Here is a 57,671-nt window from a genome sequence, read left to right as displayed (position 1 = left end):
AGCTAATTCCAATAAAAACTCACGGTCATCCCCTTTTACCAGCTTTGCAGCCGTCACGGGGTCCGCGGGACCAGCGTAGCCGAAACTCGGGCATTCACGAGCAATAAAACACGCTCCACACGCAGCTTTTCTACTGTGGCAAATACGACGTCCAAGAAAAATCACCCGGTGAGAAAACATTGTCCATTCTTTGCGCTCAATCAACGATGCAATGTCCTCTTCAACCTTAAGCGGATCTTCATGTGCAGATAGTCCTAGCCGCCGAACAATTCGCCCAAAATGGGTATCCACAGTCAACCCTGGAATATTAAAAGCATTCCCAAGCACTACATTCGCCGTTTTTCTGCCCACACCGGGTAATCGCACTAAATCCGCCAATCGTGGTGGCACTTCCCCATTGAACTCTGATTCCAGTATTTTGCCCATCCCTATCAGGTTCCTAGCTTTGGCACGATAGAAACCCGTCGGACGTATATATTCTTCAAGTTCTTCCGGATTAGCAAAGGCATAATCTGCAGCAGTTTGGTAACGATCAAACAACGCTGGAGTAACTTGGTTTACCCGCACATCCGTGCATTGTGCACTCAGCACCGTTGCGACAGTAAGCTCCAAAGCGTTTGAAAAATCCAGCTCACAATGCGCATTTGAAAATCCAATTGCGAGCTTGCGGTTGATTCGACGCGCTCGCCGAACCTTTGCAAGCCTAGATTCTTCCTGTGATTTTTCACGCTTTGTCATATTCGTAACTGTAATAGCTCCCTCAACTCAGTCTAGGATTAGCACTATGACAGCAGCTCTTTCACTTCTTGCCCCAGTATTGTTCGCCGTATTCGCCATCCAAATGGAACGTTTTGAGTCCTACTGCACCCGCAAGCCTCAAGAAGTTCCTGTCGAAGTGTAATAAAGGGCAAAACCCGCAAAACAAACACCCAGAAACCCACCTGAATGGTTCTGGGTGTGGCACACCCACCTACATCTTGATGCCATCGCCTCACACCGTTTCGCATATATGGGCGATCTGAACACGAAAACCTCTGGATTCTACCGCTTTTCTTTTATAACGGTTTAATAACCTGATACGATCCAGCTTTCACCTGTACAAGCCGCGTCTTTGGGTTTTCCAACACCACTTCATAGCACATTAACCGGGCTATATCTGCGACAATGAACACGGTTTAATACCCAGAGTGACGAACCGCATAGTAGAGTGTGATCTAAGTAAAGGTTCTTCTGTTGGGGGACCTACCCACCGGCGAAGCGCGCATATTCAACTCATGCCGAACAGGTCGCGAAGAACCGGTCATATTGAGTCGTCATCTTAGTGATCCGTTTAAGGAGAAATACGAGTGGATGCCGTACAGGAAATCCTGTCCCGCGCCGGAATCTTTCAGGGCGTTGATCCTGTTGCCGTCAGCAATTTAATCCAAGATTTGGAAACAGTCAGATTCCCACGCGGAACCACCATTTTTGAAGAAGGTGAGCCTGGCGACCGCCTCTATATCATCACCGCTGGCAAAGTAAAGCTCGCCCGCCACTCTACCGATGGCCGCGAAAACCTTCTTACCGTTATGGGGCCATCGGATATGTTTGGTGAACTCTCCATCTTCGACCCCGGACCACGCACATCTTCAGCAGTATGCGTGACCGAAGTTCAAGCAGCAACAATGAATTCCGAAATGCTGCGTAAATGGATTGCCGATCATCCAGAGATTTCCGAACAACTGTTACGAGTTCTTGCCCGCAGGCTGCGCCGAACCAACGCCTCCCTTGCAGACCTTATTTTTACCGACGTTCCCGGTCGTGTGGCCAAGACACTATTACAACTTGCCAACCGGTTTGGTACACAGGAGGGTGGCGCTTTGCGCGTGAACCACGATCTCACTCAGGAGGAAATCGCGCAATTGGTAGGAGCTTCTCGAGAAACGGTCAATAAGGCGCTGGCTACTTTCGCACACCGTGGTTGGATTCGACTTGAAGGCAAGTCTGTTCTTATCGTTGATACCGAACACTTAGCACGCCGAGCACGCTAAAACACATCACATGCGTTTTATATAACTAGCTTCTAAGTACAAAGGCGCCCCTAGGAAGATGAAATAATCTTCTCACCGGGCGCCTTTTCGAATGTATTCGCGGAATTATTCTCCGTGCTCTTCAAGGTATCGAACGGTCACTCGAGTTGATTGCTCAGCGGCACCACGCAAAACTGGATCTACATCCGTGTAAATCTCATCGACAATATCTTTTAGCTTCGCGTCTTTCCCGAGCTTTTTCCGTGCTTCTTTTACTTGCTGTAAACGCTGTTCACGCCGATCAATGTACTTTCGTGCCAATACGGAAAGATCGGGATGGTCTGGCCCATGCGCGGGCAATAACGTCACGTCCTTGCCGCGCTTCTCCAACATAGTGAGTGTTTCCAGGTACTGCCCTAAATCACCATCTGTTTCAGAAATCATAGTGGTGTGGCGGCCAGCAATCGTATCACCGGTGACAATGCCCTCAAGTTCGGAGTTACCAACTTCGCCACTCCAAATAAAGAAACACACCGAATCCGCAGTATGTCCTGGAGTATGTACCACTTCAATCTGAGGTGTTACGCCCTCAAGCTGAATTATTTCTCCATCTTCGAGTTTGTCAGCGCCTCTACAATAGGCTGTGTGCCAGCCTCGAACTGGGGCTCCTGTGAGCTGGCGGAACCGAGTTGCCGAGTCAGCATGGTCATAATGCCGATGCGTAAGCAAAATAAGTTCTACTTTATCCGCCCGAGCATTAAGCACATTTAGATGCCCTTCATCTTCAGGGCCGGGGTCAATAACAATGCTATTTGGATCTCCTGGGGCTCGAATCACCCAGGAGTTTGTTCCTTCGAGTGAAGCGTAGCCCGGATTTGGACATAGTACGACGGCCGCTGATGGCGTCACTTGACGCAATTGGCTGTAAGCAGGATGCTCCATGATTGTTAGTTTAGACCCCAAGAGTCATATCCGACTATTAGTCGGCAATTTCTACTATGACTTCTACCTCTACGGGGGAACCTAATGGCAGCTCAGCCACACCAACCGCAGACCTTGCATGAGCTCCAGCTGCTCCGAAAATGTCTCCGATTGCATTCGAAGCACCGTTAAGAACTGCAGGTTGATTGATAAAGCCCTCAGCTGAAGCCACATAGCCTGTGACCTTTAACACGCGGGTTACGTTTTCAATTCCTACAAGCGCATGAACTGCAGCAAAAGCATTCATAACCGCAATCTGTGCATATTCTGCGGCTTGTTCCACAGTTATCTTGTCCCCAACTTTGCCTACTGCAGGCAGTTTTCCATCAACAAATGGCAGCTGTCCCGAAGTCCACACTTGGTTACCAACTCGAACGGCGGGAACGTATGCGGCCACTGGTGCCGCCACAGCCGGAAGCTGAAGCCCCAATTTTTCTAGTCTGTTCACAGCTTTTCCCGCTTCAGATAGGCAACGTGGTTTTCAGGATTCGGACCGGGGAGCACAGACACCAACTCCCAACCATCCTCACCCCAGGTATCTAATATTTGCTTTGTTGCATGCGTAAGCAGTGGAACTGTCGCATATTCCCATTTTGTCATGGGTCCACTGTATCGCTAGATGCCGATCAGTTCACCCCCTGATGAAAGGTATTCGGCCCAATTAGTTACATGAGGGTTTTTTCTTAGTAGTGCACGTCGTTGCCGCTCCGTTAATCCACCCCACACCCCGAATTCCACTCGGTTATCTAATGCATCAGCGCGACATTCCTGTAGTACTGGACAATGGCGGCAAATCACTGCGGCACTTCGTTGGGCTGCCCCACGGACAAATAGTGCGTCAGGGTCACCATCACGACACTTAGCAAGCGACACCCAATCACCGCGAGTTTTTGTGCGGCTTTCTACCGCAGTATCTCTATTGTTCCCCGAAAAGTAGGGATTTCGGCGACGATCTCGGACCAATGAAGTGGTCATAAGGTGAGCCTCCTACCTGCTAAAACTTCTATTATGCTGTAAGTTTATTCACAGGACCTAGAATTTGTCGAACTTATCACATTGCGGGGGGAGTTTAGTACTTCCCCATATAACCAAACTCAACGTAGGGTAAAGGCGTGACCAAGCTTCAATCTGTCGGAAGAATACTTATTGTAACTATTGCAATGAGTATCATCGGAGCCCTTTCAATGACTCCTCTCGCGGGAGTTTCTAGTGTGGTTCTTACCAGAACTCAAGAAGCCATGGAATCAAATCTGGCGGATCTCACAGATGGTACTACTCCCACAGTTACTACCATCTTGGATGCCCATGAACAGCCTATGGCCTGGCTTTATACACAGCGTCGCTTTGAGGTACCGAGTGAACAGATTTCGGAGCCGATGAAGCAAGCCATTGTCAGCATCGAAGATCATCGCTTTTATGAGCATGATGGGGTTGATTGGCAAGGCACTATTCGCGCTACGCTCACAAATTTGTTCTCCGGTTCAGTTGAACAAGGCGCGTCAACATTAGATCAACAATATGTAAAGAATTATCTATTGTTGGTAAACGCCAAAACTGAAGCCGAACAAATTGCTGCCACAGAAACAAGCTATGCGCGCAAATTGCGAGAAATGAAGATGGCTTCGGATCTTGAGAAGATTCTCAGCAAAGATGAAATTCTCGCCCGCTATCTTAATATTGTGCCTTTTGGCAATGGTGCATTCGGTGTAGAAGCCGCAGCTCGTACTTATTTTGATATACCAGCTTCGGAATTAAATGTTCCTCAGGCTGCAATGCTGGCAGGTATTGTTCAGTCTTCATCGTTTTTAAATCCTTATACCAATCCTGAAGGGGTGACAGAACGCCGCAATACAGTACTTGACACTATGGTCCGAACGGGGGTACTCACTCAGGCCGATGCGGAAAAGTATCAACAAGAACCACTTGGTGTTCTGGAGCAACCAAAAACTCTCCCCAATGGTTGTATTGCAGCGGGCGATCGTGGCTTTTTCTGCGATTATGTAATCCAATACTTGGCCGGCAAGGGCATTTCGGTCGATGACCTTAGCAAAGGCGGCTATACGGTCTACACCACATTGGACCCCGATATCCAAGATGCCGCCCACCAGGCGGTAGTGAATCAGGCAGACCCCATGGCCGTTGGCGTCGCAAATGTCATGAATGTGGTGGAACCTGGCCAGGATTCCCGCAAAATCCTTGCCATGACTTCTTCGCGCAACTATGGGTTGAATCTTGAAGCAGGTGAAACCGTATTGCCGCAAACATCCACTCGTGTAGGCAATGGTGCAGGTTCGGTATTTAAGATTTTTACCGCTGCTGTCGCTTTGGAGAAGGGCCTTGGGGTGGAAACCCCCTTGGCGGTTCCGCCTCGGTATGAAGCTCGTGGATTGGGCTCTGGTGGGGCAAAGAACTGTCCAGCTGGTACATACTGTGTGGAGAATTCTGGTGCTTATAAACCCACGATGACCTTGAAAGAAGCACTGGCCCAATCGCCAAATACAACATTCGTCAAGCTGATCGAGGAGGTCGGCGTAAAGGACGTTGTAGATATGTCTGTAAAGCTAGGGCTTCGATCCTATGAGGATGAGGGGAGTTTTGATGGTGAAAACTCCATTGCTGGGTATATGCGGGACAATAACCTTGGTTCCTATACTTTGGGCCCTACTGCAATTAATCCTCTTGAACTATCCAATGTTGCGGCCACACTTGCTTCCCATGGCCGGTGGTGCGAACCAAACCCGGTTGATCGAATCGTAGATCGCACCGGCAATGAAGTTCCTATTGAGCGCCCAGAATGTGAGGAAGCGGTGTCACCAGAAATTGCAAATGCACTTTCGCTTGCTTTAAGCGATGACACCAAGACCGGCACTGCAGCCCCGGCGGCAAGCGCCTTTGGTTGGGGCATTCCCACAGCAGCTAAAACTGGAACAACGGAGTCACACCAGTCCAGTGCGTTTCTTGGCTATAACTCAACGTTTGCCGCCGCTGCCTATGCGTATAACGACGGCACGAATATCACACCTTTGTGCACTTCACCGCTGCGACAATGCGGCCATGGTGATCTATATGGCGGCATGGAGACCGCACGCACATGGCTTTCGGTAGCATCGGCGACCCCCGCCGCCTACGAAGGAAACCTAGCGCCTATTGACGACCGCTACACCCAAGGATTAGCGGCAGCCGCACTGCCTTCAGTTACCGGACTTACGGAATCTGCCGCTCGGAAACGTCTAGAACAAGACGGATATTCTGTTGCCACGACAAAAGTTCCTGGTAATGGGGTCCCCAGCGGCAGAGTAATTGCCGTAGTCCCAGATGGTTCAATGCTACAAGGATCCAAAAAAGTTACGCTGCAGGTTTCCGATGGTACCGGTGGGCCGCCACAGCCCAACCAGCAGGACATTGATAATGCAGTCAATGAGATTTCTGATGTAATCCAGCAACTCATTGATGAGGCATCACGCTTGTAATTGCGCCTTTACAGCCTCGGAGATACGTTTTCCATCTGCTTGACCGGCGGCCGCTGCACTGGCCGCCTTCATTACTTTCCCCATGTCCTGCATACCGGTAGCACCAGTTTCGGCGATAGCCTTTGCTACGAGTTGGTTGAGCGCGGCGTCGTCAAGTTGTTTTGGTAGGTATTCTGCAAGGATATCTGCCTCGGTGGTTTCGGCAGCTGCTAATTCGGCGCGGCCCGCTTCAGCATAAATTGTTGCGGACTCGCAACGTTTTTTAATTTCACGCGCAATGACCTTCTGCACCTCTGCATTGTCTGCCTCGTGCAATTCGCCCTCGCGTTCGGCGTAAACAATACTCGATTGGAGCATTCGCAACACTGCAACGCGCTCTTTATCGCGTGCTTTCATGGCTGCAGTCAGGTCTTTTCGAATCTGTTCCTTTAACTCACTCATACTTTGCGACGATACATGTACGCTCATAAGCTGTGCGAACACCTGCAAAAATTTTCAGTATTTTCGGCGGTCTTACCGCCCTCGGCGGCGCAACTGCAGCTTGGGCCCATAGTGAAATTTACAATTTCAAACTCCACCAAGTAGAGGTCCCGCTGCTCGCCCCCGGCACCCTCGACGGGCGCAAAGAATTCCGAATCCTCCATATTTCAGACCTCCATATGCTGCCCAATCAAAATCGGAAAATTGCCTGGGTTTCCGCCCTGGATTCCCTCAACCCCCACCTTGTAGTCAATACCGGCGATAATCTTGGCGACGCCCACGCCGTCCCCCACGTACTTCGCGCCCTCGACCCACTCCTACGGCGTCCCGGTGTCTTCGTCTTCGGCTCAAATGATTACTTTGGCCCCAGACCAGTCAATCCTTTCGGATATCTACTAGGCAAAAAGCGAAAAGTCAGTGACGAAGCACTCCCCTGGAAAAGCATGCGCGCGGCCTTTATCGAACACGGCTGGCATGACGCTACCCACAAACGCATCGAATTTAAAACCGCTGGTGTTCGCCTCGCAATCGCTGGAGTAGACGACCCCCACCACAGGCTCGACCACTACGAAACTATTGCAGGCCCACCAAACCAAGACGCCGACCTCACCATCGGACTCTCGCACTCCCCCGAACCACATATTCTTCAAAGATTTGAAACCGATGGATACCAACTCAGCCTTCACGGTCATACCCACGGCGGGCAGATCTGCCTGCCTGGTGGACACACCATTGTGACCAATTGCGGAATCGACCGCGGCCGTGCCAAAGGCCTACATAAGTTCGGCAATATGTGGATGCACGTAACAAATGGTTTAGGTAATTCCAAGTACGTACCATTCCGCGTTTTCTGCCCACCCTCAGCAACCCTGATCCGAATCGTAGAACGCCCATAAGCACGAGTTTTGTTGGATGATCCAGCAAGCCACTATAGTAAACCGAGGAATGAGCTTGACTTGTACCACGGGATATGGCGCAGTTTGGTAGCGCGCTTCGTTCGGGACGAAGAGGTCGCAGGTTCAAATCCTGTTATCCCGACAACGCAAATCCTCTCCACAAAACTCCGCCCTAGGTCGGCAAAATGGAGGGGATATTCCTATTTGGGGCACCTAACCAAGATGCGATTATTAAAAATAATAAACCCAAGCCAGTTGCACCCCACAAGGTCCTACACCTGGATAAACGCTAGCGCCCCAAATATCGCACTTAAGTACGTAAAAAATAAGAACATAAAGAATGAGGCAAATACTTTTGTAGTTCGAACACGTTCTTGAAAGCCTTTTACCAGCACTATCAGAGAGGACAAGAATAAAGACGCAGCTACTGCCACAAGCACTGTATGAAATGCCTCGCCGGGGAAGGTTTCAGCAAGCTTATTCACACCCGCAATCACCCCACCACCAATCAGCGCAAACCGATAATTTCGATATTCGCGTAGTTGTTTAGTTAGCATGAGGTCACGTTCTTCTGAGTCGTAGTTTCGCAGCATAGAAACCTCCATAATGAGGTACCCAAGCAATGTGAATATTGCGGCAGCGACACCTAATGCAATCCATGCTTGCGGCATCAAGGGATAAAGCATTGGCAGCATGGCTCCGAGGATTGCCAAACCGAAACCAATGTTCACATTCCTATGCTCACGCATATAGTCCTGGTGTGCGAAGTCACCGATAATATTGCGTGCGTTTGCAAGGTTCCAGCGCAACACTAGACCAGCACAAATAAGACCAACGAAAACTCCAGCAAGGGCGATCGTAAGGTTTTGCGCTCCCACAAACCCTGAAGCTAATAGGAGGACAACGATCCACCAACGGTTTGAAACCAATCGGTTTTCATATTTTTGCACTAACAGTATCGTGCCTGGCCTGTAGTTCGGGTTTTGGAAAACTAACCCTTCTAATACACCAGCATCTCCGTCATATGCATATTCAAAAAGGCTGGCCAGATATTGCAGATTGGGATCTTCGGGTGCCTCTTCTAACGCGGCATAGACTATGCGCTTTCCGCCTTCTTCATCGCCCTTTTTCATCCGCATAACGGCTTTCACATAGGCCAAGGCAGCTGGGTCGTACCCCAGTTTTTCTGCTCGAGCCAATGCTTCCTCACCCCATGGTGGCAGCGCATCGTATTTCACTGCAAGATACGCAACCATAAAATGATTCACGGCTTTTTCTGGCTCATGCTCTACGGCAATGCTCAAGTAGTCGCCTGCTTTTTCTAGCACTCCATCTTTTATCGCCAGTTTTGCGAGCGCTCGGTATGGTTCCGAAATTAGTGGATTTAAAGCGATTACTTGCTCATAGTGTTCTCGAGCTACCTCCAAATCACCTTTTTGCTCAGCTAGGATGCCCGTTAGATATATCCACCGAATATCACTACTGCACTCTTCTGCTGTTTCTTGAATAATGCGTTCGGCTCGCTCATATTGCCCGATTTCTGCCAACCTATACGCTCGATTGATTTTTTCTTGTGCATCCAAATTTACCTCCACCAGCCTCGGCGCTCAGCTTGCCCCTTTCCATCAGAAAGCCCACCGCCGCGGCCACCGGAAGGTTTGCCCCGCAAAACTCCGCTGTTTGGCAAACCATCGTACTCGCGTATGAATTGCTCTAAGTCGTCGTATTTGCCAGATTTATTTGCGTACCGGACAACATTGCGAGCATTGTCAACCCATTCCCCAGTCGAGGGACGCACTTCTTGAAGGGCGGCACCAAAATGGTTCATGGTGATTGGAATAACGGACTCGGCGCGGATTGAATCAGTCATTGCTTTTTCCGCAGCGCTTGTGCACAAATGGTCAAGGTCTGCGCCAGAAAACCGTTCGGTATGGTTTACCAACTGGTCAATATTAAGGCTTCTGGTGGGTAGCTCAGATACTTTCCGGGTGAGGATTGCGCGGCGCGCTTCTGCATCTGGCGGGGTGACAAGCACGGTACGATCCAAACGCCCCGGCCGAAGGAACGCACTATCGATATCCCACGGCAAATTACTTGCCGCCAGGACGTAGAGTTGCGAGTTTTCAGCCTGGATGGAGTCCATTTCTAAAAGTAGTTGGTTCACACTGGATCGCAGCCATGAAGCACCACCCGAAAGAGTGGAACGTTTAACCGCCAACGCGTCGATTTCGTCGAGGAAAATCACGGTAGGTATCCCGGAATTCCGCACATCCTCAAAGATCGCGTGGATATTATGTTCGGTTTCACCTCGGTAGGCACTGAGCACGTCAGTAATCACCACAGACTTAAAAGCAGCACCCATTTGCCCAGCTACCGCACGGGCAATAAAGGTTTTACCGCAACCTGGCGGCCCATACAATAGCAGCCCACCACGCAGTTTTTTACCAAAGACTTTGGCGATCGTCGCGTTTTCCATTGGTTGAATAAACGATTCGTTGAGTCGCCGTTTTACATGCTCCAAACCACCAACATCGTCGAATGTCACCACATCGTTGGCGGGCTCCCAAAAATCCCCTGCATTGGCCAACGCGGCATTAAATGCTACTACTTCAACATCGCGCACATCTTCTTCGGCAGACCCCCAATCATACTCACTTTCTGTTGCCGTTTCCGGCGTCTCAACCGCCCCCGTTTCGCCAACACCTGCGGTTTCTAAATCTGCCGCCTGAAAGACTTCAGGCTCCATTGGTGAAACTTCGGAACCTTCAGTGTCTCCGGAAATATGTGAGGCCGCTTTGGTGAGCAGAGCAGTTGCCCGTTCGTCCCCAGGACGTTCTGCGAGCACTTCAGCCGCTTCGGCAATAGCTTCAGAGTACCTGCCATCCGCAATGAGTAATTCCGCCAATGTGAGACGCAGTTGGGGGTCGGTATTTACTTGTAGCGCGTTGCGCAACGCCGTGATTGCAGCCTCATTCATACCTTTAACATACCGAACCCCTATAAGTGCAAAAGCTTTTTATGCTAATACTTCAACTGGTTCTTCCTCTGCTATATCTGTTTCATTTTCTTGCTTTTCAGTTTTAGGCTTTCGCCCCATAAAGCGCACTACAGTCATGCCCGCGAGAGAGAACATCGCCAATACAAGGCAGGACATAATCAGTTCTATCCCTGGATTCGCCAGTAGACCTCGCATTGTGTAGAACAACGGAAAGAATGCAATCACGATACTTTCTGTACCTAGCATGAGTGCAACGACTGCCGTCTGAATCAGTATGGAGGCGAGCAGCACACCTCGACCAATCTTTTGCCCAAACAATGAAAGCATGGCACGCCCAAGGAAAGCACCAGCACTTGCAGCAAGTGCAAGAACCACACATTGAGCCGCTAGCCTCGTTCCGCTGCTACCAAAAGCCACCAGTAGAATCACGCCGATAACTGCAATACTTGCCACTGCTAGAAGCGGGGTCCAAATTCCGCTATTTGGTTTCGCTACAAGCCAAAGTGCGGAAGCAGCCATCATAACGAAAATTCCGATCACCAGTCCTACGCTTCCTATACCTCCGGTCGCTGCTGGTTGTGGTGTTTGCTCTGTATTCCCAGCTGCCGCTACGCCAGTTGGGATCGTTTGTTGAATCGCTTGAACTTTTGTTTTGTTTTGGTCTGCCATCCCTTTAATCCGGTCCGCACCAGCTTTCAGTTCTCCGGTAGCACCGTTGAGCTGGTTGGCACCATCGCCAAGTTCTCGCAATCCGGCGGCTAGTTGCTTTGATGCATCCGTGGCGGTAAATACCCCATCATGAAATGGACTACCTGGTTTCCCCAACTGATCTGCAAGTTCGCGTGACCCAGAACGAAGTTGGTTGAGTTTATCAGCGGTTTCACCATCGAATTTGAAGTTATTTACTTGAGTGCGTAAATCCCCAAGTTTCGCACGCATTTCTTTCGCATCTTGGCCGGGGTATTTTCCAAGTTCTTTATCTGCCTCATCAATAAAGGTCATGATTTGGCCCTGCATCGCGGCCAAACCTTGAATTTGCTCGACCGCCTGTTGCACGCCGTCGGCTAATTGGTTGGCACCAGCACCTAATTCCCCGGTTGCTGATTGCAATTGCACCATGCCATCGGCGAGTTGCTGGGATCCGTTCACTGCTTGTTTCGCACCATCGTTCAATTGCCCCGTAGCGTCATTAAGCAATTGGGAACCATTTGCTAGTTCGGTTGTGCCAGTGACAAGAAATCCGGCTTGGGTTGTTGCTTCTCCAGCCGCGCGACGAGTGGCTATTAAGTCTTGTTGCTCTTGTGCAGCGGTAGTTACAGGTTCTTCTGAATTTTCGCTGTGCGCTGTTTGTGCTGGACTTGGATCCGATAGTGTCCAAGCAACTCCAATTATTATGGGAATTAGCAAGATTAATATAAGTATGAGTGGACGTATACGGCTGCGCATGAATACAAAAGTATAGTGTAGCTGCGGGGTTGGGGCGAGGCGCACCGTTTTAGGCTGGTAACCTGTATACATATTTTTGTTCCCACTGAACTCAGGTGTGATGTCTCCGTGACCCTCATAATTGTGCTTATCCTTGCAGCAGTGGCATGTGCGCTGTCCCCTGTCGCCGTAAAGATTATGGACCGACGTTCTGGCTGGCCATTAGGTGTTCTTTATTTTGTCACTGCGGGGATTTTAGCCAATGAGGTCGTTAAACATGGGGCTAATATACAGGTGCGATATCCTTGGGCGCCCAACTTCCTTTCCCCCTCAGATTCGGTTGATTTCGCACTTTTAGGTGATGGCTTGGGTGTGTTTTTTGCACTTCTAGCATTATGTATCGGCGCTATTGTTTTTATTTATTCTGCATCGTATTTACATAATAATGACAAAAACGGTTCGTTCTATGTGATTATGACGGCCTTTATGTTTTCGGTGCTTTTACTTATGTTGTCCGATGACGTCGTCTTATTGTTTATTGCCTGGGAGCTTGTCTCTATAGCGTCGTTTCTATTGATTGCTCGGTCAGGTTCGGGCGGTCAAGCCGGAGCAATGCGCACGCTTATTCTGACATTTACCGGCGGTCTAACATTGCTGGTTGCTATTACGATTATGGCAACCCAGGCTGGTACTACGAATTTGCATGAGATTTTGGGGGCATCGTTTTGGGCGGAGAAGCCCGCCCTCACCACTGCACTTGCCATTTTAATTGCTGTTTCTGCATTTACTAAGGCTGCGCAATTGCCGTTTCATTTTTGGTTACCGGAGGCAATGGCTGCGGCTACACCAGTGAGTGCTTTTTTGCACGCTGCGGCGGTGGTAAAGGCTGGCATTTATCTGCTCTTGCGGTTTTCGGCGGTTTTTCATGATAACTATGTATGGAATTTGCTGCTGATTATTACGGGCATGTCCACCGCGATTATGGCTGCGTTTTTTGCTATTCAAAAGACGGATCTTAAAAAGCTCACTGCATATTCGACTGTGAGTCAACTCGGATGGATTGTTGCCACTATCGGCATTGGTACTCCATTTGCGCTAGCTGCAGCGTTGATTCATACGCTTGCACATGCATTGTTTAAGTCAAGTTTATTTATGCTGATCGGTGTAATTGATCATCAGGCAGGATCGCGTGATGTTCGCCGATTGGGCAAGCTGTATAGCCGCATGCCTTGGACATTTGGTTGTGTGGCTATCGGCGCATTATCAATGGCCGCCATTCCACCAACATTGGGCTTTATCTCAAAAGAAAGCATGTTGGAGGCGTTTTTACATGCTCCGTTTGGCAGCACTGGCGTCATCTTGTTAATGATCGCCGCTGGTATTGGCGCATTGTTTACATTGAGTTATTCGGCCCGGCTGGTGCTAGGGGCATTTGTAGATGGGCCTCGGGATATGTCACATGTAAAAGAGGCACCAGTGCTCTTGTGGCTGCCTGCAGGTTTGCCGGGTGTTTTATCGTTGCCATTGGCGTTTGCAGTGGGCTTTTTGGATGCGCCGGTGGACGCGATCGTCGATACGCATGTGCATTTTGGATTGTGGCACGGGGTAACGGTACCGCTTATTGTATCGCTGGTGGTAATGGCTGTGGGGGCCGCTGCGGTATTTGCGCGCCACAGTCTGCTGCCGCTTATCGACGGCCGCGAACTCCTGCCATTTAGCGGAAACTCACTCTTGGAGCGTGTCACCGACGCCGCGAAACGATGGGGCGAATTTGCAGGCCGAATGGCGGATTCCTATAGCCCATCGCGGCACCTGACCTACCCACTTATTGTCATTCTGCTCCTTGCATATACAACCCTGCTATTCCCAGGTATCGACGGTGTTTCTCCGGCACCACGCGTACCAAACACCGACCGTCCTATTGATATTCTTCCGCTTCTTATTATTGCCGGTAGTGTCTTTGGGCTTATTCGGGTACGAAGTCGACTCAATGGCGTTATTCTCCTAGGGACAGCAGGTGTCGGCGTTACCCTACAAATCCTCGTGCTTGGCGCACCCGACGTGGCACTCACGCAATTCTTGGTAGAAATCCTGGTAGTTATCATTATGATGATGGTGATTCGCCAGCAGCCCACCAATTTTCATACGGTTGCCCCGCGCCGCGCACTTTCCGCCGGAATATTTGCAATTCTCACTGGCATTGCCACGTTTGCCGCTGTTTGGGAACTCCTCGGCCGGCATGAGCGCCCGGAAATCGCAATGTGGTATCTCACGCAAGCACCCGAAATTTCCGGTGGGGCCAATATTGTAAATACCATTTTGGTGGAATTCCGCGCGCTGGATACTTTGGGCGAACTTGCGGTCCTTGGCATGGCAGGCGTAGTGATAGCCGCCGTAGTTGGCAGTATTCCCCGGCACCCTTTCCATAAAGGCACCCACCCAGCACCATTTGGCGCTTCGCAACTCAATGCCATCCCAATGAAAGTACTGGTTCGGCAACTCATTCCAATACTGGGCATTCTAAGTTTTCTAATCTTTATGCGCGGCCACAATGACCCCGGCGGTGGTTTTATTGCCGCACTAGTAGCTGGTGGGGCATTTATGCTCTTCTATCTTTCCCGCGGCCGTGATGAACAAGTAGTTCGAACTAATACTCCCTACTATCTCACCGGACTCGGCGTACTTACAGCCATTACCGCAGGATTCTTAGGCTATTTCCATCATTCATTCCTCGCCCCAATTCACGGCTATATCTTCGGTGAACATTTCACAACTTCAATGATTTTCGATGTTGGTGTTTTCCTTGCTGTGCTTGGCATGCTCACAGTAGCTGTAAACGATCTCGGTGGTTATCTCCGACCAGGCACCGATAAAGAACTACTGCCATTTAAGCGTGGTGGGGATCATCCACTCGAAGCCCATCCTGCCGTTGAAATTTCTGAAGACTCTGACCCGGATTGGCCCGAAGCACGCTCCGCAACGTGGGATCTCTCCACTGCCAGCGGAAAGGAACAGCAGTGATCATTGCATTAACAATTGCCATTCTTATGGGGGGTGGCGTGTACTGCATTATGCAACGCGGAATGGTCCGCATTGTATTGGGTATGGGGCTAATTAGCCATGCGGCAAATTTAATTATTCTTACTGCAGGTATTGGCGCTTGGCGTACACAACCATTCCAGGGAACCCCTCTTGATGAAGCTGCTGATCCACTCCCTCAAGCCTTTGTGCTTACCGCCATTGTAATCACTATGGCAACCACTGCGTTTATGCTTGCGTTGGCGGCACTCGGCCGCTCCGACGATACCCGAAGTTGGGAAGACCCCGACGAACTGTCCCCCTTAGAAACCCGTGGCCGTGGAGCCCAACAACTTGATCATTCATCATTCCGCTCGGAGCGCGTCATTGAGCGCAACTCCGCCTCCAGTATGGAAAACCTGGAAGCCTCCAGCAAGGAAGAAGGGGCCCATTAAATGAACGCACTACTCCCCTTATTTGTGGCGGTTCCCTTGGCGGCTTCCGCAATTTCGGTCATTGCCCCCTGGCGGATATTCCGTGATGCCTTGCATTTCTTTATTCCTATACTGGGGATTCTTGGCGGGGTAGCACTCTTCCAAGAAACCACCACAGGAACTATCGCCCATAATGTTGGTCTTTTCCCTGGTGGGGTTTCCATTCCTTTTGCGGCAGACCCATTTTCTGCCATTATGATCACTACCACCAGTATTGTTGCGGTAGCCGCAAACTGGTTTGCTTCATTGGCTGGGGAAACTCGAGCGCGTTTTTACCCAGCCCTGGCCTTGATGTTGGTCGCCGGCGTCAATGGAGCACTGTTAACCGCTGACCTATTTAACCTGTTCGTATTTATTGAAGTCATGCTGCTGCCCTCGTACGGTCTGATTGCTATGACTGGAACTTGGTCACGTTTAGCAGGTGGGCGCACATTTGTTTTGGTTAATTTGACCACTTCCACTGTGCTGCTTATTGGTGTGGCAATGGTGTACGGCATTATCGGCACGGTCAATATTGCGGCATTGGCGGGGGCAGCTGCCGGGAATGGTCCAGTCACCGTTGCAATGGGCTTAGTAGTTATTGCCCTTTCCGTAAAAGCCGGTGTATTTCCTATGCACACTTGGCTACCTCGAACATATCCGGGGACTTCCGCAGCTGTTATGGGCTTGTTTTCAGGCTTGCACACCAAAGTTGCGGTATATGCCTTGTTCCGTATCTATGTAGTGATTTTTGATATGGATTCCCGCTGGGCCACGCTAATTATGGTGATTATGATCCTCTCCATGCTTGTTGGAGGGTTCGCTGGTTTAGGCGAGCACACCATGCGCCGCGTAATCGCCTACCAAATGGTCAATGGTATGCCATTTATCCTGATAGTTTTGGCGTTCTTAAGTGCGGATCCGCTGCGAGCGCTCGCGGCAGGTATTTTCTATATGCTGCACCATATGATTACGGTCGGTTCACTCGTCTTGTGCGCCGGCTCTATCGAAGAAACCTACGGCACCGGCCGCCTGGCCAAGCTTTCCGGCCTAGCACGCCGCGACCCTTTAATTGCCGCAGTTTTTGTTATGGGTTCATTTTCCGTTGTTGGCTTCCCGCCGTTTTCTGGCCTATGGGGAAAGATTTTTATTGTCTTGGCCGTTGCCCGCGAGGCTTCATGGCAATCATGGCTAGTAATGGCCGTGATTGTGGTTGCTAGCTTTGGTGCTTTGCTTTCTATGCTGCGACTTTGGCGACTGGTGTTCTGGGGTAAACCCATGACGGACCTGCCCCCGAATCTTGTGGTTCCTTTGTGGCTAGGTTTGCCAGGCGCGGTAATGGCCCTGCTCAGCGTTGCAATGTTCTTCGGTGCTGGCCCTCTGGTTGATACCACCCTTTCTGCCGCTCAAGGGCTTCTCGACGTCCCGGCCTACACCACCGCCGTCCTAGGCAATGCTTCCGATGCGATAGGAGTTCCGCGATGATCCATGCATTGAAATACACCACCTGGTTACTCACCCAAGTCTTTGTAGGTGCCATGGTCATTTGCCGCGATGTGTTACGCCGACAAACCCGATTCTGCCCCGTAATCGTTGCTTATCCCCTTCGCGTAACCACTGATAGGGAACTCGCCATGTTCTCTACTTCTGTCACCATGACCCCAGGAACCCTTTCCCTTGGATTCCGCAATCCCGTTCGCGAAGGCGATCCACGAGTCCTTTTAGTACAAGCCGTCTACGGTGCCGATCCCTCCGAAGTCCTCGCCGGACTCACCGACATGGAGGAACGCCTTGCACCACATGTCGCAGGTATCGATCACGGCGCACCTGGCCAAGGTGCCGGAAACCCCCTACGCTCCACATTCGTAGCTGGACACTCCGACACAAACTACGGACCAGTAAGTACCGACCCCCACCCCACCACAGTGGACATTCGGGACTATCCGGAGGAACACCAATGAGTCTTTTCACCATTATTATTTCCATTTGCATTGCTGTTGCGGGAATCTCCCTACTGGCCAACCTGGTATTGCTTATGTTCATACAAAAAGACACCAGCCGTGCCGTCCTTGCCGACATGGTTTTCTACACCATGGCTTTTGTATTCCTCCTATGGGCCCTACTCAACCCCACATCAATTACCTACGAAGTCGCATTACTCGCAGGACTTCTCGGCCTTATCTCCACAGTCTCCGTGGGCCGCATACTTTCAAAGGGGCGTCGATAACCATGTCATTGAGCGAAATTATCGTGGCACTCATCGCCATCTTTTCCACAGCCCTTGTAGCCCTGACAGCCCTCGCCATGTGGCGCGCCCCAGACGCCCTGACCAGGGCAAACATCATGGGCCCCACCACCGGAGTCGCAATTCCCCTCATCCTGATCGCCCACCTCATCCACGATTGGTCTGCCACCGGATTCGACCCCAATAACCTCGTCCGCGCCATCCTCTCCATCGCCGGAATGCTCATTGTAGCCAGCGTATCCAGCTTCTATCTCGGCCGCTCAATCTACGGTGTAGGAGTTGAAGACAAGCAAGTGGCGGAGAAGCAATAACTGCGGGTTGCTATGAGGGCTTGCCGGGGACGCTTGTTCCTCCTGGGACCTTTGGTACCTATGGGGTCACGCGCAAAACCCCAGGTGGTTCGAAACTGGCAACATCCCACAGAAGTATCAGATGTCCAGACGAAACACACTGCACAAAACTGCAAAAGTTGACATCCCCGCACGAGGTCTACCTAAATCTTGGCAAAATAAACGCGTTACATCCGGGCGATACACAAACACGCTTTTACGCAGAGCAGGAAACCAGAGCTGACCTGGGGATTGACACAAAAGTGGCAAGTTTTTTTAAAACTTGCCTTTTTTGTACCACCACCTCTAAGAAACCCCAGGTCAGAAAAACCCAACTGGTACAAAATGGAGGACTTTTAAAAAAACTTACCACTTTTGTATCAAAAATAGCGTACAACCAAAAATAAACGCTGACTAGGCAACTTGTTACCATGCTGCTATGTCGAATAATTGCTATATCTTTGCCGTGGAAAAACTAGATCAGGGGCAACACCACTATCGGATAATTGCGAGCTGCCCCTATCAAATTCCGCTCTTGTTCCAATTGCTTTGCAGTAGTAAGACCAAGCAAATAACTTCAAAGCTTTTTCAAGGGGCCAATCAGAAGAACATCGCTATCCGGGGCGATTTCCAGTCTGGACTGACGGCAGTCTTGGATTTTTTGGAGCAATGTGTTCAGCGAAACCAGCAAGTTCAGGTGATGCCTATGGCAGAACTGAAAACATTAGTTAAGCAGGTACAAGAGGCGATTCAAAGGGGTGACATTACAAACAGCGAATATTTTGTTCTGGAATCCGCGGAAGTTCATTCGATGCTTTGCACAGACCTTGAGCAAGCAACCAGGCGACTATGCCTGGAAGTAATTCACGCACCGAAAAAAGCGGTTATTCGCATGGATCAAATTTTTAGCACGGAATCTCAAGCACATGCACAGCCTGATACGAGTACCTACAAGGATGAAAATCCGCGATCCCCTAGTGAGCAGGATTTTGTGATCCCTGACTTTGATGCAATGACCGACCAGGAATACTTTGCGTTTTTAGCCGCAGACTATGCGCAATTCCAGCGAGATTATTCTAAGGCTGAACAACTCAAGGATTTCGGGTTTTCAAATTTTGGCGTTGCGAGTCCAGTTTGCGATTTTACTGTGGCATAGGGAATCGGCGGATTTCCGCATTTTAGAAGTTAAACCCCAAGGCAAACCCCAAACCTAGGTGTTGTGTTTGCTTTGGGTCACGGCATAGGTTTGGGGTTTGCAGGGTATAAGGAGGTTACCCCCTTGGGGTTTTAGCCGAGTACGGCTTCAGCATCGAATTCGCCACGTACGGCTTTGGAGTATGGGCAGAATTCGTGTGCTTTGGCGACGAGTTCCGCAGCGTTTGCAAGTTCATCCTGGTTTTCGAACTCTACGGTGATTTTCCCGGAGAGACGGAAACCGACGCCACTGGGGTCACGGTTCAGCGAAGTTTCGGCGGTGACGGATGGCTGGAATTTGGCCACGTCTACACCTTCGTTTTTCATAATGAGCTGGAGCGCACCGTTAAAGCAGGTCGACCAAGCTGCGGAGAATAGGAGTTCTGGGTTAGCTGCATTTCCGGAGCCACCAAGTTCTTTTGGTGGGCGGACGTCAAGTGCAAAGTCGCCAGCCGGGGAAGCTGCATGACCATCGCGGCCTCCGCCAGTTGAGGTAACCGTTGCGGTGTAGAGTGTTTCTGCCATTTTTCAGATATCCTTTCGAGATATTTACTGTATCGCTGCCATTGTAGTGAGAATAGGAAACTGGCACCTATAGCAAGGTCCCTACCACTCGCAAAACGTGAAAAATGACATATCAATATAGGAAATTTTTCATATAAAATTCCTTTAAAATTGGCTGTGTCGTCGCGGTGGTAACCAATTCCGCACCGATAATGCTAAGAAGTAAATCGATCCAAATGTGAGAAGGTCCGTGATGCTAAAGAAGTTAGTTCCCGTAGTATTATTTGCCGTGATCTGGTACGCACTACTTCCTTTTATCGTTGAGCTAACTGGATTAAATATTGGACCGATCGAGTTCGGTCTTTATCTACTACTCGGCTTAATAATCGCCTTGGGACTCTTCTTTTGGCCCAGAAAAACAAAAATAACCCGGCAGCTGCGTCCAGAGGCTGCCGGGTTATTAGCACCAAAAAGTATTACTTGCTGGTAAACAGTTCGCGGACACGTCCGCCGAGCCATGGGTCTACATTGGTCCAGTACTCGTAGACGCGAGCTTCAATCTCAGGGGAAACGCCGGACATTGCGCGCGCAATATTGCCTGCGAGGCGTTCGCGAGCGGCGTCGTCAAGCACATTGCGGACGAGCTGCCCGGCCTGGATAAAGTCATCGTCTTCGGGGTGCTGAACGTAGGCGCCACGGGTGAAATCATTGCCGTGGGTATCCCAAAGGCCCAAATCGCCTGCGGTGCCCACGGTAACGGTATTGCCGGAGTCGTTGTAGCCTGCTTCACGCCCAAAGCCGTTCGGAGAATACACAGGTTCTGCGCCACGGAATTGGTAGGTCATTGCGCCATCTTGCGCGTAGGAGTTTACCGGGCATACTGGCTGGTTTACTGGAACCTGCTCATGGTTGGCGCCAATGCGGTAGCGGTGAGCGTCTGCATAGGCAAAACCGCGGGCGATGAGCATTTTGTCTGGGGAGAAGCCAACACCGCGTACCAGGTTGGAAGGCGCAAATGCAGCCTGCTCGATTTGAGCGAAGAAGTTCTCTGGGTTGCGGTTAAGCTCAAAGTGACCAACCTTGACCAGTGGGTAATCTTTGTGGGACCAGGTCTTGGTCAGGTCGAATGGGTTCCAGCGGTAGTTCTCTGCCTCAGCGACAGGCATAATCTGGACATAGAAGTCCCACACTGGGTAATCGCCGCGTTCAATAGCGTCCCAAAGGTCGGAGCGCGAGGAATCAGCGTTTTCACCAGTAATCTTTGCGGCTTCTTCGTCGGTGTAATATTCCCAACCTTGGCGGGTCTTAAAGTGGTACTTCACCCAGAAACGCTCACCAGCTTCATTGATCCACTGGTAGGTGTGGGAACCAAATCCATCCATATGGCGGAAGGTCTTTGGAATACCACGATCACCCATAAGGTAGGTAACTTGGTGTGCGCTTTCTGGGCTGCGGGTCCAGAAATCCCACTGCATATTGGCGTCACGCAGACCGGTATGAGGAAGACGCTTTTGGGAATGGATAAAGTCAGGGAATTTAATACCATCGCGGATAAAGAAGATCGGGGTGTTATTGCCCACGATATCGTAGTTACCCTCGGTGGTATAGAACTTAATAGCGAATCCGCGGACGTCGCGCCAGGAGTCAGGGCTGCCCTGCTCGCCAGCAACAGTGGAGAAGCGAACCAAAAGTGGGGTGGTCACATTTGGCTGGAAAAGAGCTGCACATGTGTATGCGGAAACATCTTCGGTTACATGGAACTCACCAAAAGCACCGGAACCTTTGGCATGCACAACACGCTCCGGAACGCGCTCCCGGTTAAAGTGGGCAAGCTTTTCAATAAGATGGAAATCATGCAGCGCAACGGTGCCTTGCTGACCCTGGGTGATGGAGTGGTTCTCGCTGGCTACAGGTGCTCCATTAAGACCCGTGGATGAGCCGTGAGCAACCGGGCAAAGGCCGCGCGAAGCTACGTCAGTCATTGGAATTTCCTTTCAAAATGGGCTGGTGCAATAAGCATACATTCCATACGTAAAACCTGCAAGAAATCGCCATATTAATAGGTAATCACCTATTAATCTAAAAACCGCAGGCAAACAGCCACAAATGCGCGACTCAGCGGGCTGCGCGGCGTCGAGAAGCACAAAAACGCTGGTATCCTTAACCGTTGTGAATTCCTCTACCCCGCGTGACGACGCCCACGTCACCGACCTAGCCATCCGCGCTGGCAGAGGCGACCGTGACGCACTCACGGAATTCATTCAAGCTACCCAAACGGATGTTTGGCGTTTATTAGCGCATCTTGGCGGCCGCGAAATCGCCGATGACCTTACCCAGGAAACCTACCTTCGAGTGATTAGCGCCCTTCCCCGATTCGCCGCTCGATCATCAGCACGCACATGGATTTTATCGCTCGCCCGCAGGGTGTGGGTAGACAATATTCGCCACGATTTGGCTCGCCCCCGGAAATCCGCCACTGAGTACGAAGACGCCCGCGCATCTTCAGCAACCTCGAACTCATGGGCGGAATGGATTGACGCCCGGATTCTTATAGACCAACTTTCTCCAGATCGCCGTGAAGCCTTAATACTCACCCAAGTATTGGGCTATACCTATGATGAGGCTGCGAAAATCGCAGGCGTTAGGGTTGGCACGATTCGATCACGTGTTGCGCGCGCCCGCGCCGATATTATCGCCGCCACGCATGACTAACCCAGTGTGCTATTCCAGACCGCAATGCAATTCCCAAAATTACACAGCCCATCACAAGCGCGACTAGCCCCCAGACATTTGCGCCGGTCTCGGCCAATGCTCCTGCGGCAACACCACGATCACCCGTGTTTCCACTTGCTTGTCTATTAGGAGTTTCGTAGGTAGGCACTACGGTAGGTTCTTTAGTCCGTGTGCTGGTAAGTTTATCGGTCGTACTATCGCGCATTGTTTTTAACGAAATACGCGTTGCATATTCCCACTTGGTACCTGTGATATTGCCCGTTGGCAGTGTAATAAGAAATGGCATTGCGGTTACTTTGCCGTATCGTTGGCTACCGGAATCCTGTTCCTTAATAAAATACAAACCAATTGGCAGCCCGGTTAGTGTTGCTTCACCGTATTCATTAGTTATAGCGGCCGCAGTGTAATCCGTTTCCGCGTATTCGGCTTGCGCAACAGTATATTGTTTTGCCAATTCCCAACCAGCTGATGTTGTGACATCAATACCTGCAATGCGTTTCGCAGTAAAGTATGCATCGGGAATTGGCTGAGATGTTTTTCCAATGGTCGTGTTTTTTATCAGAGTAATTTCACCCGTTTGCGAGGATTCAATCGTGGAAGGATCTAAAAACGATATGTTTCCCACTACGGTTTTTTCATCTGCTTTCGCGGTTGGTATTCCATCGTAGGAATACAGCAATGTACTAAAAAGCAAGACCGCAATAACAATTCCCTGCGTGGCCGTATTTCGCTGGACCGCCCGATTCCGCCGAATAAGCCGCCATATCCACACCACAATAAGCACGCATACAAGCGTGCATACCGCCAAGGCTGCAATCATCCACCATTGCCAGATAAGTCCCCTCTGCCCTTCAGCAATTGCCTCTTCACCAGGGTCTAGCGGTACGCGATGCCCTCGCACAAGAAGCCGGTGCGAGTTAATGCCGTATGGAGTGCAGGTGATAAGGGTGACCAGGTCTTGCCCTTCTATAACAGCTAAATGTTCTACTTCGTGTGGGAGTACTACTTCCAGCTGGTCTACCTCATATTTCAAGGATTTTCCAAAGACATAAAGGTAAATCGCATCACCTTCGCGTACATCAGTTAAGTTGTCAAAAAGTGTTGCATTGGCCAGGCCGGTGTGTCCTGTAAGTACAGCGTGTGTAGATTCGCCTCCCACCGGAAGACTTGTTCCAAAAAGATGACCGACGCCTTTTTCCAGGACTTTTTCATCGCTACCGTGGTACACGGGTAGTTTTACTTTTGCTTTTGGAACCACAATTTGCGCCATTGCCCCATTTGTTTTGAGGTGCTGCATATATTCCTGATATTGCGGGTTATCTTCTGTGACATCCGCAAGCCAGGGGTCCAGAATTGGGCTTCCTTGCTTTTCAGTATTGTATCGGAGTGCCGCATCGAAGATTTCATTTCGTACTTCTTCGGGTTGTTCTTGCACGAATTGGGAATAATCATCAGCTACTTTTTGCTGCTGAATATTGTTCCATTGCGTTGCAATAACTGGGTAGAGCAGCACGCCCATTCCAATAAAGATAATGAAAATTGGCAATGCCATCCGCCGGATTCTTACTTGCGGTTTTTCCTCACCCTCAGGCGGAGTTTTCACCGTAACCATTGAATAGCGGTGCATTGCCAATTCAACTCCTTGGTTTGTTGTTATGCTGCGGGGAAGTGTGAGGGCTCCCCGCTAACCCTTCTGGCGCTTTTCGACGCCGCGTATGGTTTAGGCTTTGCGGCTCATCCGCTTTGCAGCCCATACACCAGCACCGATAATAAGTGCGCCTACCGCCATTAGGATTCCGATACCTGCACCACCGGTATTCGGCAGGAAGCTGGAGCGCTTGGTTAGGTTAATAACCTCGGTGGTCTGAGTAATGCGGTCATTATTTACGGTAATTCCAGACAGAGTAACCGGATCCGTGTTATCAATATCAGCTTCTTTAAAGTCAACTACATGCATTTGTGGTGACAATTCATAGCCTTCAGGCGCTTGGGTTTCCTTGAGGCAGTACTTTTGTGCATTGGCTGCATCAACCATGGCACCGTCCTGAACATCGGTTGCTTGAAGGCCCTTAATAGTAATGAGCCCTTCATTGTTTGAAGTCCATTCGCTTTCATTGCCAACAGTGAGCTTTTCACCAATTGCAGTTCCGGCAGCATCACAACGGTAGAGCTCAAACTTTGCGCCCGCCAATGCTACCGGTTCACCTTCCTTACCGTCGGTGATCTTCGCGCCTGTCTTAAGAACCTGCAGGTTACCCCAACGTGATTTCACCACATTCGATTCGATGGAGCTTTCCACACCACTGTCATTGGTAAAGGTCAATACCGCACGGTTGTGGGCGAGACCATCATTATTATCAGTTCCATCATTGCCCAATTCAGCTGGATTATCTTCTGGATCAGCTTCAATTACTTCTGGCGCCAAGATGGTTGCAGGCAGTTGGACAGTTACCTTTTTACCGCCGTGAGCAGACAGTTTCTCCAAACCGGCTTCGGTAAAGAAAATTGGCACAACCTGAGGGCTTGGTTGTTCGATTACATAATCCACGCCAGCCTGAAGTTGCTCATCTTCAATGCGAACAATTGCATTTGCTTTGTTTTCATTGGTGAATTCCACTTCCTTTGGAAGGGTGTCCTTAATCATGTAGTTTTGCAGCTTGCGCCCCGGCTCTAAACGTGGAATATCAGTTTTGATTTCGTAGGTCAAAACATCGCCCGCATGAAGCGCACGATCATCCTTATAGTCATCAACCGATTTGGTAATCCCAACGCTGGTGTTTTTTGGAACAGCGTGAACGTCATAGTTCCAGGCATCGCGGTTATCTGGCATGGTCATCGGCAGGAAAACCAGGAATGGTGCAGATGGTGTAATCACACCTTCAACCACTTCACCGTTTACCTTCACACCGGATTTGTCTTCCACCGGCAATTCACTAACCAGGTAAACACCGAGCTGTAGATTACCGAACTGTACTTGACCATCACCATTGGTCACGCCCTCGACACCAGCATCAAACTCGGCATGCTGATCCAAAAAAGCGTTTTTATCAGCAGCATTCGCGAATTCCTTAGCAAATTCCGCCGCATTTGCGTAGCCCTCATTGGATCGAACATCAACAAGCTTGCCGTTGCCCAAACCTGTGAGTTTACGAATTTCGAACTTGATACCTTCTACAGGTTGACCACTTGCAGTCGAAGCATCGTTGATCGTACCGGTTGGTTCTGTCCCATAGTTCTCGGGATTAAGGCGCTTGTGAATGGTGATGCTACCGGAATCTTGAGTAATTGTTGCAGCATTCACAGGACCAGGTGCAGCTGGCAGTTGAGCGAGCGCCGCTGGGGCACCCACGACGCTAACGGAGAGTACAAGGCCTACGATTGCTGCAGTCGCAGCATGACGCATAGAAGTACGCATTTGCATACCTTTCTGAAAGAACAAGGATTGGAGGAGAAGAGAAGAAAGGAGAGAAGTATTCAATTGTTGTGTCCTATGGCGTGGAGCCATTACGCCAAGGATCGGGCCGGCACGATGCCGAAACTTTGTTTTAAATTGGCGCATATCGATTACTTTCTGTTTGAAATATGTCTGCGTTGCAGCGCAAAAGCGCCGCTACTAATCACGAGCAATCCGGCAGTTATCTGGAGAAACGGGCCATGTGAGCCTGAGTCGGGCAATTTTCCGGAAAGTGTGTTTTTAATTTGGAGTTCTAAGCCCGTGGCATTCACCACATAGTCGTCAGATTCCGAAACAAGTTTGATTTCATATCTAGTTCCGTCATCATTTAGGGTGATTCGGAATGCCACAGGGCGAGCAAGTAGGCTGTGTGATTTTGGCGCCTTTGTTTCCACCAAGTGGTACACACCTGGTAGTAACGTAATGTTTGCGCGTTCAGGATGCTCTGGATGTGTTGGTATTGGGTTCGCCCCGGTTACAGGCACACAACTTGGTTCGCCTTTGTTATCTGGATAGATTGTGAATTCCGCGCCAGATAGTGCTCTACCTTTATGATCAATTTTGCTAAATTGAAGTGTTGGCAGGTCTGGTGGTTGCACAGGAATGCAGGCCACATTGTTTTCAGGACCATCCGCATCAAATGGTGCGGAAACCGAACTTTGTACACCACCAACGAATCCACCTTGGTCATTTCGGTAGCAGCTTCCTAATCGTTCCCAGACCTTAGTGCTTTCTCGGGGAATGTCGGCCGTGATTGGAACCTTTATTACAAAGGCCACTGCCGTCCGCGGTGGCAATGTAATCCTCTCAGCAATTACAATTTCTTCACCTAGTGCAGCTGGCTCAATAGTTTTACGCACATTGGAAACCACAACTCCACTTTCGGCTTGCGTTGTAATCTCGGCATTCCCGGTTGCTTGAATTTCCCCAAGCATGACCTTCTCTTTGAGCATTTGAACCGTTGCCTCAGCCCAACGCTCGGTATTCCGTAGATGAATTCGGTACTCAAGTTGGCCTGAACCATTAGGAAGTACATTGACTGGCTTTCCGGGACGAGGTGTGTGTTCCACACTGACCTGGGGAATCACCAGGTTAATGCAAGCGTGGTTATTATCTGTGCCGTCAAGATCATTGAATTCCTCGGGCACCATGAATGAATTTTGCAAACCACTTGGGGTTTGAGCCTCTTGGGCGTTTGGATCGGGGCCAATACACGTAAACAATTCGCGCTTATATAAAGCATCTTTATGAATCTGCGCATCCACTGTGACAAACAAGCTTTTCTTTTCTCCTGGGAGAAATTCCCCAAGCACACTGCCAGGGATTTGGCTACGCCGGTACACAATCGAATCGCGTTCTTCTACCGGATCACTAGTAATTCCGTTTAGCGGGGTTCCGTCTGGAGTATTGCGAAACTCTACAGAGCGAATTGTCGTACCTGCGGGAAACGCAAGTTCGTCGACGAATACGCCTTCAGGCCGCTGTGGCGTTTTATTGGTGTTGGTGAGATCAATGCGATACCGAGCCTGAAATTCTCCAATACCCTCCGCACCGATTTGCGTAACGACGCCCCGCTGGTCAAGGGGAAATTTGGCAGCTTTCAGGCTATTTGCATTTTCAAAGTCGATCTCAAATGAGACATCTGGGGCTTCAGTTTTTTCACCAATAATGAGCTTTTGGCTCGGTAATTCTCCGGCTCCCGGAACATTGTCTCTAAGCGCAATCTCGCACTCAGTGCCGATTAAAAATTTCTCTGTCGAGGGTACGATCGTTCCATCCCCAGGAATTTTCGCTTGACCTTTCCGGACGCCTTCGTCCGTATGGCAGAAATACTCAAAATCGAACTTTTCTTCCGGCGCGCCATGTGATCCTTTGGCCAACAGTGAGACCGTGAAAGGCAACTCTCGTTGTTCAAGGGAGACGCTTCCGATCACCTCACGTACTTGTTGATCTTTAATCTCAAATACTGATGGCTCAAACGGAATCTTCACCCACGAGTTCGATTCAAGTTCAAGCTCAATTCGGGTGCCATCTGGAAATTCTGGCGAATCAACTGTTTCTTCAAAATCAAGAGTGAGAAGAGTAGAGCCACGTCGATTATCCTGGTCTATTTTTCCAGGAGGTGTCCACCCAAAATATTTTTCCGAAATATAATCTTCTGGCAGTGTGTAATTTATTAGCACACGAAATGTTAGTTCACTTCGAACAAGATCTGATGTTTCTTTAACGGCGTCCAAAGAAACATCAAACCCACCAAATCCAGGGCGGAATTCTTGCAATAGTAAGGTGCCTGCCGTTTGATCAACCGATGCTGTTTCGGAATTTCCTAATATTTGAGAAGCAGTTTCTCGAACATTAGTTTCACCACTATTTTGTACTGGATTTTTCTCCATAGCATGCGCCGCAGAAACCACTGTTAGTGCAGGTAAAAACACTATAGCCATACCGACTGCAATCCTGAATACCCACAAACGCAGCCACAAGAGCAAGGGGCAGAATGCTAATGCACACGACCAACGGCTTGGCATAGTAACCCCTTTCAAACTCTTATCTTGCGTACAGCTTTTAAGAGAAAATTAATAAACCCTATGAAGCAAGTGCGTCCTATAGAGCTGAAGCTAGCACGCCTGAAGGTGGCAAGATAGCGGGCATGATTTTCATGCCAAAATTACATCAGACTCCTCAACACATATGCTACGCTTAGGCTTTCATTTGCAAATATTGCAAGAGTTATGGGCTACCTAAGTTTTAAATTCGACAAAATCAAACAAGAAGATCCAGCAAAACTGCTGGTGGGTAGCGTTATATAAGTAATCTTGTTCGCCACTAAACCAAAACGTGTTGATGATTACGTGATAAAAGACTAAGCGTTACTTAATGTTCTCCCCTTTTCCCTGAAGTTTATATATACGAAGTAATCACAGGGGTAAAAATCAGGGGGAATCAAACCAGACATGACAAGCTTGAGACATGCCTGGTCTGACCGCATCCGCCATCTAAGTTAACCTTCGAACACGTCAGATGACTCTGCACTTCAGCAGCTGCTTTCAGGAAGATTCAGGAGGCTGGAACACCATTAATCAATCCCCCAACTCTGTTATGTCACACCTTATTTCCGGTCTTATTATTCTTTATATTTACTTATTCAGCTACTTAGCATTTGCTTATATAGCGGGAGTCGAAGTCTTTACGATTTCCCCAGCAAAAAGGCTCCCCACTTCCGCCGAGGAAATGAGGAGCCTTGGATACCTGAAGTTACACTAGCAATTCAGCAATCTGGACAGTATTTAGAGCGGCACCTTTACGCAAGTTATCGCCTGAGACAACGAATACGAGTCCTTTATTATCATCGATGGACTGGTCTTGGCGGATACGTCCAACAAGGGAATCATCGCGGCCAGCTGCGGCAAGCGGCGTAGGTACATCTACTACGGTGACGCCTGGGGCGTCGCTAAGCGCCTGCTGGGCTTGAGCAACTGTGATTGGGCGTTCGAACTCCGCGTGCACCACCATAGTATGTCCAGTAAACACCGGAACACGAACACAAGTACCAGCAACCCGAAGTTCTGGAATACCAAGAATCTTGCGCGACTCGTTGCGGAGTTTTTGCTCCTCATCAGTCTCCAACGATCCATCATCAACCATTGCACCCGCGAGTGGCAGAGCATTAAAGGCAATAGGAGCAACATAGGGGCCGAAATCAGATGGATTTAATACCGAACCATCGTGAGTGAGTTCGATATTACGGTCACCAATTTCCGCTACCTGCTTAGCCAGCGTATCCACACCTGCCAAACCAGAACCTGATACCGCCTGGTATGAAGCAACATGCAAACGTACCAAACCAGCCACGTCATGTAGTGGTTTCAGAACCGGCATTGCTGCCATGGTCGTACAATTCGGGTTCGCAATAATTCCCTTGGTTACCTTTTCTTTATCCTGCGGATTTACCTCAGAAACAATTAAAGGAACTTCCGGATCCTTCCGCCAGGCAGAAGAATTATCCACCACAGTTGCGCCAGCAGCAGCGAACACAGGCGCATACTGCTTTGAGGTAGAACCCCCAGCCGAAAATAGCGCAATATCAATGCCCTTGAGGTTTTCTTCAGTAACCTGTGCAAGATCCTCGACAACAATATCTTCGCCACGGAACATCAATGTTGAACCCGCAGAACGCGAAGAAGCAAAAAACCGAATTTGATCCAATGGGAAATTACGTTCTTCCAAAATGGAACGCATTACGCGACCAACCTGGCCCGTAGCACCCACAACAGCAACAGTGGTCATGGCACCCTTTCATCCTAATGCCCCGAAACACGAAGCGTGCCACGATCCTAACACCGAACTACCTGCGAAGACAACGCTGAATATAAGAAAAAGCCCTCACAAGATTCGTTTCTTATGAGGGCTTTCAACGCCTAGGCTCTCTTTATAAATGCCTTGTGTGCGTTACTGCTTACGTCCGCGACGAAGAAGCAGGAGCCCGCCGAGAATTGCCACAATGGCAATCAGTGCAATACCAAAGACCGATGCACCGGTTTCTGCCAGTGTTTTCTTACTTTGCGTATTCGCATTGGACTGTGCGTGCTGCTCCGATTTAGGTTGCGCATTGGGCGAAGCTTGCTGAGTGTTCGATGGCTGAACGGATCCAGAATGCGAAGAAGAGGAACCTGCGGAACCCGAAGACCCGAGGCTGCCGAAAAGGCCGCCAAGGATCAACCAAGGAGCTAGTGATCCACCTCGAGTAGGCGGCTCCGGTGTAGGCCCAGGCTGTGGAGCATCGCTTTTATGGTAGGTATTTACCAATTCCGCAATCGCTGCTTCGCCGTTGCTTTCCACTAGAACATTCACCGGCATTGGAGGCTGTAATTCATAGCCAGGAACAATCGCAGCATCAATATTTTCCCGCACTACGCATTGCGTTCCAGTGAGTACGGAGCCACGAGCAATAACTGGCTTACCGTCACCAGGCACATCTACAGTTCCGTTTACTCCGTCCGAACATTCGTATGTAAAGGCAAAGGTAGCTGGAATAGCATCTTGTTCAATAATGCCGGCGACCTTTTTCACCACTGCAAGTGAACCCGCATCACGAGTATAGGCATTGTTTAATGCCACCTCTTGAGTTCCGCCACCAACAATAGTGACGGATTGGCCCACAGGTGGAATATGGGTATATCCATCAAATTTTGCAGATTGCACCAATTCTGTGACATCACAAACAGCGCCAGCCGCAAATTCTCGGTCAACCTCTACAGCGGCACCGTCACCAGGAACCTGGATTGGTTGCGCTGCTGGCTTTTCCGCTGCGGGATTCAGAGGATCGGTGCATGTGTAAAGGAAGGTGAACATGCGTTGCTTCATGTCTTCGGTGATATCACCGGAAAGCGTCTTCCGTACCGCTAGCTTTCCAAAGGTTGTTGAATAAGTATTGGTGGCCGCAACGGCTACGGGAGTCGCCGGTTCCGCGCCGTCGATAGTCACTGTGGCTATGCCATTTGGCGCCGCCACTCCATCGACCTCCAACTTAGTGGAAATTTCCACGTTATCAATCGGACTTTGCGGAAGCTCTTTGATTTGGCAACTTCCGGCGGGAATATCAGAAATTGTGGCGGTACCACCAGCATCAACAGAAACTTTACGAACTATTGTCTCCCCACCAGCAGCATCTGGTGTACACGTATATTCGAATTCAAATGTTTTTGGTGCTAGTGCTGCAGCATTGCCAGATACGTTTTTAGAAATCTGGAAGCTACCAGAAAGCGCCGTATAGGTATTAGTAACTACGACCGCCTGCGCTACACCTTTAGCAATAGTAAAGGTTGGCGCATCAATAACAGTTGCTACTGAATAACCGGGACGTTTTGCTTCTACCTCAGATTCAGAAATCTCACACTTGGTGCCCACTGGGAACGAAGGCCCCTGTACTGGAGCACCATTTGCCGGTACAGAAAGTTCACCGGTTTTATCACCGCAACGATACTCAATAGCAAAGGAGTCACTTTCAAACCCACCAGCGGTTTTTTTAGCCACAGTGAATGTACCAAGATCTTGAACATATGTGTTCTTTGCCTTCACGGCAATGTCTTTACTACCGGCAATAGTCACGGTAGGTTGTGAGATTTCCGTGGTCACTGTGTATCCGTCACGCTGAGCGTTTAATTCCCGAATTTCACAGGTAGCACCGTCGGATATTGGGGCTGAGGTTGCCTTTTCTACACCGTCACCTTTGACACGCAATGTTCCGGTGGCATTGTCGGAGCATTTATATTCAAAGGTGAAGTCTTCCTTTTGGAAGGTATCGACGCCCAGTACCTCTTTGGTAATGCTAAACGTTCCAGGAGTCTTGGCGTAGGTGTTCGTTACCGTAAATTTCAGATTCCTACGATGTTCAATCACGAGCGTTGACGGCTCAATCGACGTTGAAACCTGATAGCCTTCTGGCGCCGGAACCGGGGTTTCCGAAATTGTGCAGGAAGTTCCTGCCGGGAAATGTGCCGAAAAGTCTGAATCTACCCCATGCGAAGCAGTAAGCTTGCCGGTCTTTGGTTCTTGTTCACCAGGGGTTACACAAGTGTATGTGAATTCAAACCGTTGGTTAAGGGCGGCATCATTGCCAACAACCTTTTTCGCGATGCTAAAGGTTCCGCGGGCTTCTACATATGAATTAGTAAATACCAACGGTGTTGTCTTTGCAGCCTCGATGGTTACACTTTGTTCTTTTGCTAATTCACGAGGTGCGAACCCTGGAATATCTACATCAAGATCCAATTCCTTTACCTGACATACGGTCCCCGCAGGAATATCCTCTGTGACGGTAACGGCTTCCTCATTGCCTTTTACTCGTAAACGCCGTGGCTCCGCCTCACCGCATTTATATTCGAATGTAAAGGTCTTTTCACGCACCGTTGGCGGAAGTGCAATATCCGCTTCAACCCTTTTAGCAATACTGAACTTGCCACGAGGAGCACTTTTCACCGTGTTTTTCACAACGATTTCTGGCTGCTCGCCATTTCGGATAACAAATTCACCATTCTGCGTGGAGCTAAATGTTGGGGATTCCCATGCTAATTGGTTTTCTGGCTTGGATTTGGTTGGGTCTTCCGAAAGAGTCACAGTCGAATCAATCGGCAAAATAACGCCAGGAACTACGGTGCCAATTCTTGTATCAATTGTGAATGTGCCACCTGTTTGATCAGCATTCAGTTCGCCAACTTGCTTCCATCCGGGAAAATCACGTGCTGTTGTGCCTGTGGGCAATTTGTATACCCCATTCACAGGGAATACGGTGTCTGGATTGATTTGGTCGCCGTTTTCTCCCGCCACTTCTTTGCGAAGATGAAAAGCGCCATAACCAGGACCGTAAGCAATATCTACTCGAGCTAGGTCGTTATAAATTGCTTGTGCTTCAGAAGATACGTTAGTTCCTTCTACCACTGCGGCATTTTTATAGTGGTAGCCCTTTTTTACACCATCCTTAAACCTCGTAGCCGGTACAAGGCGGTAATTGGTATCCGTTTTAAATGGTCCGGTTACAGTGACTTTCGCTTCCTGGCCTTGAATATCCACTGCCATTGTAAAGCGCCCCAATGCATCGGACTGCTTTGAATTATCGCCATTGGTTAATAGAACTTGCTCTACTGAGTTCTTATCAGCGGTAAAAAGCAATTTCCATGCTGCTAGGTTAGGGTCAAACTCCTGGCCACTCCCAAGCCGATCAACAATAGTAAAGCTATGGTCAGTTTGACCATCGAAGGTAACGTCGCGACCAGATTTTTGTAGCTCATTTTGAATGTGAGTACCACCAAAATTAATGACCCAATTTACATTCTTTGAAGCACCATTAATCGGGGTAGCAACCTTATGGAACTTATATGCATTGTACTGCGTTTTCTGCCCCAGTATTTTTCCAAAGGGCACGGAAACATCAACGTTGTCACCATTCACCGTAAACGACAGTGAAGCACCCTCATACTCCTTGAGCACTTCAAGTTTGACAAAGCCTTTGCCATGGAACCCAGTTTTACCCTTGTCTTTCAGGGATTGAGCATGCTGATTAAACGTACACAACAGCTCTTCGAGCTTTACGCTGCATGTTCCAAGCACTTCGCCATCGGAGCTTGACACGTCAATGCTTTTACCTGGGTCTAGGCCACGAAAATGCTCAGTATTAAAACCTATGGAGAATTGATCCCCTTCTCTAAGACGAGCACCTGAAGCATCATAATCGAACTTAAGGTTTGCGACATTCTTCCCCACTTCCAGAATTTCATCTGGCCTATCGCCATCATTTCGGGTAGAAGCGACCAACGTTAAATTCGAAATCTTGACTGCCTTGTCAATCTCCGCATAAGCAGCTGGAACAACTAGTAAGGCTTGTGCTACAACCGCTAAAACTGCAATACACGCGAAGAGCATTCTCGGGAATGCATTTCCCGATCTTCGCCACAAGATTCTATCCATTTTCTTTCCTTGTAATACTGCGTTCCTGCAATGGAAAACCCACAACGCAAGAAGAGTGCTGTACACATTCTCTCCAAAGATAGCACTCAGCTTTTACACTGCCTAAACTCAGGAAATATGGTGAAATTAATCGCACAGAATTGCTAAGAAAGTGACCTTCATCAAGTAAATCCCCTGAGCAAATAGGAAAGGTTATTTTTCAAGGCCCGAGCTTTGGGCAGGCATGAAGACAGTAGGACCATTTATGCGAGTAAAAATTCTGATTTTTACCCAAGCTAGACATTAGCTTTTGCCTAAAGAAGGCTCATCTTAGGCAGAAACGCCCACAGTTTCTGTACAGAAAACCGTGGGCGCCTCGATTGTTTATACCGTAGCTATCTAATTTTGCTTACGACTACGTCGAACCATAAAGATACCTGCGGCTGTGACCAAACCTGCGAGGGCAAGTACCCCGAGTACGGATGCACCCGTCCTTGCAAGTGTTGCTCCATTGGATTTGGCAGAGGTGCCGGACTTCGATGAATCACCGGCTCCACCGTTCTGGTTGGTCCCACCGTTCTGGTTTCCACCACCGTCATTTGGTCCACCATTTTGGTTGCCATTATTGCCAAGTCCGAGGATTGCGAACGGTGCCAGCAACCACCACCATGGTGGGTTACTTGTGTTCTTCAGTTTCACCTGAAGCGGCTTGTCCGCTGGGGTATCGCCGACAATGGTAACCACAGCAGTGCCATCGCGATTATCGACGACCGCGCCAACTCGGTCACTAGTAAAGCCCGGCGTGCGCCATTGCTGAACAATGTTGTTACCAGGATGCTTTTCCTTCAAAGTTACCTTGGTACCTACCGGCAACGGTGGGAAATCTTTAAATTCCTCACCATCACGAACCGTGAATTCCTTCTCAACTGTCTCACCGTTATCTGTCCAGGTTGCGACAATTTCAAATTCGCGATCGATGCGGCCAACATTTCCAGTTAATCCGGTGACTTCCTTCACTACTGATAGATGGCCGAGCTCAGCATACGCGTTTTGAATCTGTGCCTCAGTGACACCACCATCGGCGGTGATCTTCGGGGCGTCGATACGCGTAATAGAAGAATCCTTAAGGAAGCGCAAGCCTTGGACGTCAACCGCATCGGTATTTTCCTCAACAGTACAAACCGAATTAGCGACAATACCATTGACGGTGACGGTCTCTCCTACCTTCACCTTCACACGATCCTCGTTGGTCGTCCGACCGTTCTTGACACACTTCAGCGAAATATCAAACTCACGGTCTCCCACGAGCTTTTCAACAGCAGGGGTGCCAATGATCACCTTGGAGATCTTGAGCGTGCCTTTCCATTGCGAGTACTTGTTCTCAACCTCAACCTTGCCATTCTTATCGGTCTCGATCACCAGTTTGCTGTCCAAGCCAGTGGTAACCAAGTTGGAGTCAGTGATCTCAGCACCAACTTCAGTAATGGTGCAGCTAAACTCTGCAGGAATCTTTGGAGAGGTAGCACTTTCGCCAGCCTTTACCTTGAGCGTTCCCTCGACAGGCGTTTCATCCTTGCGATGCTCCGGAGGCGTACAAACATAGTTAAACTCAAACACCTTGCCATCGGCGATGCGATCTGGATCAACCACCGACTTAGTAATGGTGAATTCTCCAAAGTTCTTACTATAAGTATTGGTCACCTGAACAGCAGGGACACTTCCCTTGGCGATCTTTACGCCAGAACTGATCTCCGTAACCAAAGTTGCACCAGGAGCTTGAGCATCATGCTCACGAGTAACCACGCAGGAGTAACCCGTAGGCATTTCCTCGGACTCAACTGAACCATTATTCGGAACAGTCAAAGTGCCTTCCTTGGCTTCTTCGCCGTCCTTGGTGCAGCGATAGTCAACTTTAAACTCGCCAGGAATCTTAAGGTCGGCTGCGTTAGTGACAACCTTCTTGGCGACCTGGAATTTACCCATATCGCGGGAATATGTATTGGTGAATCCAACAATAGTTGGGGCGCCAGCACCAATCGTGACCTTCTTAACGCGCTCCGCTCCAGGGGTTACGTCAGCATGGTCTGCAATGGTTGCAGAATCAGCGTCCTCCGTAATGGTGCACTCCGTACCCACCGGGAATACCTTGTCTGAACCAACGGGAGTGCCGTTACCACGAACGGTGAGCATTCCAGAATCAGCACCACAGGTGTAGTTGAACTTGAATTCTTTGTCATCAGCTCCACCGTGGACACCTTCAACGCGCTTAGCCACGGCGAATTTACCGAGCTCAACGTATGCATTGATCAACTTGGCTGCACCGACACCACCATCAGCAACAATCTTGGAAGCAACAACCTTTGTAGTGGAAGCGCCAGGTTCGAAGCGGAGTTCTCCAACAGCAGCGGAATCTGGATTCTCTGTCACCGTACATTCGGAATTCGCTACGACGCCTGGAACAGTTACAGTTTCACCAGCCTTGACCTTAAGTGTTCCCTTATTGGTTTCCTTTCCGTTCTTCATACAAATGTATGAAACATCGAACTGGTGGTCACCTACTGCTTTCTTGACAGCTTCAGAACCGGAAATCTCCTTAGAAACCTCCAGTGTGCCTTTCCACTGCGAATACGTGTTTTCGACATCAACCTTTGGGCCACCGTCCTTCTCGATCACCAGCTTGCTGTCCAAGCCAGTGGTAACCAAGTTGGAGTCAGTGATCTCAGCACCAACTTCAGTAATGGTGCAGCTAAATTCCGCAGGAATCTTTGGAGAGGTAGCACTTTCGCCAGCCTTTACCTTGAGCGTTCCCTCGACAGGCGTTTCATCCTTGCGATGCTCCGGAGGCGTACAAACATAGTTAAACTCAAAGACCTTGCCTTCAGCAATACCATCTGGATCAACCACCGACTTAGTAATGGTGAACTGCCCAAAATCCTTACTATAGGTATTGGTTACCTGAATCTCCGGCACATTACCCTTGGCGATCTTTACGCCAGAACCGATCTCCGTAACCAAAGTTGCACCAGGAGCTTGGGCTTGACCTTGGTCATCCTTTTCACCAGTAATCACACAGGCATAGCCAGTCGGTAATTCTTCAGAATCAACCGAACCATCTGCAGGAACAACTAAAGTGCCTTCTTTAGCTTCTTCGCCGTCCTTGGTGCAACGGTAGTCAACTGTGAATTCGCCTGGAATAGCCAATTCAGCATCCTTGACAACCTTCTTAGTTACACGGAACTTGCCCATTTCACGAGCATATGAATTCTTAAACTCAGCGCGAACAACTTGGTCAACACCGATTTCAACTTGCTTCATCCGCGCACTGGGCTCGGTTACATCTTCATATCCATCGATGATTCCAGGTTGATGCCGCTCAGTAATATCGCACCGAGTACCTACCGGGAATTCATTGTCGGATTCCACCGGCACGCCATCAGCCTTGGCATTAACAGTCCCATTGACACCACCACAGACGTAATCGAACTGGTAGGTCAACTCACGAGCTTTACCGTTCTCACCTTCTGCTGTTTTAACCACAGCAAACTTGGCCTTCTTTACGGTGTAGTTGTTAGTAAACGTGGGATTTTCACCCTTGCCAACTACAAAACGCTGCTCACCATTTGGCTCCACATTCAAAATATGGTTTTCAATCTGGGCAGCACCATTTGGCTCTGTGCCTAATTCCTGTACAGCGCATTCCGTTCCAACTGGGAAAGCCTTGTCAGACTCGACCGTGCCAGCACCAGTGACCTGCAACCTACCGGTTTCTTGACCACATGTGTACTCGAACTCGTAAGTCTTTGCTGCGGCAATATCCTGAGCATCTCCGGAGATTGCTTTAGTGACGCGGAACTTCGCCTCGTCCTTCTTAAAGGTATTGGTTACTGTGATTGTGTTTGCATCAGCATCCCTACCAATCACAACTTCCTTACCCAGATCAGCGGTAAAACCATAATCTTCGAACTTCGGCGCATCCGTCTTTTCTTCTTTTACGGAACAACGCGTGTGGTGCGGGAACTCAGGCCCCTCAGTGACATCGCCCTTGGCGTTGATCTTTAATTCAGCAAGCTGGTTAGCCTTAACCTTTCCATCTTTACTATCAGCATTGCACTGATACTTGACGGTGAACTCAGTGTCATCGTTCAAGCCCTGCGGGCGTTCGCCAGCGATTACTTTTTTAATACTCAGCGCCGCTGTTTCCAGCGTATAGGTATTGTTAATGGTCACTAAGTTGCTGCCGTTTTCGCCTTGCCCCTCTTTAATAGTGACCTTGCGGCTCTCCGGCTCATACTTTACAGCAATACGATGGCCTTCGATTTCACCAGAGTTTACGTTTTCTTGAACGTAGCACTCATACCCAACAGGAATGTTTGGGATTTCCTTGATTTCACCATTAGTGGGAACTGTCACACGAATTGAAGGTTCCGAATCTTCCGGTTCTCCTGCAGGCACACATGTGTAATCTACTTGGACATTTTCACCGACAAGATCCGGGTTATCCAGACCTTGAACAGACTTTTTAATCTGCAATGAACCCGTCTTATCGGAGTAAGTATTACTCAAAAGGAGAACAACTCGCTCACCGGGAGCTGGCTGAGCAATCGTTGCCCTATTTCCATTTATTTCAACTTGTGTCTTGTTGGCGCCTTGGTTTACATGCGTAAATACACCCGGCTGCCACTTCAACTTCGAACCTTCTACCGCCAGCTCTTCAATCGTCACCGGGGTAGTAGGAGACACCTTTTCGATCCGACAATCAGATCCAGGTGCGACTTTACATTCCTCAGTTTTATCCCCGACGGTGTAGCGCAGTTTGAATTCTTTGACATCAGAATCCTGGAAGTCTGGCAGCACTTCCTTCTTAATTACAAAGTTAGTAGCATTCGGATATATTGATGCACCAACCTCACCCTTCACATAAACAGCAACACCATCTTTGGTTTCAACATTTACACCGTTTACCTGTGCAGTGTTCTGAACTTTAGGGCTTTCTTCGCTACGCAGCTTCAATAAATCAGCTGGCACAACCGAGAAGAAACTAAGACGATATGCGGAATCCCTTACTAAATTCTCGACTCGTGCAGTAAAAGTTTTTCCTTTGCCCCAGCTGCCTTCCGGAGTTACGCCAGTAAATTCGACGTTTTCGCCTTGGTTGCCAGGGAAATTCTGCCACGTATCGCGTACATTTCCGTAAATCTTTTCAGCACATTTAATACCAGCTTGTTCATACTCTTTACCTGGAGCACACTTGCCGTCATCTGAAATATTTGCCCAAGTACCCTTGTTCAATGAATCACCAGTACGGCGAAGAACGCTATATGGCCCCCGAGCCATAGGGGCGATGTAATGAGGTAATTCAACATTTTTACCCGTATCAGGGTCAACAACCGTCAGGGGCTGGAGGGTATCCGTGATTTCGATGGCACCACCAGCATCTACAATTTCATTGACCTTTTTTGAGGGAATTACGATATGCCATACGATTTGGCTATATTTCTGACCATTAACATCGTATTCAAACGAATATTGACCAGATTTTTTAACCTCATCGCCAACAGCTTCCGGATTGTACACCACACCTTTGACGGGGCCACTCTTACGGCCAGTGTGGTAGTAGTAAGCGTCTACATCGACATTACCGAACTTAAATGCTTGAGCCGTCTCCGTCTTTACAGCGGTTGCCGTAAATTTCAGATACCCCTTTTCAATGCGATAACCATCTGGTGGTTGAACAAACGTACAAGTAATTTGTCGTTGTCCACTAACGCCTTTACACGCCCCAACGTTCCCCATAGATTGGTTGATATTGTTTGACAGCGTCAACCATTGTGGTAGTTCAACATGGATCACATCATCCGGCGCAGCTTGTTCTTTACCTAAAGCACTCCAGTTAATCTGCAAGACTATTCCGGTTCCAGCTACTAAATCCGCTTCTTTTGCCGGCGGACTGGTCAATGGAGTTGCGCTACCAGATTTGTATACATCAACCGACTCAATGTACTCATTTGCCCAGTTCTTGGGTGAGCCTGGGCTTCTGAACGCCCTTGTCTGATTGTGGGACTTAGGTTCATCACCAAGAGGCGGCTGTTTTTCTTGGTCGGGAGCGGTAGCAACCGACCTGGACGCACCGTCACCATCTCCAGCGGTACCCTCAGGACTCTCTTGGGAAGTCGCGTCCAAATCTTCATCTGTCACCGCGTGAGCAGCTGGTGCCATTACAAGCATTGACAGTATGAGTGCGATCACGGCAAAGAAAGCAGCGACGATTGTCGCCACTTGCTTTCCTTTGATAAGTATCACAGATTCCCCCCTTCCTTCTTTAGATACAAAACTCATTAGCTTTCCTTAATTGAATCATTGAAGCCACCTATAAACCTAAATTTCCACTAAGCAAAGCATTAATAAATAAAGGCAATAGCTTGGCATTAACTTAAGCGCATTGGACACTTTACTTAACATTAAGACGCAATGCATTGCCTGCAAATAGGTAGCAATCCGATACATAAACCTGCATAAATGCTACTTGAGCATTAAATATAGGTATCAAATTTCATAATGCCCTGGAGCACGCACAAACACGCAGGGACTCAGGATTTCCTAATAAAAAGCTGTGCCGATTAAAAGCGTGTGCACCTATTGCACAATATTTCCATCAATACCCCCGAAACTACCCCCTTATTTTTATTCATAGCATGCAATTAGTACTGAATATATTTCACACGTTAGATTTCTTTTGCATAAGCAGGAAATAACAGAACCCCACCTCGTGCCACAATCAACTCGGGGCACGAGGTGGGGGTTCAATATAGATTTAGTAGTGTATTAGCGCCCAGTACCCGCATACACGGTTGCTTCTTCTTCCCCGCCGAGTTCGAATGCATCATGTAATGCGCGAACTGACTTCTCTACCTCGGTCTCTCGGATTAGTACAGAAATACGAATTTCTGAGGTAGAAATGAGCTCAATATTCACACCAGCATCACGCAGGGCTTCACAGAATACTGCGGTTACTCCAGGGTGGGATTTCATACCCGCACCTACCAAGGAAACCTTGCCGATCTGGTCGTCGTAAAGCACGTTTTTGCAGGTACCGTCGAGCTGAAGCTTTTTGAGCAGCTCCATTGCGCAAGGACCGTCGGCACGTGGGCAGGTAAAAGTTATATCGGTGCGGCCGTCTTCAAGAGAGGAAATATTCTGCAGCACCATATCAATATTAATTTCGGCATCCGCAATCACACGGAAGACCTTTGCTGCCTCACCTGGGAGATCTGGGATCCCCAGCACCGTTACCTTTGCCTCTGAAACATCAGTGGCCACACCTGCGAGTGTTGCTTCTTCCACGGGAATATCCTCCATTGAGCCAGCTACAAGTGTGCCGGGATCATTACTATATGACGAACGAACGCGGAGCGGAACATTAAACGCGCGCGCATACTCCACACTGCGCAACACGAGGATTTTTGAGCCAACCGCAGCCAGCTCCAGCATTTCCTCAAAGGACAATTTTTCGAGCTTTTGCGCATCCGAAACAATGCGCGGATCTGCCGTATAGACGCCATCAACATCAGAATAGATTTCGCACACATCTGCGTTTAGGGCAGCAGCGAGAGCGACTGCGGTGGTATCGGAACCGCCACGCCCCAATGTGGTCACATCGCGAGTATCCTTATTGACGCCCTGGAACCCAGCCACCAGGCAAATCTTGCCGTTATCGAGGGCTTCGCGTACACGTGCAGGAGTAACATCTACAATTCGTGCATTCCCATGACGCTCAGTAGTAAGCACGCCTGCCTGCGAACCAGTAAAGGACTGCGCTTCTGCCCCAAAGGACTCAATTGCCATTGCCACAAGTGCATTTGAAATTCGCTCACCTGCGGTAAGCAGCATATCCATTTCCCGTGCCGGGGGGACAGGATTTACTTGAGCAGCAAGATCTAGCAGCTCATCTGTTGTGTCGCCCATCGCCGAACAGACCACAACAACATCATGGCCCTGCTTTTTCGTTGCAACGATCCGCTCGGCTACTGAGCGAATACGTTCCGCACTCTCCAGCGAGGACCCACCGTATTTTTGTACAACCAATGCCACTTGGCTGCCGCCTTTCGGTCCATCGACAAAAATTATGTACGCACATGGTAACTCGGCCCTACCGAAAGAAAACAAAAGAGCCCCCAAGCTAGCAAAACATTCTGATAAATCAGGCTCATGTCATACAACACGCACTGCTTACAGCAATACCAAATACAAAGTGAACTATTCTTATGTAAATGCAGAGCAACTTTCTTGCTGTGCTCTTTGCCCTTGCCTCCGCGATGACCCTCGCCTGGGGGACCGTGGTAAGGCACCGCATTGCCAGCGCGGCACCAGCAAACACGGAGCCGCTCAAACACATACCAATTTTCACAGTGGTAAAACACGCAAAGTGGTGGGCTGGTACTGGGACTGCATTCCTTGGGTACGCATTCCAAGTAATTGCGTTAAGTTATGGCACACTCCTGGTGGTCCAACCTGTCCTTGTGCTTTCGCTTATGTTTACCCTGCCGCTTTCTGCTTACTATGATGGCCGGCGCACCACCGCAGGCGATTTAATCTGGTCAGCAGTGCTTTCCTCAGCCGTTGCGGTGTTAGTAGTACTGGGCAAACCAAGCCCAGGAATGGTACAACCACCCCTTTCACTATGGGTTCCTGCACTTACCATTGGGGCCATAATCCTCGCGGTATTGTATCGGTTGGCTTTTTTCGGCTCCCAACGAGTACGAGCAGTGTTGCTCGGCATAGTTACAAGTGCAATCTTTGGTTATGTAGCAGTACTTTCAAAAGCTGCAGTAAATATCGCAATACACCAGGGTCCTGTGGGGTTACTAACCAACTGGGAACCATTTGCCGTCATTATTGCAGCAACCCTTGCCACCGCAATGCAACAATCATCGTTTCATGCTGACGCACTGGAAAATTCCCTTCCCGCAATGACTATTTCCGGCCCAATCGTGGCATTTATCTTGGGCTATTTGGTACTTGGAGAAAAGTTCCAAGTTTCCGGTTGGGAATGGTTTTGGATTATCGCTTCTTTAGTATCCATGATCGTTGCGGCCATGGCTTTATCCCGATCTTCTGCCAGCGTACGCTAGATTTTTCAGCTGCTATATTCACCGATATTGGGGTGCTAAGTATTAAAATTTGAGACGTAATGTCTCACCAGGCGGTCGCATAGTGTAAGCTGCAACACATGCAGCGAGCACTATTTCTTCTACTTCCATGCCGCGGCGGGTCGAGCCAGATGTAACTGGTCGGCATCCCCGTCGCGGAGTCTAGTAACGCCGACCGAGTGCACCGCTCCCACTAATTTAAGGACTTCTCCAATGCCTTTAAATGAATCCTTTTTCTCCGCGCCCACTGATATCACCACTCCTCAGGGGCCGCCAGCTGAAGGACAAGCACCCTGGAATAAGCAGCGTGGCTCAAGCATGGCTTTCCACCGCTACCAGCCATTTTTTACCGAAGTTGAAAAAATCGAGCTGCCGGACCGCACCTGGCCAAATAAAGTAATTGATCGCGCCCCCCAATGGTGCGCAGTAGATTTACGTGATGGCAACCAAGCACTCATTGACCCAATGAGCCCTGAGCGGAAGCGCCGCATGTTCGATTTGCTGGTCCGAATGGGCTACAAAGAAATCGAAGTAGGATTCCCTTCTGCTTCCCAAACGGATTTCAACTTTGTCCGTGAGATTATTGAAGAAAATAAAATCCCCGATGACGTAACCATTCAGGTATTGGTGCAGGCACGTGAACACCTGATTCGCCGCACGTTTGAAGCCTGTGCTGGGGCGAAGAACGTCATTGTGCATTTTTATAATTCCACATCAATACTGCAGCGCGATGTAGTGTTCCGGAAAGATAAGTCTGCCATTAAAAAGCTGGCTACAGATGCAGCCGAGCTGGTGAAAAAAATTGCAAAGGATTACCCCGAAACCAATTGGCGTTGGGAGTACTCCCCAGAGTCCTTTACGGGCACTGAGCTCTCCTTTGCCAAAGAAGTTTGTGATGCCGTTGTAGAAGTCCTGGATCCCTCACCAGAACATCCGGTGATTATTAATCTGCCATCCACAGTGGAAATGATTACACCGAATGTGTATGCGGATTCCATTGAGTGGATGCACCGGAATCTCAACCGACGCGATTCGATTATTTTATCGCTGCACCCACACAATGACCGTGGTACAGGTGTTGCCGCAGCCGAATTAGGCTATATGGCCGGTGCTGACCGTATTGAAGGCTGTTTGTTTGGCAATGGTGAACGTACCGGCAATGTGTGCTTGATTACCCTCGGTTTAAATCTGCTCACCCAGGGCGTAGACCCGCAGATTGATTTTTCTGATATCCGCAAGATTCGCAGCACCGTTGAATACTGCAATCAGCTGCGTGTTCCAGAACGCCACCCTTATGGTGGAGACTTGGTATTTACCGCATTCTCTGGTTCCCACCAAGATGCTGTAAATAAAGGTTTGGACGCCATGGCCGCCCGTGTCACTCCTGGCGGCACACATACCGATGTTGCATGGGAAGACCTCCGCGGCGAGCTGTGGGAGGTCCCCTACCTGCCCATCGATCCAAAGGACGTTGGCCGCGACTATGAAGCTGTTATTCGCGTAAATAGCCAGTCCGGCAAGGGTGGCGTCGCCTACATTATGAAGACCGATCATGGTATTCATTTGCCACGCCCGCTCCAGGTGGAATTCTCCTCGGTTGTGCAGAACGTCACCGACACCGAAGGTGGCGAGGTGAGCTCCAAGAGCATGTGGGATATCTTCGCTACTGAATACTTGGACCACACCGCCCCAATCGAACAAATCTCCATGCGTGTCGACGCCGCGCAAACAGAACACGACGAAGCGCGCATCGCCGCACACCTCGAGTTCAATGGCAAAGAAGTCACAATTGAAGGGCGTGGCAATGGGCCGATTGCTGCGTATGCCAATGCTCTGGAATCCCTGGGCATTGATGTAGAAGTACAGGAATACACCCAACATGCCCGTACCGCAGGTGACGATGCCGAAGCCGCGGCGTATGTACTGGCAAACGTAAATGGCAAAAACCACTGGGGTATTGGTATCGCAGGTTCTATTACCTACGCATCACTCAAGGCTGTGACCTCTGCTGTGAACCGCGCATTGTCCTAGCCAAAAACTCTATTAGCAATGGCCCCGCCCCCACCTGGCGGGGCCATCTGTGTTTAACCAGCGAACACAAAAAACACTACAAGCACAAAAACAATTGCCATCAAACACGCAAACAGCATTAATTGCTTGCGGATTTTTGTTTGCTGTACATCACTGTGCTTTCGTAGGAAGAAATCTCCTGCCTCCAGCAAACAAAGCAGGACAACAAACTTGCCTAAATAAAAGTAATATGGCACGTGATCATCTGAAAACAATGCCAAATCGATGGTCAAGACACCTGCAGCACAAACCCACATAAAGTGTCTCATTGCGTGGCTTACTGTCTGCGAATTTCCAAGATTTTCCATTAGATTCACCAGCATTCTGCCGCGTTATACGAGCCGATTTGTCTTGTTCGACAAATCTACAGCATTAATTCTAGTTAAAAATTATTATTTGCTAACTAAGCGTAAATCACGTTCCGCTTTGCCGTCAAACCAATAGCCTTCCACAAGCACAAATACCGGTGGTTCGGAATGGCCACACAGCAGCCAATTTTGAGGAGACAAAACGCAGACTACAGATACTATCTATGCCTAATTTAATAATTAGTGTCGTTTTTCACGCCAATTGCACGCAACCTAAGCAGGTGTATGCGAAGACTCACCAAATACTTGTGGAATAGGCTGACACAAGCACTCGAGCACACAACACACCTCTATGTTGTGGATTGGAGAATCTCTATAAGTTTCTTTTTAGCCCTATGGATACGCACTTTCACTGCTGATAGCGAAGAATTTTGATGGACAGCGATTTCTGCATAGGTCAACCCTGCCACTTCAGCCAGTACCAATGCTTCCCGAGCTTCATCTGGGAGCTGCTGTAATGCGTAAGCTAGGCGATCTTGGTCTGCTATCCGATCTTCAAATACCGCCGTAGTGTCCTCTAACTCTATTACATAACCATTCTCTTCTTCATCGATCGATTGTTCTGGTCGCCGTTTCCGTACAATCGCCATTGCAGAATTGCTAGCAATTCGATAGAACCAAGTGCCGAACTTCGATTCACCCCTGAAGCGAGAAAGATTTTGCCAGGTAGATGCTAGTGCAATCTGCAAAGCATCTTCAGCGTCGTACTGGTTCTCGGTAATACGTAAACACACACTCCAAGCTATGTGTTGGTAACGTGTCACCAGTTCAGCAAATGCTCGTTGGTCGCCTTCGCGAGCCTTGCTCAATAGTTCCACATCACTCATAGTTTCAAATACTTTCATTCAACAACCGAACACTAGCATCATTGTTCACGTAATATTCTCGCCCCACCAACTCTAGCGGAGACACTCACTATTATCGTAGTGATTCGCTCGCCTCTACCACCTCAATCCAAACAAAAACGGATGCCGCATAAACTAGGGGCATCCGTTTTTCCGTTATTCAAAATCGAAGGAATCATCTGAGACGGAGTCAATCTCGCCTAAATCCAGCCCAGTCAGCTCTTCAAAATCTTGAATCTCGTTTTCATTATCTTCGAATAATCTATCGCCTACTGAATCCGTGTCGTGTGGCTCAGTTTCAAAACTGGGTTCGTCCACAAGATCATCGTCAAGTATGAATTCACCGAAATCATCATCGGCTAATTCAATTTCAGCGGCTTCATCAAAGTCCGGAACAATTGAAGCATCAATTTCGTGTTCTGACATTTCAAAAGCATCTTGAAGGATTCGAGTCCACACGCCCTGATCAAGAGCCCCTAAAGGTAAAGACAGATCAGGCTCAATAGGAGACTTATCTCCGCTTGACATCTTTATCCTCCACCAATCCTTTGATTACCAAATCTCACTTCAATGCTATTGAATAACTTCGCTGCGCGTCACATTGGCAATTGCAAGTTGTGGATTGCCTACCGCGCCTCCAGTGGCTCCAGCAAGCTCAGAATCCACATTGGTAGTAGCTACCATTTCGTAATTGCTATCCGCCCATGCATCTTCAAACTCACTAATAGGGACCTGCATTCCATTTCCATTTGGATGGCCAGGATCCGCTAGTGTCACCATACCAGTATTCATATTAATTTCGGTGACAACTAAAAAGTGATCAGGCAAATCGTCTTCAGTAACCATGTCGCCTTGGTCGCCCCACAATTCACCAGAATCGACGAAAGCAATAATCCCATAACCCTGCTCAAGGCGGTTCGATAAATCCTCCATTGAGCTTGTGACGTTTTCACATGGCACACCTGAAGATTCCAGCAATGTTGCCACATCAGACATATACATTCCTTTAGAAATGTCTTGGGTTAAGCCTAATTCATATGCTTGGTTCACCATATATTGTGGATCAGCGATACCGGCGTCATGATATTCATTCACAATAATCGCTGCTGAAGTTGGACCGCAATAACCGTCTACTTCTTGGAAAAACCAGTCGGTATTCCACTCATATGAATTTCCATAAACTCCGTCATCTTCTGGAGTAATTGAAGGATCTTCTATTTGTGGTTCCACAGGTTGCTCGGTCGGCTGATCACCTTCAATAACACCGAAATCCATAGTGTCGTGTGGGTCAGTAAGTTCGGTTTCAGGATTTGGGTCCTCCAACTCCGGAGCAGATTCAGTCTCTGGAGTAGAGATGCTTAATGGATCGTTGTCCGGGACTGGAAATGCATCTTCGCTAACATAATCCTCAGTTGGGTAGGTATCGGCTTCTAATTCATTAAACTCAAAAAGCGAATTTAATCCATCAGAGTTAAGTATGCCGTCGTAGTCACCCATAGTCATTGTTTTATTCCTTTGTTAAATATAAATAAGCACTATTAGCGAAGAACGCTCTTTGGCAAGCTGGATACAGGGAGAAAAACCAACTATGCCAAAGAGCAAGTTTTTAGATACCGGCTGAAGGATCCATCCCCAGATCATCAGTGTGGCCCATTGCCTCAAAGCCGGAGACGTCCCCCATGCCACTTGCACCAAAGTCATTTGCATCAAGGTTAGTGTCCATTATGCCGTCGCCATCGGAGTCGTATGAGGCGTAGTCAAAGGTATTATCGCCATTAATGTCTCGATAGACTACGTCAGCTTTGCCGTCCATATTGGTGTCAGCACCAGCCTTTTCAAAGTGCCCATCAAGGTTTTCGTCGATAAGCTCGATATCGGTCAAACCGTCATTGTCAAGATCCATGCGGGATGATGCAACAGCCCCATCAACGAGGGTATCCTCCTGGAAGACCGCACCAGTGCGTCCATCAGCATAGGTAATGGTGTCAAAATCACCATCGTTATCGGTATCGGTGCCTGCCACGATTACATTGTCTTCGGTTGTGATAACGGCGGTTTCAAACGTGCCATCATGGTCGGCATCAACGTCAGTCAGTATTACTTCGCCCTGGTCGTCCAGGTAGCTGATACGCTGACCGCCATCAACGATCGAATGCACTACGTCGATGCTGCCATCGCCATCGACATCACGAGAAGAAACGTGATTTTGCACGTCGTTTGCATCATCAAGTACTACTTCATCTTTGGAATATGAGCTGTTGTCTGTTGGCAAATTCCCCATTGCAGCATTATTTGGTGCAGCAGGTCCAGGACCACTTTCACCTGTTGCAGGCATGGACTGTGGCGCTTCCTGAGCTGCGGTAGCTTCAGGCGCTTCCGCTGGTGCGGCAGGTTCTGGGGTTTGCGCTTGAGGTGCGGAATCGGAAGAACCTGAAGCACCACGGGTAAAGTCGTTTACCATTCCCTCAACGTGACTCGTTGCATTCTCAATGTTCTCACGGATACCCTGCATTGGATCGTTGCTCATGATTTCCCTTTCGGTTTGCGTTTCTTTTGCCATCGCCGATTTGCTTGACAGTATTTAGACACCTCGCGGCGGGTAAAAGTTACAACACTTTTTTATTTTTCTTTTTCGCCAGGTCAAATGGTGTTTTAACTTTGGTTTTATCTGTAGATAAGCAAAAAGGCCTGGTTAAAAACCAAGCCATTGCACGCACTCCTGGTTACAGCAGTCCCTTGGAACGCAGGTATTCTTCACCCGTAGCTTTGTCCTTAAAATCCGATGAAGACAACAGCAGTCCAGTTTCGGTATTTGCGTATTTCATCCTGTAGCTACTTTGAGAATCCACATTCACAAAGTGCGCCGCTTTCGTGCCGCTTTCATCTTCCACGATTAAGTTGTCTTGATCGCGGTCTTCATAGATACCTTGAACGATCCTACGTCGTTCGAATGTAGATTCGTGTGGATCTATCGCAAACTCTATTTGCGGGATGTCATAGTCACTTTTCATAGTGAAGTACTGAAAATCGGGACTATCTTTTTTAATTTCGCAACGCACGTGCAGTGCGCCAGTCTCCCCGGTTTCTCGGATTTTGCACTTGTCCGTAGACGCTGTAATAGTAGCTGGCACGGCAGCAACCACTTTATCTAGGGAATCCAGTTTGTCTTCTTCCGGCACACTTGTTTGTAGTCCCGAGTTCCCCTGCTCAGAACTAGGCTCGCTCGACGCTATGGTTTCTGAAGTATTCGTTGCATTGCCGTTTTGTCCACTCACGAATTTATACGTACTGATCCCGCCAATGACCAATACCGCCACTGCCGCTGCTGCAAGGATTCCAATGGTTCGGGTGCTTAGTTTCGATTTCGCTGTTGGTGTCATATCACCACCTTTTGCAGAACCCGTAAATGCTGCCGGTACTTGGCTTGGTTGCGGTTGATAGGGGTTATTGTTTGTTTGAGGTGTCGACGCCCACCCAGCTCCGGTTGACGCGCCGAATTCAGGTTGAGGAGCCCCCATATTCTGCGGAGTCATGCCCCGCACAATTGGCCCAAGCGCAGAAATTGCACCCTGGGCTACAACGGTTTTGGGATCATCTAGGGTTGCTAAAGGCCCAAATTCTTTCAGGCGCTCCTGCACAATCGGTATCCGGGAGGAACCACCCGTAAGATAAAGCGCAACAAGTTCACTCGCATCCGTAATGCCTGCATCAGCGAGCGTAGTTTGCGTAAGTTCTGCTGCTTTTTCCAGCAATGGGGAAATAAGCTGTTCAAACTCCGCACGAGTTATTTGAAATCGCTCTGTTTCGCCACGCCCGCTTACCGCGACAGTTGCATACGAAGCTTCCGAAAGCAATTCTTTTGCACGGCGGATGGAATCTTCCAAAGCATGACGCTCTTGAAGTGGAGCTTGTGTGCGGAAATAGTCCAGAAGGTCTGGGTTTCGGTCTTCCAGCTGCTGGTCAACCCATTTACGCATCAGCGCGTCAAAGCTTTTCCCACCAAGCGTATTATCGCCACGAGCCGCAATCACATCAAAGGTATTGTTTTCATTTGCCTGCAACACAGCAATATCCAGGGTCCCACCACCGAAATCGAACACCGCGATTCGCTGACCAGGCTCTAGAGATTTAGCACGAGAATAGTAGTGGGCTGCTGCTTGCGGCTCGGAAATCGTAGTAATCTTCGCTGCTTCAAGACCTAATTGCGCCGCCGCATCCAATAGCACCTTAATTTCATTCGATGACCACGCTTCTGGGTGAGTCAGCACAAGCTCGGAAGGTTGCTCATTGCCATGTTCACGGGAAACACGCTGAACCACGGAGGACAGTACAGCTGCCACCGGCATAGATGAAGGGACGTCGTAACCATTGATCTGGAACATCTGTTGCGGAATAACCCGCTTGGGGGCAGGAACAAAACCCGCAGGATTGCTTTCCGCTTTATTAACGGCCACATCACCGACATCAATCTGCTCCGGTGATTCCACATACACCGCAGAAGACATCGTTGTGCGATCATGGCTAAGGTTAACCGCCTCTACGGTGCCTTTAATAGGGTTCGTGTGCGCTGCCGCTGTATTCGAAGTTCCAAAGTCGATCCCTATGGTCCAATGATTCCGCGACATCGTTGTTGCCTTTCCGATTTATTCGCATGTAACGTAGCACTTCACTTTATGTGTCAAAAGATTAGACGCAGAGCAGCCCTAATTTGTTACACCCAATATTTAGGGGCATACCAAATCTGGACAGAAAATTTTTAGCATCTAAACGCACATAACAAAAGGAAGCTCTTAACTTACTCAAGCAGAGCTCCCTTAAGTTCATCGGGTATTACTTATCTTTACCCGCTTCTTGATCAGCTTTCTGAAGAATCATGTATTGAGCTGCGATTTTTTGGGAAACCAATTTCTTCTTTTCTTCGATGTTTTCCTTGGTGGTGTCAGAACTTCCACTCACATAGCCAACATAGCGGCCTTTCACCACATAGCAGTTATATTGAACCCCATTTGTGGACTCAGACATCGTGCATGTCGTGTCTGGAACTCCCTGTGGTTCCTCATACTCAACCTCACCGCTTTGCAGATTATCTGAGACAAATGCGTTCAAAATAGACTTTGCGCCGAAATCATTGTCTGCACGGAACACAAATGATTCCCTGCGTCCAATATGCTTAGAACCAGTCTGTACGAGTGTGTCGTGGATAGCCTTTGGGTTTGTAAATTGAGAAGCAATTCCACGAGGACCATAGGAACCAGGCACACGTTTCTGATCGTCTTCACCTGCTTCAACGGTATAAATCACTACACCGCCTGGATCGATCGAAGGGTATTGATCGGTCTTGCCGAACCCGGCGCCTGTTTTCACCGAAGGAAATTGTTCCAGCATCGGAACTTGCTTTTCTAGCGCCTTCTTAATGTAGTCCGGCCCCCAAGCTGCTTCTGCTGCTGGAGTGGATACCCATGTGTAAATCACATACTCTTCCAGCGGGGTAAAAGCGGAGAAGGAAACCGAATCGTTGTATTCCGCATAGTTCGAGGTCACCAAAGTATTTGGCAAACCTTCAATTTCGACTTTTTCACCAGGATTAGGTGGCTCATTTTCCAAGAAAATGGGGCCAACCGTCAACGACTCAACATTTTCAGCTTCAGCAAACCTTAGTGCGCTATCCGGATCTTCAAATCGGAGCACCGCGTGGTTCACTGAAAAATGCGGGTCATTCACTTTTTCTGTAGGTGATGATGCCGCCTGAAGATACCCATACAACAGTGGGAATTGCTCCAAGATTTTAATTTGATTATTGGTCATATGAAGCGACATACTTCCAGGACCGTAGATGTTATAGCCGCCTTTTGTAGAAGTTAGGATCCCGTCTACCTCATATGGCAACGGCATATACTCAGCTAAGACGTATGACTCAACTGTACGAACTACCTCTGCGTCCGTATCCTTCTTTAATACACTTGGCTCAGTTTTATATTTACCAGTGTCTAACTTCTTTTCAGACTTTTCCGCCTTTCCCCCAGTATCCGGAGACTGCTCTTTAGCCGCGTCAGCATAACCGTCCTTAAAACCCTGCACAAAATCAGTAACACCGCAGCCAGTGAGCATAGTTGCGCTTAACAGAACCGCTATGCCGATCTTCAGCTTTTTCATTGTGTCTCCTTCAAGAATCCGAATACTGGGCATTGTTGTGTTTGCAGCCCACTATAAGTGTTGGATGCAACTCGTCATTCAAAGGTTACAGGTACTTAAACTTTTAGCTAAGGTGAATGATCGAACCGCGTTGTCCCCGAAAGTGAAGAGTTGTGAATTCTCAGATACAAGATGCTCAGAATGCCGACCACGGCGACATGGAGAAACGCGCTAATCAGCTACTGACTGCCATAACAAATAAAATCCTGCGGCAATACGATTACAACGAAATCAGTGACCTTGCCATTGAAAAAGCCTCAAGCAAGCAACAATCCCGGTCAGTCGTAGTTGTTGGTGAGGTAAAGCGTGGCAAGAGCTCGTTAGTAAACGCGCTCGTTGGCAAGCGAAACGCCTCTCCTGTGGGTGTGAATGTCACCACTTCTACCCCTATAGCGCTCACCACAGAAACTGAGAACTTGCGCGAAGGCCAAGCATGCTTGTTCTATCCAGATGGGGAACGCATTGTTTCCCATGCTGAGTTAGGATCTTGGATTAATGCTGGCACAGAACATTCCAAAGATCTAGAACAAGATTCGCTTCCAACAAGGGCAACTATCCCCCTTCGAAATATGCCTCTTGGTCATGCTACCGTTATAGATACACCAGGTGTGGGTGGATTAGATCCTAAGTTATCTACATTGGCAAAAGTTTCGGCAGATCAAGCATGCGTACTTGTTGTGGTTTGTGATGCTTCCACCACAATCACCAAACCCGAAATGGACTTTATTAAAGATACGGGATCGAATATTGAGGCCATTATCGTTGCTGTTACAAAAACGGATAAAAACCTCATTCGCTGGCAAGAGATTGTTGATGAAAATAAACGCTTGCTCCGCACCCATATTGGGAGAGACATTCCTGTTATAGGTGTTTCTAGTTTGCTTGCTGTAGTAGGTGCAGAAATGACATCTGGCCCGCACTCACGGCAAGTACTCGAACTCTCCGGAATCAATGAACTTCGTCAGATGATTCAAAGCAAATTCCAAATCGCAGAGTTCCTGCCGTTGGCTAATGGGCTGCGCATCGCAGTGAAGGGCCTTCGGGAGCTGTCTGACGAGCTCAACCAAAAGCTTGAGATTTTACGGCAAGGCGAAGCCGCTGTTCCTGACCTTTCAAACCGGCTTGAAGAACTCAACCAACTAAAAAAGGAAGGCGAAAGCTGGGATTATTATTTAGGTCGTGACCTGACCATTATTCGCCAGGAATCTATGGAGCAGTTAGAGATGCGCCTTGATGCACTCCGAGAATCCTGGACTGAGCGTATTAATAAGCAAGGCATGGCGGTGCTTCGCAAAAACCCGCAGTATTTTACTGCGGAAATGGAGCGAGAATTCCAGACTGCAATCGCAGAATCACTGAATTACTTTTCGTATGAGCTCGAGCATAAAATTGTGCGACCTCGCTTTAAGTCCGAAATGGACTGGGAAGAAATTCGTAATGAGGTAAGTGCGGCATTCGTTGGAAAACAGCTCCAGACGCATAACGTTCAGCAAAAAAGCCAAGGTCTTTTGGATCCAATGATGCTTATGATGGGCATTTCAGGCGGTTCTATGCTTGGTGGCCTAATCGGCAGCGTTGTAACTTTTGCTGGTCTAGGCGCAGTAGTTGGTGTTGGTTGGGTCGCCTTTAATGTGGGCTTTCGAGCTATGCGTTCGGGCAAAACAAACCTCCTTAACTGGATGAAGGAGACGACCGCGACGTCGAAAATGCTTACATCGAAGGTCCTGGAAGCCGCAATTGCTAATGCGCGCCCAGCGATCCAATTGCGCTACCGGGAAAACCTCAAGCAGATGGTGGAATCCACCCAAAAACAAATCCAAGAAGCTGAACGTGCTGCGCGCGCAGATAAAGCAAGCCAGGAAAAGCGCAAGGCCACTTTGGAGAAAAACCTCCAAATTATCCAAAAGAATATTGCAACCGCTGAAGCAACAATCCGTGATTTAACAGCATACGCTGCGGCTGCGGCCAAAAACGCCCAAACAGAAACGCAACCATTCACCCCCAATTCTGCGGCCCAACCGTCCGCATGGGGCGAAACGCGAGGTTAAGCCCATATGGATCTTATGACTACCGCTCTCAATCAAGCGCTGGACTACCTTGGGAGCCTTAGCCCTGAACTTCAGCAGGAATCGAATCGCATTCGACAAACCCTAGAAGCGCCGCCGCGTATCGTTGTTGTTGGTCGTTTAAAATCTGGTAAATCAACGCTAGTAAATGCCCTTATTGGGGCGCCCGTCGCAGAAACAGCAGCGTTAGAAGCGACCAATGTGGTCACCGTGTTTCAATACGGTGCCCCGGACAGAGCAGAAGCAGTACTTCTTGATGGGCAGCGGCTTCCCATTACTATTCAGCGCGGCAAGGCGGCTGAACTTCCTGCTCCCGCTGAGAAAATTAGTTACATTCACAGATGGATGCCAACTGCCTCAATCCGGGATTTTTCGCTCATTGATACGCCTGGCTTAGCTACTCTGACCGTCGAAAATGAGGCACGCACTCGCCGAATCCTTATCGATGGTTTCGAACAAACCAAAGCAATGTCCGTAGATGCTGATGCTGCCGTATTTTTATTTGATGCAACACCACGCATGGATGAAGTGAAATTTATTCGTGACCTTGGTTTCACATCACTTAATACCCTCGGCGTCTTATCTCGCGCCGATTCCTTCGGCGAAGGCGCCCTTGGAGAACGCGATCCCCTTGAGCATGCTTATGAACATGCACAGTCATTAGCGCAACAATTGCAGGGATCAGTATTGACCATTCTACCTGTTGCAGGCTTACTTGCGGAAACCTCTCATACAGGTGCTATTACGGAATATGACGCCCGTGCGATGGCAAGCCTTGCGAATGCCACCGAGTTTGATCTAATTCAAAAAATAGCTTCCGAAGAAGAATTTGATAGGGAACGCGATGCGTGCCGGAGAATCGTCAAACTCATTGGTGAATATGGGCTTTTCCGAGCAAGAAATGTTGCCCGCCGCGGGGCAAGTGAACTTAATGAATGGGCAACCGCCCGGTCTGGTGTCCCCCAGCTCCGGAATCTCTTAGTTACTCGGTTTGGGGAGTTTGCAACAACGCACCGTGCCGGACGCATTGTAAGCGAAATAGAAAGTCTCGCATTCCGCAAGCAGCCCAAGGATCTTATCTTAAATCTGGTATCCACAATGCGCACTGATGCGCGGCTTATTAATGCGTTTTTGCTATTGGATCTTAAAGCCGTGCAGGAAGCTGATCCTAAAGCGAAAATAATTCCAGAAATCAGTGTGCTTATTATGGGCTATACGCTGCAGGAAAAGCTTGGTTTGCCCCCTACTGCATCTATGCAAGAAGCGCTCTCCACTGCACAGGAAAAGATGCAATGGGCTCATATGGAGTCATTATCAGCGCTTACTGCGGCTGAAGATGCAGCATTGGTCACCATGAAACGCGCATATGGTGAGTTAATCCGTATGGCCCAATACCATCTGCAGGGCCGGTAGTCTTCCGCTACTGTAACGGCTACTGGGCCCACCATTCGGTGAATTCCAGGGTTTTGGAATGCTTTCCTCTGGTATATACCTCGAGGTAACCGGCATAGATCTCAATTGAAGAAGGCGGAACGTTCACCACATAATTTCCGCCATCTGCAATCGTTCCTTCGAGTGTAACTCGGGTATCATCCAGTGTTCCGTTATTCACATTGGATCGATAGCGCAGGACAGAGTCCTCTTTACATACCGTTATATTGTCGCCTTTGGCATCCCGCCCCGCAAATACTAGAGTCTCTGAGCTCGAGCAATGCGTTACACTGTCATCTTCCCAACCAGAATCAGTCAATAGCTCTGGTTTTGGGTTTTCCTCAGTAGTTGGCTCCGCTGAACTCGTCGTCTCGGACGTACTCGTGCTTGTATTCGTACTTGAGGTGGCAGTGGATTCAGTAGTTACTGTTACCGTCACAGTCTGGTCGTTTCGGCTGTTTGTATTGTTTTTATTCGCAGTCAGCATCCAGTTGCTATTGCTGAAAAGGTAGACGCTCGCCGCCACCATAATGCTGGCAAATAACGTAAATACCAGTATGGATACCATCACCCGTACATGGTTCTTTTTCGGTGGTTCGTAGGGGTATTGGTACTCATATTGGTACTGTTGGTGATACTGAGGTACAGGTGCCACAGTCGGCGGAATTGGTGCAAATTCCATGGTTTCATTGGATTGCCAAGCCTGCGTCTCTGCTGTTTCTCCAGGCCACTGCTCCCAATGTTCGTCTTGACCTTTGGGGCCTTGGAGCCCACCGTGTTCCATTGGCGATCCTTTAAAAAATATTCAAGATTCACTAAACCAAAGCAAAACTACCTGAGCTTCTGCGTAGCATGCCAAGCCTATTACCAACGCGTTTTAAAAACCAGGTGTGCGCATTAGA

At 48.9% G+C, this 57,671-nt stretch carries 41 protein-coding genes and 1 tRNA gene (1 of these 42 cut by a window edge); 16 read left to right on the top strand and 26 right to left on the bottom strand.

Translation table 11 applies throughout. The features are described 5' to 3' along the window. Window positions 1-738, bottom strand: the 5' portion of a protein-coding gene (gene nth, locus CFREI_RS00795; RefSeq protein WP_027011666.1) for an endonuclease III. Its footprint begins 27 nt before the window's first position; only the first 738 of its 765 coding nucleotides appear in the window; its start codon is at window positions 736-738; its stop codon lies off the left edge, out of view. A 608-nt stretch (window positions 739-1,346) separates the two neighbouring features. Here nth and glxR point away from each other — a divergent pair. Further along, window positions 1,347-2,030 carry a CRP-like cAMP-activated global transcriptional regulator GlxR gene (gene glxR / locus CFREI_RS00790; RefSeq protein WP_027011665.1) on the top strand — a complete coding sequence of 228 codons (684 nt, stop codon included), beginning with the start codon at window positions 1,347-1,349 and terminating at the stop codon, window positions 2,028-2,030. A 105-nt stretch (window positions 2,031-2,135) separates the two neighbouring features. Here the strand turns inward: glxR and CFREI_RS00785 are convergent, their stop codons facing one another. The 4 genes from CFREI_RS00785 to CFREI_RS00770 are packed head-to-tail and all read right to left on the bottom strand — an operon-like array spanning window position 2,136 to window position 3,965. Next, window positions 2,136-2,951 carry an MBL fold metallo-hydrolase gene (locus CFREI_RS00785; RefSeq protein ID WP_027011664.1) on the bottom strand — a complete coding sequence of 272 codons (816 nt, stop codon included), beginning with the start codon at window positions 2,949-2,951 and terminating at the stop codon, window positions 2,136-2,138. A gap of 37 nt (window positions 2,952-2,988) precedes the next feature. After that, window positions 2,989-3,438 (bottom strand): RidA family protein, encoded by a 450-nt coding sequence (locus tag CFREI_RS00780; RefSeq protein ID WP_027011663.1) that lies wholly within the window; start codon window positions 3,436-3,438, stop codon window positions 2,989-2,991. Continuing rightward, complete coding sequence (gene sp36, locus CFREI_RS00775) at window positions 3,435-3,590, bottom strand: Sp36 family protein (RefSeq protein ID WP_156907683.1); 156 nt, start codon at window positions 3,588-3,590, stop codon at window positions 3,435-3,437. Before sp36 ends, CFREI_RS00780 begins: the two co-directional genes overlap by 4 nt. 15 nt (window positions 3,591-3,605) lie before the next feature. Next, the gene (locus tag CFREI_RS00770; protein ID WP_027011662.1) at window positions 3,606-3,965 is read right to left on the bottom strand and encodes a WhiB family transcriptional regulator; all 360 of its coding nucleotides are present in this window, start codon (window positions 3,963-3,965) and stop codon (window positions 3,606-3,608) included. A 137-nt stretch (window positions 3,966-4,102) separates the two neighbouring features. Here CFREI_RS00770 and CFREI_RS00765 point away from each other — a divergent pair, with 137 nt between their 5' ends. Then, entirely contained in the window at window positions 4,103-6,460 is a 2,358-nt protein-coding gene (locus CFREI_RS00765; protein WP_027011661.1) for a transglycosylase domain-containing protein, read from the top strand. Here the strand turns inward: CFREI_RS00765 and CFREI_RS00760 are convergent. After that, complete coding sequence (locus CFREI_RS00760) at window positions 6,449-6,901, bottom strand: GatB/YqeY domain-containing protein (protein WP_027011660.1); 453 nt, start codon at window positions 6,899-6,901, stop codon at window positions 6,449-6,451. The genes CFREI_RS00765 and CFREI_RS00760 overlap by 12 nt on opposite strands. 32 nt (window positions 6,902-6,933) lie before the next feature. Here CFREI_RS00760 and CFREI_RS00755 point away from each other — a divergent pair, with 32 nt between their 5' ends. Together CFREI_RS00755 and CFREI_RS00750 are read left to right on the top strand one after the other, a co-directional pair. After that, window positions 6,934-7,836, top strand: coding sequence for a metallophosphoesterase (locus tag CFREI_RS00755; protein ID WP_051255766.1), 903 nt, complete (start codon window positions 6,934-6,936; stop codon window positions 7,834-7,836). A 68-nt stretch (window positions 7,837-7,904) separates the two neighbouring features. Then, window positions 7,905-7,978, top strand: a tRNA-Pro gene (locus CFREI_RS00750). Window positions 7,979-8,108: 130 nt separating this feature from the next. On the opposite strand, the gene CFREI_RS00745 is transcribed toward CFREI_RS00750, so the two are convergent. Genes CFREI_RS00745 through CFREI_RS00735 form a run of 3 tightly spaced genes read right to left on the bottom strand, consistent with a single transcriptional unit; the run spans window position 8,109 to window position 12,280 of the window. Next, window positions 8,109-9,419 carry a tetratricopeptide repeat protein gene (locus CFREI_RS00745; protein ID WP_156907682.1) on the bottom strand — a complete coding sequence of 437 codons (1,311 nt, stop codon included), beginning with the start codon at window positions 9,417-9,419 and terminating at the stop codon, window positions 8,109-8,111. A gap of 2 nt (window positions 9,420-9,421) precedes the next feature. Continuing rightward, window positions 9,422-10,813: an AAA family ATPase gene (locus CFREI_RS00740; protein ID WP_051255765.1), complete on the bottom strand. Its 1,392-nt coding sequence runs from the start codon at window positions 10,811-10,813 to the stop codon at window positions 9,422-9,424. 39 nt (window positions 10,814-10,852) lie between these two features. Continuing rightward, the gene (locus CFREI_RS00735; RefSeq protein ID WP_169719123.1) at window positions 10,853-12,280 is read right to left on the bottom strand and encodes a hypothetical protein; all 1,428 of its coding nucleotides are present in this window, start codon (window positions 12,278-12,280) and stop codon (window positions 10,853-10,855) included. Between the two features lie 108 nt (window positions 12,281-12,388). Between CFREI_RS00735 and CFREI_RS00730 the strand changes: the two genes are divergently transcribed. The 7 genes from CFREI_RS00730 (at window position 12,389) to CFREI_RS00700 (ending at window position 19,480) form a co-directional block, all read left to right on the top strand. After that, a complete protein-coding gene (locus tag CFREI_RS00730; RefSeq protein ID WP_027011657.1) occupies window positions 12,389-15,280 on the top strand; it encodes a DUF4040 family protein in 2,892 nt (963 codons plus the stop codon). Then, window positions 15,277-15,732: a sodium:proton antiporter gene (locus CFREI_RS00725; RefSeq protein ID WP_051255763.1), complete on the top strand. Its 456-nt coding sequence runs from the start codon at window positions 15,277-15,279 to the stop codon at window positions 15,730-15,732. The genes CFREI_RS00730 and CFREI_RS00725 overlap by 4 nt, the downstream gene beginning before the upstream one ends. Further along, on the top strand, window positions 15,733-17,235 hold the full coding sequence (locus CFREI_RS00720) for a monovalent cation/H+ antiporter subunit D family protein (protein ID WP_027011656.1): 1,503 nt from the start codon (window positions 15,733-15,735) through the stop codon (window positions 17,233-17,235). Next, on the top strand, window positions 17,232-17,711 hold the full coding sequence (locus CFREI_RS00715; RefSeq protein WP_084170633.1) for a monovalent cation/H+ antiporter subunit E: 480 nt from the start codon (window positions 17,232-17,234) through the stop codon (window positions 17,709-17,711). Before CFREI_RS00720 ends, CFREI_RS00715 begins: the two co-directional genes overlap by 4 nt. Further along, the gene (locus CFREI_RS00710) at window positions 17,708-17,977 is read left to right on the top strand and encodes a cation:proton antiporter (protein ID WP_027011655.1); all 270 of its coding nucleotides are present in this window, start codon (window positions 17,708-17,710) and stop codon (window positions 17,975-17,977) included. Before CFREI_RS00715 ends, CFREI_RS00710 begins: the two co-directional genes overlap by 4 nt. A gap of 2 nt (window positions 17,978-17,979) precedes the next feature. Continuing rightward, window positions 17,980-18,306, top strand: a complete 327-nt coding sequence (locus CFREI_RS00705; protein WP_027011654.1) for a Na+/H+ antiporter subunit G — start codon at window positions 17,980-17,982, stop codon at window positions 18,304-18,306. A 484-nt stretch (window positions 18,307-18,790) separates the two neighbouring features. Next, on the top strand, window positions 18,791-19,480 hold the full coding sequence (locus CFREI_RS00700) for a DUF7822 domain-containing protein (RefSeq protein WP_169719122.1): 690 nt from the start codon (window positions 18,791-18,793) through the stop codon (window positions 19,478-19,480). Window positions 19,481-19,611: 131 nt separating this feature from the next. On the opposite strand, the gene CFREI_RS00695 is transcribed toward CFREI_RS00700, so the two are convergent. Beyond that, window positions 19,612-20,043 carry an Ohr family peroxiredoxin gene (locus CFREI_RS00695; RefSeq protein WP_027011652.1) on the bottom strand — a complete coding sequence of 144 codons (432 nt, stop codon included), beginning with the start codon at window positions 20,041-20,043 and terminating at the stop codon, window positions 19,612-19,614. A 455-nt stretch (window positions 20,044-20,498) separates the two neighbouring features. Then, window positions 20,499-22,004 carry a catalase gene (locus CFREI_RS00690; protein WP_035111279.1) on the bottom strand — a complete coding sequence of 502 codons (1,506 nt, stop codon included), beginning with the start codon at window positions 22,002-22,004 and terminating at the stop codon, window positions 20,499-20,501. Window positions 22,005-22,191: 187 nt separating this feature from the next. Between CFREI_RS00690 and CFREI_RS00685 the strand changes: the two genes are divergently transcribed. Then, window positions 22,192-22,734: an RNA polymerase sigma factor gene (locus CFREI_RS00685; protein ID WP_027011649.1), complete on the top strand. Its 543-nt coding sequence runs from the start codon at window positions 22,192-22,194 to the stop codon at window positions 22,732-22,734. On the opposite strand, the gene CFREI_RS00680 is transcribed toward CFREI_RS00685, so the two are convergent. From CFREI_RS00680 to CFREI_RS00650, 7 genes are all read right to left on the bottom strand, one after another. Further along, window positions 22,712-24,382 (bottom strand): class C sortase, encoded by a 1,671-nt coding sequence (locus tag CFREI_RS00680; RefSeq protein ID WP_169719121.1) that lies wholly within the window; start codon window positions 24,380-24,382, stop codon window positions 22,712-22,714. The two genes, CFREI_RS00685 and CFREI_RS00680, sit on opposite strands and share 23 nt — an antisense overlap. Window positions 24,383-24,475: 93 nt before the next feature. After that, window positions 24,476-26,314 carry a SpaH/EbpB family LPXTG-anchored major pilin gene (locus CFREI_RS00675; protein WP_027011648.1) on the bottom strand — a complete coding sequence of 613 codons (1,839 nt, stop codon included), beginning with the start codon at window positions 26,312-26,314 and terminating at the stop codon, window positions 24,476-24,478. Between the two features lie 5 nt (window positions 26,315-26,319). Further along, window positions 26,320-28,653: an MSCRAMM family protein gene (locus CFREI_RS00670; protein ID WP_156907681.1), complete on the bottom strand. Its 2,334-nt coding sequence runs from the start codon at window positions 28,651-28,653 to the stop codon at window positions 26,320-26,322. An 811-nt stretch (window positions 28,654-29,464) separates the two neighbouring features. Beyond that, window positions 29,465-30,496 (bottom strand): aspartate-semialdehyde dehydrogenase, encoded by a 1,032-nt coding sequence (locus tag CFREI_RS00665; RefSeq protein ID WP_027011646.1) that lies wholly within the window; start codon window positions 30,494-30,496, stop codon window positions 29,465-29,467. A gap of 162 nt (window positions 30,497-30,658) precedes the next feature. Further along, on the bottom strand, window positions 30,659-34,627 hold the full coding sequence (locus CFREI_RS00660) for a DUF5979 domain-containing protein (protein ID WP_290246106.1): 3,969 nt from the start codon (window positions 34,625-34,627) through the stop codon (window positions 30,659-30,661). Window positions 34,628-35,050: 423 nt separating this feature from the next. Beyond that, window positions 35,051-40,987 (bottom strand): DUF5979 domain-containing protein, encoded by a 5,937-nt coding sequence (locus CFREI_RS00655; protein WP_027011644.1) that lies wholly within the window; start codon window positions 40,985-40,987, stop codon window positions 35,051-35,053. A gap of 486 nt (window positions 40,988-41,473) precedes the next feature. Beyond that, window positions 41,474-42,739, bottom strand: a complete 1,266-nt coding sequence (locus tag CFREI_RS00650) for an aspartate kinase (protein WP_027011643.1) — start codon at window positions 42,737-42,739, stop codon at window positions 41,474-41,476. Window positions 42,740-42,918: 179 nt separating this feature from the next. Between CFREI_RS00650 and CFREI_RS00645 the strand changes: the two genes are divergently transcribed. After that, a complete protein-coding gene (locus CFREI_RS00645) occupies window positions 42,919-43,779 on the top strand; it encodes a DMT family transporter (protein ID WP_027011642.1) in 861 nt (286 codons plus the stop codon). Between the two features lie 231 nt (window positions 43,780-44,010). Continuing rightward, window positions 44,011-45,828: a 2-isopropylmalate synthase gene (gene leuA, locus CFREI_RS00640; protein ID WP_027011641.1), complete on the top strand. Its 1,818-nt coding sequence runs from the start codon at window positions 44,011-44,013 to the stop codon at window positions 45,826-45,828. Window positions 45,829-45,881: 53 nt separating this feature from the next. On the opposite strand, the gene CFREI_RS00635 is transcribed toward leuA, so the two are convergent. The 7 genes from CFREI_RS00635 to CFREI_RS00605 form a co-directional block, all read right to left on the bottom strand. Then, window positions 45,882-46,190, bottom strand: a complete 309-nt coding sequence (locus CFREI_RS00635) for a hypothetical protein (protein ID WP_156907680.1) — start codon at window positions 46,188-46,190, stop codon at window positions 45,882-45,884. A 335-nt stretch (window positions 46,191-46,525) separates the two neighbouring features. Further along, window positions 46,526-47,062: an RNA polymerase sigma factor gene (locus tag CFREI_RS00630; protein WP_027011639.1), complete on the bottom strand. Its 537-nt coding sequence runs from the start codon at window positions 47,060-47,062 to the stop codon at window positions 46,526-46,528. A gap of 174 nt (window positions 47,063-47,236) precedes the next feature. Continuing rightward, on the bottom strand, window positions 47,237-47,608 hold the full coding sequence (locus tag CFREI_RS00625) for a hypothetical protein (RefSeq protein WP_027011638.1): 372 nt from the start codon (window positions 47,606-47,608) through the stop codon (window positions 47,237-47,239). Between the two features lie 45 nt (window positions 47,609-47,653). Then, on the bottom strand, window positions 47,654-48,583 hold the full coding sequence (locus CFREI_RS00620; protein WP_051255762.1) for a C39 family peptidase: 930 nt from the start codon (window positions 48,581-48,583) through the stop codon (window positions 47,654-47,656). 103 nt (window positions 48,584-48,686) lie between these two features. Further along, window positions 48,687-49,607, bottom strand: a complete 921-nt coding sequence (locus tag CFREI_RS00615) for a hypothetical protein (protein ID WP_156907679.1) — start codon at window positions 49,605-49,607, stop codon at window positions 48,687-48,689. A gap of 196 nt (window positions 49,608-49,803) precedes the next feature. After that, window positions 49,804-51,705: an Hsp70 family protein gene (locus tag CFREI_RS00610; RefSeq protein WP_051255761.1), complete on the bottom strand. Its 1,902-nt coding sequence runs from the start codon at window positions 51,703-51,705 to the stop codon at window positions 49,804-49,806. A gap of 205 nt (window positions 51,706-51,910) precedes the next feature. Then, the gene (locus CFREI_RS00605; protein ID WP_027011636.1) at window positions 51,911-53,233 is read right to left on the bottom strand and encodes a DUF7373 family lipoprotein; all 1,323 of its coding nucleotides are present in this window, start codon (window positions 53,231-53,233) and stop codon (window positions 51,911-51,913) included. A gap of 152 nt (window positions 53,234-53,385) precedes the next feature. On the opposite strand from CFREI_RS00605, the gene CFREI_RS00600 reads away from it, so the two are divergent. Continuing rightward, window positions 53,386-55,320, top strand: coding sequence for a dynamin family protein (locus tag CFREI_RS00600; protein WP_084170631.1), 1,935 nt, complete (start codon window positions 53,386-53,388; stop codon window positions 55,318-55,320). A gap of 6 nt (window positions 55,321-55,326) precedes the next feature. Beyond that, the gene (locus tag CFREI_RS00595; protein ID WP_027011635.1) at window positions 55,327-56,751 is read left to right on the top strand and encodes a dynamin family protein; all 1,425 of its coding nucleotides are present in this window, start codon (window positions 55,327-55,329) and stop codon (window positions 56,749-56,751) included. Between the two features lie 19 nt (window positions 56,752-56,770). Here CFREI_RS00595 and CFREI_RS00590 read toward each other — a convergent pair whose 3' ends face one another. Continuing rightward, entirely contained in the window at window positions 56,771-57,553 is a 783-nt protein-coding gene (locus CFREI_RS00590) for a hypothetical protein (RefSeq protein WP_027011634.1), read from the bottom strand. Window positions 57,554-57,671: the final 118 nt, after the last annotated feature.

This window comes from Corynebacterium freiburgense, from assembly GCF_030408815.1.
Classification (GTDB): domain Bacteria; phylum Actinomycetota; class Actinomycetes; order Mycobacteriales; family Mycobacteriaceae; genus Corynebacterium; species Corynebacterium freiburgense.
This window is presented reverse-complemented; position numbering and strand designations above follow the sequence as displayed.

Bases quoted from the DNA above. Each gene is read 5' to 3' on its own strand.
- CFREI_RS00615 (WP_156907679.1), bottom strand. From the start codon at position 49,607: ATGAGCAACGATCCAATGCAGGGTATCCGTGAGAACATTGAGAATGCA.
- CFREI_RS00710 (WP_027011655.1), top strand. From the start codon at position 17,708: ATGAGTCTTTTCACCATTATTATTTCCATTTGCATTGCTGTTGCGGGA.
- CFREI_RS00610 (WP_051255761.1), bottom strand. From the start codon at position 51,705: ATGTCGCGGAATCATTGGACCATAGGGATCGACTTTGGAACTTCGAAT.
- CFREI_RS00625 (WP_027011638.1), bottom strand. From the start codon at position 47,608: ATGTCAAGCGGAGATAAGTCTCCTATTGAGCCTGATCTGTCTTTACCT.
- CFREI_RS00595 (WP_027011635.1), top strand. From the start codon at position 55,327: ATGGATCTTATGACTACCGCTCTCAATCAAGCGCTGGACTACCTTGGG.
- CFREI_RS00785 (WP_027011664.1), bottom strand. From the start codon at position 2,951: ATGGAGCATCCTGCTTACAGCCAATTGCGTCAAGTGACGCCATCAGCG.
- CFREI_RS00645 (WP_027011642.1), top strand. From the start codon at position 42,919: ATGCAGAGCAACTTTCTTGCTGTGCTCTTTGCCCTTGCCTCCGCGATG.
- CFREI_RS00715 (WP_084170633.1), top strand. From the start codon at position 17,232: ATGATCCATGCATTGAAATACACCACCTGGTTACTCACCCAAGTCTTT.
- CFREI_RS00665 (WP_027011646.1), bottom strand. From the start codon at position 30,496: ATGACCACTGTTGCTGTTGTGGGTGCTACGGGCCAGGTTGGTCGCGTA.
- CFREI_RS00720 (WP_027011656.1), top strand. From the start codon at position 15,733: ATGAACGCACTACTCCCCTTATTTGTGGCGGTTCCCTTGGCGGCTTCC.
- CFREI_RS00680 (WP_169719121.1), bottom strand. From the start codon at position 24,382: ATGCACCGCTATTCAATGGTTACGGTGAAAACTCCGCCTGAGGGTGAG.
- CFREI_RS00735 (WP_169719123.1), bottom strand. From the start codon at position 12,280: ATGCGCAGCCGTATACGTCCACTCATACTTATATTAATCTTGCTAATT.
- CFREI_RS00655 (WP_027011644.1), bottom strand. From the start codon at position 40,987: ATGAGTTTTGTATCTAAAGAAGGAAGGGGGGAATCTGTGATACTTATC.
- CFREI_RS00590 (WP_027011634.1), bottom strand. From the start codon at position 57,553: ATGGAACACGGTGGGCTCCAAGGCCCCAAAGGTCAAGACGAACATTGG.
- CFREI_RS00620 (WP_051255762.1), bottom strand. From the start codon at position 48,583: ATGACTATGGGTGACTACGACGGCATACTTAACTCTGATGGATTAAAT.
- CFREI_RS00760 (WP_027011660.1), bottom strand. From the start codon at position 6,901: ATGAGTGAGTTAAAGGAACAGATTCGAAAAGACCTGACTGCAGCCATG.
- CFREI_RS00635 (WP_156907680.1), bottom strand. From the start codon at position 46,190: ATGCTGGTGAATCTAATGGAAAATCTTGGAAATTCGCAGACAGTAAGC.
- CFREI_RS00770 (WP_027011662.1), bottom strand. From the start codon at position 3,965: ATGACCACTTCATTGGTCCGAGATCGTCGCCGAAATCCCTACTTTTCG.
- sp36 (WP_156907683.1), bottom strand. From the start codon at position 3,590: ATGACAAAATGGGAATATGCGACAGTTCCACTGCTTACGCATGCAACA.
- CFREI_RS00675 (WP_027011648.1), bottom strand. From the start codon at position 26,314: ATGCGCCAATTTAAAACAAAGTTTCGGCATCGTGCCGGCCCGATCCTT.
- CFREI_RS00605 (WP_027011636.1), bottom strand. From the start codon at position 53,233: ATGAAAAAGCTGAAGATCGGCATAGCGGTTCTGTTAAGCGCAACTATG.
- leuA (WP_027011641.1), top strand. From the start codon at position 44,011: ATGCCTTTAAATGAATCCTTTTTCTCCGCGCCCACTGATATCACCACT.
- CFREI_RS00660 (WP_290246106.1), bottom strand. From the start codon at position 34,627: ATGCTCTTCGCGTGTATTGCAGTTTTAGCGGTTGTAGCACAAGCCTTA.
- CFREI_RS00670 (WP_156907681.1), bottom strand. From the start codon at position 28,653: ATGGCTATAGTGTTTTTACCTGCACTAACAGTGGTTTCTGCGGCGCAT.
- CFREI_RS00695 (WP_027011652.1), bottom strand. From the start codon at position 20,043: ATGGCAGAAACACTCTACACCGCAACGGTTACCTCAACTGGCGGAGGC.
- CFREI_RS00630 (WP_027011639.1), bottom strand. From the start codon at position 47,062: ATGAGTGATGTGGAACTATTGAGCAAGGCTCGCGAAGGCGACCAACGA.
- CFREI_RS00705 (WP_027011654.1), top strand. From the start codon at position 17,980: ATGTCATTGAGCGAAATTATCGTGGCACTCATCGCCATCTTTTCCACA.
- CFREI_RS00740 (WP_051255765.1), bottom strand. From the start codon at position 10,813: ATGAATGAGGCTGCAATCACGGCGTTGCGCAACGCGCTACAAGTAAAT.
- CFREI_RS00690 (WP_035111279.1), bottom strand. From the start codon at position 22,004: ATGACTGACGTAGCTTCGCGCGGCCTTTGCCCGGTTGCTCACGGCTCA.